Here is a 45593-nt window from a genome sequence, read left to right on the forward strand (position 1 = left end):
AGGGGCGCGAAGCGGCCCCACATTTTCAGCTTCGCCGCGATTATCGCCGGGGCCGCTTCGCGGCCCTTTCGCGACACAAGGCCGCTCCTACAGGGACAGCGCCGGCCTTGGGCACAGCGCAATACCTGGGGCGTTTACAACCCCTCCAGCTCGGCCATCAGGTCACTCAACCGGTCGACCTTGTCGTCATCCAGCGCACTGCCCTGCAGCCACTGCACATACACCCTGGCTACTCCATCGTGCTGCAATCGAACATCGCCCGCAGCGGCACATAGCACTGATCGCTCTCTGCAAGCGAAGAGCGTTCCTCTTCGCCAACTGCCAATGCTCGTTCACTCGACCACAACGAGCAAAGCCGATCAATCTCTCCAAAATCAGTCACACGGCGATTAGCGACCCCATATCCATGTCGCTGAAACAGCAGCTCTACACATTTAGAAACACTGATTCTACGCCACCCGCTGCTAAACAATGCCTCATCGCCTACCCCTATTGAACCACCCTCAAGAACAGCTTCAGAAAACTCGCATACTTGCTACAGCAATTTCGCATGACAAAAGCCGAAACCTCCTACATTAATAAAGGCAAAAGTAAACATAACCGACCAATACTAACTACATGTAAGACGCATCTGAAGAGCAGTCCTACAACAATAGCTTCCAACCAAACCACCCCAACCCACCAAATACACCCACCTACTCTGAAGCGCAATTGACATAGATCAATCGAACGCCTAAACCTCTTCATGCCGCACTCTTTCGGGTAACAACAAAAACAAGGAGACACTATGGAAAATCAATATGGCATTAGCCTTTTGGCATTAGCCTCCGAAAACAATTGCGATATGGAAGCTGAATTCTTCGGAGGATCTGGTAGCGCCGGTGGTTGTGGTGGCAGCGGCGATTGTGGAGGCGGTGGAGGCTGCAAGGGTGGCAGCGGCGGCTCCGGCGGCTGTGGTGGAAACAATGGCATAAACAACGACCCGGCAACCCTGTAACTATAAGCGGGCTTCTGCGACGACTACTGCAGGCGCCCGCAACCTTTCAGGTATTTTATGAAAACACTCAGAATCTACAACTACGAAATACTCAACTTTGACACTGAACCGATGGTCTTCTCATCCAAAGGCTTCACGAAGATCACCGAACCAAAAATAATAGAAGCCTTACAATTAATTGAAAAAAATCAATCCAAATATATCCACCCTCATGCACTGGGCCACATACTAAAAAAGGCAAAACTCCAACCTGCCAGCGCGATAAAATTCTTAAAAAGCCTGTCAATAATCGGAGAGCTCACTGATCCACCTAGCTTTCAGCGCACCATCATCTACCACGATCTAGAAATTCCAGGCGAGACAACCAAGTACCTTGAAAAAAAGTACAACAACAAATTAGAAATAAGGAATATCGCTGACTACACACATCCCAACAACGACGAGCCTACGCTCTTCGTATTCGCTTGCGCAAAACTGAGCCCGCACTTGCTAAAGTCCACCTATAAAAAACTACTAGCAACAAACCCCAACTATGGCGCCACTGTTGGCTTCATCAGCGGCGTTCATTTCCATTTAACGGAAATTCATATCCCCTCAATTGGAAACCCGTGCGCTTTTTGCACACTTGACCGTATCGCGCACTACGAAAGCCTGAGAACAAGTCAGCACCACTGGAGCAAAATTTGGTCTTTCTGCCGTAGCAACAACCTCGACCTACCAAAAATAGAAATAGACGAACTCCAAAAGTCTTTAATTTTAGGCACCATTATTTCATTCACAAACAAACTCACTCAAGCGCCAAAATCAAAAACCACTCAAGATCAAGTTCTATTATCCAGAACAATCAACCTGGAAACCGGAAATACTACAGAAGACGCCAGCGTCCACTGGCCACTGTGCCAATGCATAGGATTTGAACAATGAATATAAGCCATGACGAATACTTGAAGTTTATATGCCCTGATGTCATGGATGAGACTTTGGCATTCCACGCCAAAGGCAACTACATAATCCACGAAGCGACACAACACCTAAGCACCCTTCACCACATACCATCAAAGGACCTTACAAAGCTTACCGGGAACGAATTACGCCTCAACACCATTACAGCACCCAGCAAAACCAAAGAACTGACTCTTAGGCCTCTAGCAAATTCACATTCACTACGGAGAAATAATTCATGTGATCAATTTAAAGATCGCCCACTTCATTTCAAAACGGTCCAAGCACTGCTTTCACCCCTCTTGACCAAAAGCTCCACTGCCTACAACAGAGGTTATCCAAGCGGCGGAGCGCTTTATCCAATAGAAGTATTTTGCATCAACCTCAACAACAAGATCGAGCAATGGCCAACTGAAACTAACGCCCTACACTTACTTCCATCCTCAAGATCACTGGAAGCTCATACCCCATCAATTAACATCAGAAAATTGACTGAAGCAATTATCCCAAAAAACGTCGACATCGGCCGACCGTCACTAGCACTTATATATTTGATCTACTTACCCAAAGCACTGTTCAAGTATCGATACAGAGGCTATCGCTTGAGTCTAATGGAGGCAGGCTCGATGTATATGATTACTGACTTGCGCTGCAAAGAACTCCACCTAAATAGCAGACCATGGTCAGGGTACACCGACCATCAAGTAACCAAAAATTTGAATCTCAACCCGACTCTTTTCCTACCCACATGCATCCAACTAATAGGTTAGACCCATAAATATTTTTAACGAGATACACTACCCGGAATTTTCGGACTTTTTTCTACTTAGGCCTAGCGCAGTCACTCACCTACCCAGCAGCGTAGAATGTGGCACCCGTTGGCGCACCTACGGTTCAAGCAGCGGCTGGTCATCAGATATAACCGACAGCGCATTAGGCGAACATTTTGAACGTAAACATTTTTACTTAGACATCCCTGTCCATGACACAAACAAACTAGACATCGGACTGACAACCAAAGAGCACAAAGAATTCATCCAAGCGTTTTCTCAAACCTTAATACCTAATAAAAGCTCGTCTTTGCAGTCGCATCACTTTGACCGTACAACGGCATACAGAATCACTGATTTTACAAGCTGCAAGATCCCAACCGTATGCCTTTCCATTTCAGAGTGCCGAAATTTTACTGACAATAGCATCTACCCAATCAGAGACACATGTGGATGCAGCGCACAAATGACGATCAACAATGCAGTGCTCGGAGCACTCAAGGAAACACTGGAACGGCAGTTTCTACTTAGATACTGGCTTACAAAAACCTGCACAGCGGAAATAAAACTCAATGATGCCTACCCCATACTAGCTGGAAGCACCAGCTTGCCACTCCTCCAAGAGCTAAAAAAATCTGGCGAACTGTGCATCCTCAATCTAACCGACGAACGCTTTCCAGGAAGCTGCCTACTCTTATGTTATGGCAATCAAGACACCACCGCCAAAGTGAAATTTTGCGCTGGCATGGCTTACGCCGCCACCTCAAGGATTGCTTTAGAGAAAGCAATAGTCGAATTATGGCAGACATTTCGCTTTATGCAGGCAATCGATAATGACCATGAAATAGAAAACCCACTTCAAGACCCTTATCTCAAACACTTCCTAAATTGCAACAGCTACGATACTTTCCAAGATACATCCAGAGATTTGACATCAACCCAGCACAACCAGAAACGTACACCATCGAAAGAGCTAACCCTACAGAATCTATTAACAACCATAAGAGAACTAGAATTCAATGGATATCTCCACTTATCGTCCACCCCCTACAAACAGTCAAACCTTTACTTCTGCAAATATTTTTCACCCAATTTATTCCTCCACATGAATAACGCAAGCCACCTCAACATCAAAAATACTTACTCCGAACACTTCCTCAATAAAATCATAAGCCGTCAGCTCTCCAGAATGGTCCCGTTCCCATGAATCTCTATTTAAGCCACCTCCTACTCAGCGCAAAAAAAATCACACGCATTATCAGGATCTTGATCACTGAGCACTTGAGAGAACCCACATCACTTCTATGGTCAGCACTTGCACCCTGTCTACTCTTCATCATTACAACCCCAAAGCACACAACCTTAACCTACACTGCGTCAACTGCGTGGTTCTACTCATACATTTCAGCAAGTGTTGCCTTTTTTGGATTTAGTTTTTACTTGATCGGCAGGCGAGAAAGCGGCTTCACTCGCTCTTTCATATATCAACGCGGCGCAATAAAAATATTCCTGATTTCACACACACTCAGCTACTTAGTGCTGAGCACACTCTACGCCTTGCTTTTTTACCTATTGACCAAGCCGCTACGAGGGCACTACTTACTCCCTGAGCTTTTGTATCTGCTGGCATGCTTTTACACAAGTTATCTTATGTTCACCTGTATCGGCCTAGGGATCGCTGCACTGCCCATCAAGTTCAGCACTGCCAGCACGCTTTTTTCGCTCATGTCCTTTCTCATGCTGGTCTCTGGGTACACAGCTACCCTACAGGGCTACGACACGTCTCACCCGCTAACGCTGATCAACCCGCTCTATCTGAGTGTTCAGGTATTCCATGGCGAATTTTCACTTCCCAGCAGTTTCTTGACGGCTCTTTCAGCCTTTGCGGCCTGCACATACCTGACAGGACGACATTTTAGAACCCAACCCATATGGAGCCGCTACTAATGGATATACTAAAAATAACCGACCTTTGTTTCGGGTACAGCGGAACCACGCTGATGGACAATATCGGACTCAACATCAAACAAGGCGAAATGATCGGCATACTGGGCAAGAATGGCGCAGGAAAAACGACGCTATTCGACCTCATCTGCAACGTAAAGAAACCAATCCGGGGCGTCGTCACCAACTCATCCAAGCATCAGGCTTATTTAACCCAAATTCTTACCCCACCCCCTTTACTGCGCATGAATGAAGCGAGCAAACTTATCACCAGCCTAGCCCCCAATGACGCCCCCGATCACTTAGAAATACTTTCAAAACTGGCTCAATGGTCTCCTTCCCTGTCCAAACGATATGCAGAAATCGCTAATAAAAAAGCGTCCAACTGCAGTTATGGCGAGATTCGCAGCTACTTCACGCTGACCCTACTGCTTTTGAACAGTGACTTGATCATTCTTGACGAGCCCACAGCTGGGGTGGACCCTGAGTTCCGGCATTACATATGGCTAGGCATACACAACGCATGCCGGGAGGGCGCGTGCGTGTTGATTGCTTCACATTACACAGAGGAAATCACAAAAAATTGCCATCGCTTTTACATGCTCGCCAATAAACGACTGGAAGCGTTTGATAGTGGTGAACAGTTCATGGCTTGCCACGGCGCCGAATCGTTAGATGAGGCCTTTATCAACGCCGCGATCTAGGTACCGTGGCCACTAAAAAGGGGCGCCAAGCGCCCCTGCCGGTCAAAGGCCTTCCAACTCGGCCATCAGATCACTCAGCCGGTCGACCTTGTCGTCATCCAGCGCACTGCCCTGCAGGCCCTGCACGTACTCGGCCAGTTCCTCCACAGTGCTGCACTCGAACATCGCCCGCAACGGTACGTTCAACTGCAATTGCTTCTGCACCCGCGAGGCAATCTGCGTGGCCAGCAACGAATGCCCGCCCAGCTCGAAGAAGTTGTCGTGCACCCCCACCCGCTCGGCCTTGAGCACATCGGCCCAGATACCCGCCAAGACCTCTTCCAGCTCATTGCGCGGCGCCTGGTAGGCCTGGCTGTGCTGGCCGCCAATGTCGATGGCGGGCAGCGCCTTGCGGTCCAGCTTGCCGTTGGCGTTGTGCGGCAGGCTGTCGAACCAGCCCCAGTGCAGCGGTACCATGTACTCCGGCAACTCGGCACGCAGGCGTTGCTTCACCTGTTCCAGCAACGCGGCGTCGGCAGCGATGCCCTGATGGGCCACCAGGTAACCGACCAGATGCTTGCCATTGACGCCCTCCTGCACGCCCACCGCAGCATCGCGGATTTCCGCCCGTTCGTGCAGGCGGGCTTCGATCTCGCCCAGCTCGATGCGGTAGCCGCGTATCTTCACCTGATGGTCGATGCGCCCGACGTACTCCAGCACACCGTCCGGGCGCTGCCGCGCCAGGTCACCGGTGCGGTACAGGCGCTCGCCCGGTGCACCGTATGGGTGAGGGATAAACGCCAACGCAGTACGCAGCGGGTCGCCGACATAGCCACGGCCAACGCCCGTGCCAGCCACACACAGTTCGCCCACCGCACCCAGCGGCACCAGCGCCTGATCTTCACCAAACAGGTACAGGCGGTTGTTGTCGGTCGGCGTGCCGATGGGCAAGTAACTGCCTTGGGTCGACGCGGCATCGACGCGGAAGAACGCCACGTCATCGGAGCATTCTGCCGGGCCGTAGGCGTTGACCAGGCCGATCTGCGGGTAGCGCTGCAGCCACTGCGCGGCCAGCTCCGGGGGCATCGCCTCGCCTGTCGGCAGCATCCAACGCAGGCCGTCCAGCGCCTGGTGGTCGCTGGCCAACATGCCCTGGATCAGCGACGGTACGCTTTCCAGCACGGTGATGCCGGTGGCTTGCACATGCGCCAGCAGGCCCCGCGGATCATGGGCGATGGCATTCGGCACAATCTCTACTGTGGCCCCGAACAACGGCGCGGCCAGGAACTGCCACACCGAAATATCGAAGCTCTGCGAGGCAGTCTGGGCGATCACGTCCTGATCGCTCAATGCCAGGTACGGCACCTTGCTCAGCTGGTTGTTGAGCATGCCACGCTGCTCGACCATCACCCCTTTCGGCAGGCCGGTGGAGCCTGAGGTGTAGATCACATAGGCAAGGTTGTCCGGGCCACTGTGGATGCCTGGGTTGTGGCTGGCAACCTGGCTGGCCTGGATGTCTTCCCACACCAGCAGCTGTGGCCTTGGCGCAACGTTCAGCTCAGCCAGCAACTGCCGGCCTTGCTCGGCACAGGCCGCGCTGCATACCAGCACCGGGGTACGGCTGAGCTGGATGATGCTTTGCAGGCGCGCGGCAGGCAGGCCCGGGTCCAGCGGCAAGTAGCCGGCACCGGCCTTGAAGCTGCCGACTATCATGCCCAGCAGCGGCAACCCGCGCTCGGCCAGCAGTGCCACCGGCTGGTCCACCTTCACACCGGCCCAGATCAAGGCATGGCCCAGGCGGTTAGCCGCCAGGTTCAGCCCGGCGTAGTCGTAGGACGCCTCCAGGCAGCGGGCCACGGTACGTTCCGGGTGCGCAGCCACTTGCGCTTCGAACTGTGCGATGTAGCTCTGTTCCAGCGGATAAGCCCGCTCGGTGCGGTTGCAGTCTTCCAGCAGGAAGCGCTGCTCGTCTGCCCCCAGCATCGGCAGCTCGCTCACCTCGCCCTCGAAGCCTTGTACCAGCGCCAACAGCATGCGCTTGAACTCGGCCAGCAGGCGCTCGACGGTCGGGTAGTCGAAGTAGCGCTGGTCGAACGACAGGTGCAGGCCCAGGTCGTCGCCGGGGTAGCACACCGCCGTCAGCGGGAAGTTGGTATGGGTACGGCCCGAGTCGGAACTGGCATTCAGGTGCTGGGCGTGGTCGAGCACGGCGGTTTCAACCGGCGCGTTCTCGAATACGAACAGGCTGTCGAACAGCGGCTGGCCCTTGGGCAGCTCGCTGCAATCCTGGATCGCCACCAGCGGCAGGTATTCGTACTCGCGCAGTTCCATGTTGCTTTGCAGCAGGCCTTGCAGCCACTGGCGCACGCTGCGGCGCTCACCGGCTACCGGCAACTGCACGCGCAGGGCAACGCTGTTGATGAACAGCCCGACGGTGCGCTGCATCTGCGGCATGCTCACCGGGCGCCCGGCCACGGTTACGCCAAAGGCCACGTCGCGGTCACCGCTGTAACGCGCCAGCACCAGGGCCCAGGCCGCCTGGGCGAAGGTGTTGACGGTCAGCTGGTGAGCCTGGGCCAGTTCACGCAGGCGCACGCCATCGCTCACCTCCAGGCGGGTGTAGCAATCGCCGACCACCATGCCGCTACCCGCGTGGTCATGGCGCAGCGGGCGGTCACTTGGGATAGCCGTGGCGCGCTCGAAGCCGGCCAGGTTGGCCTGCCACCAGGCGCGTGCGTCGTCCAGGCCCTGGCGTTGCAGCCAGCCGATGTAGTCGCGGTAGCGCGGCGGCACCGGCAGTTGGGCCTGACGGCCTTCGCCAAGGGCCTGGTACACCTCGAAGAAGTCGTTCATCAGCAGCGAGCGGCACCAGGCATCGATCAGGATGTGGTGGTTGCTCATCATGAACCAATAGCGCTCGTCGGCCACGCGCACCAGGCGCAGGTGGAACGGTGCTTCGCTGAGCAGGGCAAAACCGGCCTCGCGCTCTTGCTTGTGCAGGGCCTGCAGGCGCTGCTCCTGGGCGTCGTCTGCAAGGCCGCGCCAGTCCTGGTAGTCCACCGCCAGGTTGCCCGGTTTGTGGATGATCTGCAGCATCGCCTCGCCGCTGTTCCAGCTGAACGAAGCGCGCAATGCTTCATGGCGCGCCACCACGGCCTGCCAGGCCTGGGCGAAACGCTCAGGGTCCAGGGCGCTGTTGATGCGGTAGCGGTCCTGCATGTAGTAAAGGCCGGTGCCCGGCTCCAGCAGGGTGTGCAGAAGCATGCCTTCCTGCATCGGCGTCAGCGGGTAGACGTCCTCGATCTGCGCAGCCGGTACCGGCAGGGCGTCGATCTGCGCCTGCGTCAGATGCGCCAACGGGAAGTCGGAGGGGGTGAAACTGCCGTTGCCATCGGCCAGGCAATGCGCGACCAGCGTCAGCAACTCCTGACGATAGGCCTCGGCCAGCCGGGCAATGGTTTGCTGGTCATAGCGCTCGGCGCTGTAGGTCCAGCGCAGTTGCAGGGCGCCGCCATACACCTGGCCATCGACGCTCAGCCAGTTGGGCAGCGGTGCGTCGAGGTCGTGGGCCAGGCCTGCTGGGGCCTCCAGTGGCTGGAACAGCGCGGTGCTGTCGAACTGCTGGTCGAACTGACCCAGGTAGTTGAAGGTGATACGCGCCTGCGGCAAGGCCGCCATCTGCTCGCGCCCGGCCGCATCGGCCAGGTAGCGCAGTACACCGTAGCCAAGCCCCTTGTGCGGCACCTGGCGCAGTTGCTCCTTGATGCGTTTGATCGAGCCGGCCCGCGCCGCGTCGTCCTCGCCTGGCAACGGGCGCAGGCTCAGTGGATAGGCGTTGGTGAACCAGCCGACACTGCGGGTCAGGTCCATGTCCTCGAACAACCCGTCACGACCGTGGCCTTCGAGCTGCACCAGCACTTCTTCCTCGCCACTCCAGCGGCACAAGGCACGCGCCAGCGCAGTGAGCAGCAGGTCATTGACCTGGGTGTGGTAGGCCGCCGGGGCCTGTTGCAGCAGTTGCCGGGTTTGCTCCACATCCAGGCCGATGGCCAGGGTATGGGCGTGGCGGTGCAAGTTGCCACCCTGCGGGTGATCGCACGGTAGTTCGCGGCGCACGCCACCCAGCTGGCCTTGCCACCAGCCCAGTTCGTCGCGCAGCGAATCGCTGCCGGCGTAACTGGCCAGGCGTGTGGCCCAATCGCCCATGGCGTGGGTCTTGGTCGGCAGTGGCTGGCCACGGTACAGCGCCTGCAAGTCTTCCAGCAACACCCGCCAGGACACGCCATCGACCACCAGGTGATGGATCGCCAGCAACAGGCGCTGGCTGCCCTGCCCGTCACGCACCAGCAAGCCACGCAGCAGCGGGCCTTGTTGCAGGTCGAGGCTGCGCTGAAGGTCGGTGTACAGCGCCTGGCAGTCTGCGAAATCGGCGACGGTGGCGCTCCACAGCAGCTGCTCGGCAGCAGGCTGCGCGTACTGAGCCTGCCAGCCGCCCTGGGCCTGGCTGAAACGCAGGCGCAGGCTGTCATGGTGCTGCACCAGCGCAGCCATCGCTTGTGCCAGTACGGCTTCGTCCAGCGGTTGGCGTGCCTCCAGCAGTACCGCCTGGTTCCAGTGCTGTGGCTGTGGCACTTCGCTGTCGAAGAACCAGTGCTGAATCGGCGTCAGGCCGGTCTGGCCCTGGCGCTGGCCCTGATCGATGCTGCTGGGGGCTTCGCTGTGCTGAACCACGGCCGCCAGGGTCTGGATGGTCTGGTGCTGGAACAGGTCGCGCGGGGTGAATTGCAAGCCGGCCTGACGGGCCCGGCTGACCACCTGAATCGAAAGGATCGAATCACCGCCCAGTTCGAAGAAATTGTCCTGCACGCCAACCTGGGCAACGTTGAGTACATCGCGCCAGATCTGCGCCAGTTGCGCTTCCACCTCGTTGCCTGGGGCCTGGTACTGCTGGCGCGCCTGCTCCAGGTCCGGCAGCGGCAGCGCACGGCGGTCGAGCTTGCCGTTGCCCATCAGTGGCAGGCTGTCGAGCAGCACCAGGTGCGCAGGCACCATGTAGTCCGGCAGGTGCTGGCGGGCATCGGCTTTCACGGCTTCGCGCAGCAGGTTCTGCGCCTCGCTACCGGCGCTGGCCTGCTTGCTCACCAGATAGCCCACCAGCTGTTTGCCACCCGGCAAGTCCAGGGCCAGTACCACGGCCTCGTCGACATCCAAGTGCGCCTGCAGCCGGCTCTCGATTTCGCCCAGCTCGATACGGAAGCCGCGAATTTTCACCTGCTGGTCGGCACGCCCAACGTACTCGACCAGGCCATCAATGCCCAGCCGCACCAGGTCGCCCGTGCGATACAAGCGGCCCCCTGCGGTGCTGAACGGGTCGGCGACAAAGCGCTCGGCACTAAGGCCAGGGCGGTCGTGATAGCCCTGAGCCAGCCCGGCACCACCGACATACAGCTCGCCAATACCACCTTGCGGCAACAAAGCCAGGTCCTCGTCGAGGATGTAGGCCGTGCGGCTTCCGATGACGCGGCCGATCGGCACGCTGCCAAGGTCCGCTGGCAACGCCTCTGGCGCCAGGCAGGCCAACGGCATGACCACGGTTTCGGTCGGGCCGTAGGCGTTGAAGAACTGCTGCGGGGCAAAGGCCTGGCGAATACGTTGCAGGTGCTCGCCGGTCAGTGCTTCGCCACCGGTAATCACCAGGCGCACCGGCAGTTGTTCGCCCTGCCCGCCCAGGTACTGCGCCAGCTGGCTGCCGTAGCTGGGGGTAAAGCCCAGGATGCTCACCTGTTGCTCACGCACCAGCTGGCAGATGTCTTCGGCACCCCACTGCCCCTGGGCACGCAGCACCACGCGGGCACCACACAGCAGCGGCACCCACAGGCGCTCGCTGGCGGCGTCGAAGTTGATCGAATAAAAATGCAGCTCGCAATCATCGCTGCGCATGCCGAATGCGGCGATCACCGCCTGGCAGTGCATGGCGAATTCGCCGTGGCTGACCACCACGCCCTTGGGCTTGCCGGTGGAGCCGGAGGTGTAGATCAGGTAAGCCTGGTGCTGCGGCAGGTTGAGGTTGTCCAGCGGCGCATCGCTGTAGGCCGACAGGCTGGCAGCATCGTCTTCCAGGCTCCAGCGGGCGACGCCTTGCGGCAACTCACCCAAGGTTTTCAACAGCTCACGCTGGCTGATCAGCAAACCAATGCGGCTGTCTTCGATCATGTAGCGCAGGCGGTCGAGCGGGTACTCGGGGTCGAGCGGCACGTAAGCGCCGCCGGCCTTGAGAATGGCCAGGAGGCCGACGACCATTTCCAGCGAACGCTCCAGCGCCAGCCCTACACGCACCTGCGGGCCGACGCCGCGCTCGCGCAGGGCGCGGGCCAGGCGGTTGGCCTGCTGATCGAGTTCGGCATAGGTCATGTGCTGGCCAGCGAAAGTCAAGGCACCGGCCTGTGGCGTGCGCGCCGCCTGGGCGGCGAACAGGCCATGCAGGGTCTGATCGAGCTCGAAATCGTGCTCGCCCTGCAACTGGCCGACCAGCACCTGCTGCTCGGCGCTGCTCAGCATCGGCAGCTCGCACAGGCGCTGTTGCGGGTTGTCGAGCAGGCCAACCAACAGTTGCTGCCAGTGCTCGGCCATACGCGCAATGCGCGGCTCGTCGAACAGGTCACGGCTGTAGGTCAGGCAGCAGCCCAGGCGGCCGTCGAGGTCGGTCACCTCCAGGTACAGGTCGAACTTGGTGGCACTGGCATCGTTGACCAGGTAGTCGACCTGCATGCCGGCCAGCGTGCGGCTTTGCTGGAAGGCCCAGCGCTGCACGTTGCACATCACCTGGAACAGCGGGTTGTAGGCGCTGCTGCGCGGCGGCTGCAGGGCCTCGACCAACTGGTCGAACGGCAGGTCCTGGTGCGACTGGCCTTCGATGGCGGCCTGGCGCATCTGCTCCAGCAGCTCGCTGGCGGTCATCTGCCCGTCCAGCTCGCAGCGCAGCACCTGAGTGTTGAGGAAGGCGCCGATCAGGCCTTCGCTTTCCGGGCGGATGCGGTTGGCCACCGGTGCGCCGATGCGCAGGTCACGCTGGCCGCTGTAGCGGTGCAGCAAGGCGGCCAGGGTGGCGGTCATGGTCATGAACAGGGTCAGGCCGCGCTGGCTGTTGAAGGCATGCACACGGGCGACCAACGCCGGGTCGAGCTCAAAGCGATACAACTCGCCACGGTGGCTCTGCACGGCCGGGCGCGGGCGGTCAGCGGGCAACGCCAGCACCGGGTGCTCGTCGCCCAGGCGATCCTTCCAGTAGGCCAGTTGGCGGGCGCCCTCGCCGCTCTCCAGCCAATGCCGTTGCCAGACGCTGTAGTCCAGGTATTGCACAGGCAACGGCGCCAGTGGCGACTCACGGTCATCGACGAAGGCCTCGTACAGCTCGCCCAGCTCGCGGGCGAAGATGTCCATGGCCCAGCCTTCGGTGACGATGTGGTGCAGGGTCAGCACGAAGTAATGCTCGCGTTCCTCGGCTTTTACCAGGCAGGCGCGCAGCAGCGGACCGCGCTCCAGGTCGAACGGCTGGTGCGCCTGATCGTCGGCCAGTTGTTGCAAGCGTTGCTGGCGGGCATCGGCTGACAAGGCGCTGAAGTCTTGCCAGTCGAGGTGCAGGCCACTGTCTTCGGCCACGCATTGGTACGGCACACCATCGATGCTGGGGAAGGTGGTGCGCAGGGTTTCGTGGCGCACGATCAACGCCTGCAGCGCCCGCTCGAAGGCGTCCACATGCAGCGTGCCGCGCAAGCGAGCCATGCCGCCTACGTTATAGGCCGGGCTGTCCGGCTCCATTTGCCAGAGGAACCACATGCGCTGCTGCGAGTACGACAGCGGTACCGCCTGGCGGCGGTCGACACGGGCGATGTCGCCTTGCAGGTTGCGTTCACCGGCGGCGCGAATGCGCGCGATCTCGGCACAGAAGGTGCCCAGCTCGCTGGCGTCGAACAGGGCCTTGAGCGGCAGTTCGACATCGCAGGCCTGGCGCGTGCGCGAAACGATCTGGGTGGCCAGCAACGAGTGGCCGCCGAGGGCGAAGAAGTCGTCCTGCAGGCCGATGCGCGGCACATTCAGCACCTCGCACCAAATGGCCGCGACCTGTTGCTGCAGCTCGGTTTGTGGCTCGACGTGTTCGCGCTGCTGCCAGACCGGGGCCGGCAGTGCCTTGCGCTCGACCTTGCCGCTGGGGCCCAACGGCATCTGCGCCAGCGCGATGAGTTGCGCCGGCACCATGTAGGCTGGCAGTTGCTCAGCCAGCACGACCAGCAAGTCGGCAGGCTGGGCGCTGCCACTGTAATAACCGACCAGTTGCGCGCCAATAGCGTCCTTGTGAATCAGCACCAGCGCCTGTTCGACTCCCGCTTGCGCCAGCAGGCAGGCCTGAACCTCTTCGGGCTCCACACGGAAGCCACGCACCTTTACCTGCTGGTCAAGGCGACCGAGGTATTCCAGCGCCTCTAGCTGCACCTGCCAGCGGGCGCGGTCGCCGCTGCGGTACAGCCGCTGACCATTGCCGTCGGCCTGGGGCACGAAGCGCTCGGCGGTAAGGCCCGGGCGCCCCAGGTAGCCGCGGGCCAGGCCCGCACCACCGAGGTACAACTCGCCCGGCACGCCAGGCGCTGTCAGTTCAAGCTCATCGTCCAGCACACGGCACAGCACGTTGCCCAGCGGGCGGCCAATCGGCGAGCGCTCGCCATCCGCCGCCTGGCAGTGCCAATGGGTGACGTTGATGGCGGTTTCGGTCGGGCCGTAGCGGTTGTGCAACTGCACCTGCGGCAGCACTTGCAGCACGCGGTCACGCAACGCAGCGGACAATGCTTCGCCACCGGAGAACAACCGCCGCAGGCTGCTGCAGGCACCCGCCTGCGGCTCTTGGACAAACACCTGCAACAGCGGCGGCACGAAGTGCAGCGTGGTCACGCCATGGGCCTTAACCAGCGCGGCAATGCGCTGCGGGTCGCGGTGTTCGCCGGGGCCGGCAAGTACCAGCTTGCAGCCGGTTACCAGCGGCCAGAAGCACTCCCACACCGACACGTCGAAGCTGATTGGCGCCTTCTGCATCAGCACGTCGCTGTCGTTCAGCGCGTAGGTAGCCTGCATCCACTGCAAGCGCTCGGCCAGCGCCGCGTGGGTATTACCCACGCCCTTGGGCTGGCCAGTGGAGCCGGAGGTGTAGATCACGTAGGCCAGGTTGTCGCCGTGCAGGTGCAGGCCGGGGGCCTGGCTGGGCCAGCTGTCCAGGTGCAACTGGTCGAGGGCAATGGCGCTGACACCGGCGACCTGCGGCAGCTTGCCCAGCAGGCTGCTGTGGCTCAGCAACAGGCCGGCGTTGCAGTCGGCCAGCATGTAGGCCAGGCGTTCGGCCGGGTAATCGACATCCAGCGGCACGTAGGCGCCGCCAGCCTTGAGAATGGCCAGCAGGCCGACCAGCAACTGCGGCGAGCGCTCGATGGCAATCGCCACGCAGGTGTCGGGGCCGACGCCTTTGTCACGCAGGTAGTGGGCCAGCCGGTTGGCTTGCTGGTGCAGCTCGGCGTAGTCCAGGCTGCCGCCTTCCCACACCAGGGCGGTGCGCTGCGGGGTCAGGCGTGCCTGTTCATTGAGTTGCTCGACCAGCAGGTGCTGCGGTGCGGCGGCAGCAGCCTGGCCCCAACCCAGCAGCTGTGCACGGGCTGGCTCATCGAGCAACTGCACCTCGCCCAACGCCCGTTGCGGTGCACTGCACACTTGCTCCAGCAGCGCCAGCAGGTGCTGGGCCAGGCGCTTGACGGTACTCGCTTCGAACAGCTCGGCGGCATAGTCGAAGGCCAGGCTCAAGCGGCCCTGGTGGTCTTCTTCACTGTGCAGCTGCAAGTCGAACTTGGCTTCGCGGCTATGCCACGGCAGCTCTTCGGCCAGCAGCCCCGGCAGGCGGCGCAGCGCTGACAGGTCGCGTTGCTGGTGGTTGAACATGACCTGGAACAGGCCCTGTTCACGCGCCTCGGGCAGGGCTTCGACCAGCTGTTCGAACGGCAGGTCCTGGTTAGCCTGGGCTTGCAAAGTGGCCTGGCGTACCTGGGCCAGCAACTGGGTGAACGACTGGCGACCCTCGAACTGTGTGCGCAGCACCTGGGTGTTGATGAAGAAGCCGACCATGCCTTGGGTTTCCAGGCGCGGGCGATTGGCGTTGGGCACCCCGACGCGAATATCGGCCTGGCCGCTGTAGCGCTGCAGCAGCGCCTGCCAACCGGCCAGCAGGACCATGAACAGGCTGGCTTGCTGCTCACGGGCCAAACCCTTGAGCGCGTCGCCGAGCTTGGCGGGCACCTTGAGGTTGAAGCGCGCAGCGCTGTGCTGGCTGGCGCGGGGGTGGTCGGTGCACAGGTCGAGCACCGGTAGTTCATCACCCAGTTGGGCCTTCCAGTATTGCAATTGCCGTTCGGCTTCACCGTCGGCCAGCCATTGGCGCTGCCAGGTGCCATAGTCGGCGTAACCCAGTGTCAGCGGCGCCAGGTTGGCCTCCAGGCCTTGGCAGCGAGCGGCGTACAGCTTGGCGAATTCGTCGAGCAGGATGTTCAGCGACCAGCCGTCGGCAACGATGTGGTGCAGGGTCACCCACAGCTGATGGTCTTCGTCGCCCAGGCGTACCAGGGTTACTCGCAGCAGTGGCCCCTGGGTCAGGTCGAACGGCTGACGGGCCTCGGCTTCTCGCTGCGCTACGACCTGTTCGGCCGAGTGCCCTTCAAGATCCAGGCGCTGCAGGCTGAACGGCTGCTGCGGCCTGATGCGCTGAAGCGCCTGACCGTTTTCCTCACTGAACACGGTACGCAGCGATTCGTGGCGCGCCACCAGTGCCTCGAAGGCCGCTTCCAGCGCCACTACGTCCAGCTCGCCACGCAGATGCAGGCCGGCCGGGATGTTGTAGGCCGCCGATTGTGGTTCCAGCTGCCACATCAGCCACAAGCGGTTTTGCGCCAGCGACTGGGGCAACGCCTGGGCACGCGCCAAGGTGGCGATGGCTGCGGGGTGGGCACCGCCTTCGACGATGATTGCGCCGACGGCTTTGCTGTAGTCGGCCAGTACCGGCGCCTCGAACAAAACCCGCAGGTTCAGGTTGATACCCAGCTCATCGGCCAGGCGCGCAGTGGCCTGGGTAGCGGCAATGGAGTTGCCACCCAGCAGCAGGAAGTGATCATCTGCTGCCACCGCCTCTACCTTGAGGATGTCACGCCACACCGCAGCGATGCGTGCTTGCAGTTCATCACCGGCAGCTTCACTGGCAATGGCTTCGCTCGCTTCAGGGAAACGGGCATAGCAGTCCAGGCTGCCATCGTCCATGCGCAGGCGGCAGGCCGAGCGCTGCAACTTGCCGCTGGAGGTCTTCGGCAGCGCACCGGGGTTCAGCAGCAGGACCACGGCCGGGGCCTGGCGGCAGGCGTCAGCGATGACCTGGCGCAGGGTCTTGATCAGGTCCTGGGGCTTGATTGCCTTTTGCACATTGCGGCTGATCTCCACCGCCACGCCGATGCCCTCCTCGCCCTGGTGCTCGACAGCGAACACGGCCACGCGGCCTTTGCGCAGCACTTCGACTTCGCGCTCGAGGGTTTTTTCCAGGTCCTGTGGGTACAGGTTCTGCCCACGCACGATCAGCATGTCTTTCAGGCGCCCAGTCACGAACACCTCGCCCTCACGCATGAAGCCCAGGTCGCCGGTACGCAGCCAGGTCTGGCCGTCCATTTCGACGAACGTACGGGCGCTGGCCTCAGGGTTGCGCCAGTAGCCCAGGGCAATGCTCGGGCCACCGGCCCAGACTTCGCCAACCTGGTTGTCGCCCAGCACCTGCAACTGCTGCGGCTCGACGATGCGTACGGAGTGCCCTGGCTGCGGGTAGCCGCAGCTCATCAGTACGCTGCCTGTGCCCGGCTCGGCGCGGTTGACAGCGAAGGCGTCGGCATCCAGCTCCAGTGCTGCAATGCCCTGGCCACGGCGGCTGCCACTGACGAACAGGGTGGCTTCGGCCAGGCCATAGCTGGCGAAGAAGCTCTGCGGGTCGAAGCCGCAGGCCTGGAACTTGTCGGCGAAGGTCGCCAGGCTGTCCTGGCGGATCGGCTCGGAGCCGGAATAGGCCACGCGCCAGCGGCTCAGGTCGAGCCCGCTGAGCGAGGCCTCGCTGACCCGCTCGCTGCACAGGCGGTAGGCGAAATCCGGGCCGCCGCTAATGGTGCCGCCATACTCGCTGATGGCTTGCAACCAACGCAGCGGACGGGCCAGGAAGTAACCTGGCGACATCAGCACGCAGGGCACACCACTGAAAATTGGCTGCAACAGGCCGCCAATCAGGCCCATGTCGTGGTACAGCGGCAACCAGCTGACGATCACATCGTCGGGGTTGAGGTCGATGCCGAAGCCACAACGGATCAGCTGCTCGTTGGCCACCAGGTTGCCATGGCTGACCTGCACGCCCTTGGGCAACGCGGTGGAGCCGGAGGTGTACTGCAGGAAGGCAATGTCATCCCCCTTCAGCGCGGGCGCCTGCCAGCTCGCGGCCAGCACCGGGTCCAGGCCGTCCACAGCCAGCAGCTCGGGCGCGTTGTCTGCTGCCAGTGCCTCCAGGCCTTGCAGGCTGTCATGCAAGGCCGCCACGGTCAGCAGCAGGCGCGGTTCGGCGTCGTCGATGATCGACAACAGGCGCTCCTGATGGTGCTGGCGTGCCGATTCCGGCGGGTAGGCCGGTACCGCGATGACGCCCGCATACAGGCAGCCAAAGAACGCCGCCACGTAGTCCGGGCCACTGGGGAACAGCAGCACTGCACGGTCGCCGAAACCGGCACGGGCCTGCAAGGCGGCGGCGATGGTGCGCGCACGCTGGTCGAGGTCCCGGTAGCTGAGCACGGCCTGCTCGCCGGGGGCGTCGGCCAGAAAGCGCAGGGCAATCTTGTCCGGGGTTTGCGCGGCGCGTTGCGCCAGGGCCTGGACCAGCGAGAGCGGGAGTTCGAAGGCGTCCGTCATGGGGTGTTCCTGCCAGTGTCTGTTGGGGCGTGCCGGCTGCTCCGCGAACGTGGGCGGGCAGCGAATGGCGACCGAGGATGTACACAGGGGAACGGATGGGCGGGGGCAGAAATTAGCGAGGATTGTGCGGTGGCAGAAGGGGCCGGGGTGAACGATTTCACACGGCGGCCTTAGAATTGAAAGATACAGATACTAATTACGTTTCGTATTTGACAATCATTATCATTCTGAATAGTTTGTCGCACGTCGTAGGAAGCTTCCTACTTTTGGGTGCTTCCTTTCCCCTCTGTGACAAGGTGATTTCCATGGCGGAACAACTATCCACAAGTAAGTGCGATTCACCATTACTGCAGGCCTTCGTCGACAACCGCAGCATCCTGGTCAAGATCGCCGCACGCATCACCGGCTGCCGCTCGCGTGCCGAAGATGTGGTGCAGGACGCCTTCTTTCGGCTCAGCGCCGCCCCGCAGATCACATCGTCTTTCAAGGCGCAGCTGAGCTACTTGTTCCAGATCGTGCGCAACCTGGCCATTGACCATTACCGCAAGCAGGCGATGGAGCTGAAGTACTCCGGCACCGAGGAGGAAGGCCTGAATGTGGTCATCCAGAACGCCTCGCCCGAAGCAACCCACATCAACCTTGCCGCGCTGGACGACATTGCCGAGGCGCTGAACGAACTGCCGCAGCGTACCCGCTATGCGTTCGAGATGTATCGCCTGCATGGCGTGCCGCAGAAAGACATTGCCAAGGAGCTGGGCGTGTCGCCGACACTGGTCAACTTCATGATCCGCGATGCGCTGGTGCACTGCCGCAAGACCGCCAATCGGCAGGCCTGATCAAACAGGGTTTTCTTCTTCGCGGGCATGCCCGCGAAGAGTCCATCTCGGTATCAAGCTAGCTTGCAACGATCGAAAAACCGCTCCCGCCCCAGAATCATCAGCGCCGCCCGCTTGTGCGGGAAGTCGAACGCCTTGTCGCAATGGAAGCACTGGTCGTGCATGTAGCCGATCATCTTGCCGTTGTCTGCGCGCGGCTCGGCTACCACCCGCTGGGTGCGCGGGTCATCCAGGAACAGGTAGTGCACCAGCGCCGATAGCCAGCTGGCCACCTTGTGCGGCCCTCGATGGCTCTCTTCCCCCACCAGCATATGGATACCACGGTCGTAGTCATCGACCGGGTAAAACGGTGCAATGCGGTCTTCCTTTGCCCAGTACGCCTCGAAGTAGGCAAACGGCTCATCATCGAAGCAGCCAATCAGCGTCAGGGTATGCGGGTCGGCTTCGAGCTTGCTCAGGTACTCATGATGTTGTGCAAGGGTGCCACCCTCCTGCCAGAACGCCTCCACACGCGGGTTGTTCTGCCAGCGGTTGAAGCGTTCCAGGTCGTGTTCGATCTCCAGCGTGCGCAGCGACACCCAGCTACCCAGGCGTGCATCGAAGCGCCGGTATACCTCGCCACGGGGCTTAGGTGCGCGGCGCGGGTGGCGCTTGCCATTGCTGATCTGCATCTGCTGCGGGTACACCGCCGCCACCGACTCACCCAGCCAAGGCTGTGGCAACTGCCAGAACAGCGCCCGCTCGCACAGGTACTGGCCGGGCTGCTCAGCCAGCAACAACAAGCCACTGGCCAGCGCCTGGGGCTGCACCTCGGGCAAATGCCAGACCAGGCGCTGGCAGGCCGTGTCGCGGGACAGCAACCAATAGCAGGCCGCCCACAAGGCTTGATACGGGCGCTCGGGGCACAGCCGATCAAGGTGGACGTGCAGGGTGGCACCCGCCTCGAGGTGCACTTGGATCAGCGGGCGGCCTTCAAGGGTGAGGCTCAGCCAGCGGTCACCCTCCTCGGCACTGAGACTGCGCCAACGTGGCGGTGACTGGGGCTGCGAAGCGGCATCGAACGGCATGGGCTTGACTCACGAAAATGAAGAAAAGGCTCACTGCTGAGAACGTTGCCGCGTTGCGTGAATTTAGTCGCTGGGGGCCGTGACCGTGATGCGGTAGGGCTCGAAGATCCGCGCCAGTTCACCGCTGTTACGCAGGTCACGCAGCAGGCCGGCGAACGATTGCTCGCCAATAGGCGCTCCCGGGCGCAGCAAGGCGTAGTGGTGATAAACCTGGTCAATGCGTTGCGAAGGCACCAACTGCGCCTTGCTCGCTGGGTTGCGCGCGAGGAAATCGCTGAGGTAGGAGCGCGTGACCAGGGCGATATCGGCGCGGCCCGCCTGCACCATCAGCAGGTTGCTGTCGTGGGAATAGGTCAGGGTCGCGTTGTACGTCTTGCGCAGGTAGTCCGGGTCGGGGTTGAAGCTGGCGAAGGCGTAGTGGTAGCCATTGAACAGTGCCAGGCGTTTGCCGCGCAGGTCATCGAAGTAATGCGGGTCGCTGCCATTGGCCTGGCGGGCGACGAACACTTCGGCGTCCTCCAGGCCCATGTCCACGGTTTGGTGGGCAATCTGCTCCCAGCCCCATTGCGGGTTTTCGAAAATCGCCATGTCGGTGCGGCCTTGCTGGAAGTCACCAAACCGCCGCTGGATGGACGTGGGCACCAGGACAAAGTGATAACCCTGCTGCAAGCGGTTGAGCGCGTCGACCAGCTGTGGCAGCAGGCCGGTGTCGGCCCCCTGTTCGGGGCGCACCGTGTAGGGCGGGAAATGCGCCGCGCCAATCTTCACCTCGACAGCATCGGCAGCCCATGCTGGTGCCGCCAACCCGAACACGGCCAGCTGGATCAGGGTGGACAAGGCCTTTAGGCCGGGCGCTGGAGTCAAGACGGACACTCATCACGGTTCATGCCTGGGTCCGCTTAAGCTAGGCGTTTTCCGGGTGCGGCACAACTGCTGGCGCCCGCTCTTTGTGCCAAAGCAGGCGGCAAAATGCCATAGGGTGCCGGATGCCTTGAGTTTGGCTACGCTCTAGCAGGATCTGCAAGGGAGCCTGGTATGGGCCATTGGTTGGTGATCGACCTGGAAGCCACCACCGATGAAGGTGGTTGGCCGGTCACAGAGATGGAAATCATTGAAATCGGTGCAAGCCTGGTCACCCGCGAAGGCCGCGAGGTCGACCATTTTCAGCGTTTCGTCAGGCCACGGCGGCGGCCGCAACTGACCCCTTTCTGCCGTGAGCTGACCCACATCAGCCAGGCAGACGTGGACAGTGCCGCGCCGTTTCGCGAGGTATGGGCAAACGTCGAGCGATGGCTCGGACACCACCGTGGGCAGCTTCAGGCCTGGGTCAGCTGGGGCGACTACGACCGCCAGCAGTTGCACCAGGAATGGCAACAGCATGGGCTCGACAGCCTGCTGCGCACATTGCCGCACATCAACCTCAAGCAACGCTTTGCCAAGGCCCGCCACTTGCAGCGCCCAACCGGCTTGAACGGCGCCCTGCAACTGGCCGGCATGCACTTTTGCGGGCAGCAGCACCGGGCCCTGGAAGATGCGCGCAACACGGCGCGGCTACTACCGTTGACCCTACCCGCCAACAGCCCCTGAAAGCAGATGACGAGGCCTGTGGGCTTGGGCATACTGGCCAGCCCTTTTTCATCCCCCTCTTCAGGAGTCGCCCATGTTCCAGGTCAACGAGTACTTCAACGGCACCGTCAAGTCGATCGCATTCGCGGGCGAAGAAGGCCCCGCCACTGTCGGCGTCATGGCACCGGGCGAATACGAGTTCGGCACTGCCAAGCGCGAGATCATGCACGTGGTATCGGGCGCGCTGACCGTGAAACTGCCGGGTAGCGACAACTGGGAAACCTTCAACGCGGGCGACAAGTTCAATGTTGCCGCCGACAGCAAGTTCCAGCTGAAGGTGAAAGTCGATACCGCCTACCTGTGCGAGTACCGCGACTAACTGTTCGCTATTGGCACGCTCGTTGTAGGAGCGGCCTTGTGTCGCGATAGGGCCGCACAGCGGCCCCGGCAATTTACGCTGCGAAGCTGAAAACCTGGGGCCGCTTCGCAGCCCTTTCGCGACACAAGGCCGCTCCTGCACGTCATATGCCTGCCAAGAAACTGGCCACTCGCTGCGCCGCCGCCTGCAAATGCTGCTCATGGCTGAACCCCGAGACCTTCAACGGCTTCAGGTCATGGTCCCCCGCCACTAGCCAGCTCACCTCGATCGCCGGCGACAACGCATACCCCGCCACCGCCTCGCGGTTACCCAGCGCATCCCGCTCGCCCTGCACGATCAAGGTCGGGGTCTTCAACGCAGCCAAATGCTCCACCCGTGGCTTTTCGGGTTTACCCACCGCGTAGAACGGATAGCCCAGGCACACCAGCGCGTCCGTGCCCAACTCGTCGGCCAACAGGCTCGCCATGCGCCCACCCATGGACTTGCCGCCCACGGCCAGCTTGCCCGCGACCAAAGGTCGCACCTGCCGGTACACCTCGCGCCAGCATTCCAGCAACACCTTCTGTGGGTTGGGCGGCCGCTTGCCGCCGGTAACCCTGCGCTCGGCCATGTACGGGAACTCGAAGCGCACTACCGCAACCCCAAGTGCCGCAAGCCTTTGCGCCATGTCGTCCATGAACCCGCTGTCCATCGGCGCGCCCGCGCCATGGGCCAGGATCAGGCAGCCCTTGTAGCCGTCTTTACCCTGAACGCGCGGAGGATCGCAGCGCAAGCCTGGGACATTTGCGACCTTCGCCCATTGATCCCCGTCAATACCGGCACTTTGCCCATTAATCATGCTTGCCTCGCTGTAAAGCCTGCCAAATAACCGTGGATGGGAACCCATACATGAACACAACCAGCAGTACCGCCTATAACTACAAGGTGGTCCGCCAATTCGCCATCATGACGGTGGTGTGGGGAATCGTCGGGATGGGGCTCGGCGTCTTCATCGCCGCCCAGCTCGCCTGGCCTTCCCTCAACTTCGACCTCCCCTGGACCAGCTTCGGCCGCCTGCGCCCCCTGCATACCAATGCGGTGATCTTCGCGTTCGGCGGCTGTGCGCTGTTTGCCACCTCCTATTATTCGGTGCAACGCACCTGCCAGACCACCCTGTTCGCACCGGGCTTGGCCGCGTTCACCTTCTGGGGCTGGCAACTGGTGATTGTGCTAGCGGCCATCAGCCTGCCGCTGGGCTACACCAGCTCCAAGGAATACGCCGAACTGGAATGGCCGATCGATATCCTGATCACCATCGTCTGGGTGGGCTACGCCATCGTGTTCTTCGGCACGCTGATGAAGCGCAACACCAAGCACATCTACGTAGGTAACTGGTTCTTCGGCGCCTTCATCCTCACCGTGGCGCTGCTGCACATCGTCAACAACCTGGAACTGCCCGTCAGCCTGACCAAGTCGTACTCGGTCTACGCCGGCGCCACCGACGCCATGGTGCAGTGGTGGTACGGCCACAATGCGGTGGGCTTCTTCCTGACCGCAGGCTTCCTGGGGATGATGTACTACTACGTGCCCAAACAGGCCGAACGCCCGGTGTATTCCTATCGCCTGTCGATCGTGCACTTCTGGGCACTGATCACCCTGTACATCTGGGCAGGCCCGCACCACCTGCACTACACCGCCCTGCCCGACTGGGCACAGTCGCTGGGCATGGTGATGTCGCTGATCCTGCTGGCACCGAGCTGGGGCGGCATGATCAACGGCATGATGACCCTGTCGGGCGCCTGGCACAAACTGCGCAGCGACCCGATCCTGCGCTTCCTGGTGGTTTCGCTGGCGTTCTACGGCATGTCCACCTTCGAAGGCCCGATGATGGCCATCAAGACGGTCAACGCCCTGTCCCATTACACCGACTGGACCATCGGCCACGTGCACGCTGGCGCCCTCGGCTGGGTCGCCATGATCTCGATCGGTGCGCTGTACCACACCATCCCGAAAGTGTTTGGCAAAGAGCGCATGTACAGCCTCGGCCTGATCAACGCGCACTTCTGGCTGGCCACCATCGGCACCGTGCTGTACATCGCCTCGATGTGGGTCAACGGCATCGCCCAGGGCCTGATGTGGCGCGCGGTCAACAGCGACGGCACGCTCACCTACTCGTTCGTGGAAACCCTGGTAGCCAGCCACCCAGGCTTCGTCGTGCGCTTCGTCGGCGGTGCGATCTTCCTCAGCGGCATGTTCCTGATGGCCTGGAACACCTGGCGCACCGTGCGTTCGCCAGCGCTTGACGTCGCCCCTGCGAACGCCCAGTTGGCTTGAGGAGAAACGCCTGATGAAACATGAAGTCATCGAGAAAAACGTCGGCCTGATGGCCCTGCTGATGGTGTTCGCCGTCAGTATCGGCGGCCTGACCCAGATCGTCCCGCTGTTCTTCCAGGACGTCACCAACAAGCCGGTGGAAGGCATGAAGCCCTACACCGCACTGCAGCTGGAAGGCCGCGACATCTACATCCGCGAAGGCTGCGTGGGCTGCCACTCGCAGATGATCCGCCCGTTCCGCGCCGAAACCGAGCGCTACGGCCACTACTCGGTGGCTGGCGAGAGCGTGTGGGACCACCCGTTCCTGTGGGGCTCCAAGCGCACCGGGCCGGACCTGGCCCGGGTCGGCGGCCGCTACTCGGACGATTGGCACCGTGCGCACCTGTACAACCCGCGCAACGTAGTGCCGGAGTCGAAGATGCCGTCGTACCCGTGGCTGGTCGCCCAGCAGGTCGACAACAGCCACACCGACGTCAAGATGCGCACCTTGCGCACCCTGGGCGTGCCGTACACCGACGCCGACATTGCCGGCGCCCGTGACGCAGTCAAGGGCAAGACCGAGATGGACGCGCTGGTCGCCTACCTGCAGGTGCTCGGCACCGCGATCAAGAACAAGAGGTGAGTGCGATGCATATGGACATCGGCATGATCCGCGGCCTGGGTACCCTGGTGGTGATGATCGCCTTCATCGGCCTCTCCCTGTGGGTGTTCAACCGCCGCCGCGACCGTGATTTCGCCGAAGCGCGCCTGCTGCCCTTCGTCGACGACCACCTGCCCCCTGCCGGACAGGAACCTGCTGCAAAAAGGAGTAACGGGCAATGACCACCTTCTGGAGTACGTACATCAGCGTACTGACCATCGGTAGCCTGATTGGCCTGACCTGGCTGCTGCTCGCCACCCGCAAGGGCGAGAGCAAAAACACCACCGACCAAACCATGGGCCACAGCTTCGACGGTATCGAGGAGTACGACAACCCGCTGCCCAAGTGGTGGTTCTGGTTGTTCGTCGGCACCTTGGTGTTCTCGGTCGGTTACCTGATCCTCTACCCCGGCCTGGGCAACTGGAAAGGCATCCTGCCTGGCTATGAAAATGGCTGGACCGGCGTCAACGAATGGCAAAAGGAAATGGACAAGGCTGATGCCAAGTTCGGCCCCATCTTCGCCAAGTACGCCGCCATGCCCGTGGAAGAAGTGGCCAAGGACCCGCAGGCGCTGAAAATGGGCAGCCGCCTGTTTGCCTCCAACTGCTCGGTGTGCCACGGCTCGGACGCCAAGGGTGCCTACGGCTTCCCCAACCTCACCGACAAGGACTGGCGCTGGGGCGGCGAGCCGGAAACCATCAAGGCTTCGATCATGAACGGCCGCCACGGCGTGATGCCGGCCTGGGCTGAAGTAATCGGCGAGCAGGGCGTGGCCGATGTGGCCGCGTTCGTGCTGACCAACCTGGATGGCCGCACCCTGCCAGAAGGGATCAAGGCCGACGCGGCCAAGGGCAAGGAAATCTTTGCCAGCAACTGCGTGGCCTGCCACGGGCCGGAAGGCAAGGGCACCCCAGCCATGGGCGCACCCGACCTGACCCACCCGCAGGCGTTCATCTACGGCTCGAGCTTTGCCCAGCTGCAGCAGACCGTTCGTTATGGTCGCCAAGGGCAGATGCCGGCGCAGGCCGAGATCCAGGGCAACGACAAGGTGCACCTGCTGGCGGCGTATGTGTATAGCCTGTCGCAGGATGATGCTGCTGAAACCGTGACTGCCAAGTAATACCCTGGGGCCGCTTTGCGGCCCCTTTCCGCTCCACCCCCTCCCTTGCACCCCCTCCGAACACAACTAAGCTTGTTGCCTCAGTGGGCTTCGCGCCGAAAGGACCGAAGCAGACGCGGCGCATAGCCTGTCGCCGTCCCGATAAAAAGCTTGACCGATCGATCAGAAAAAGGTGAAAAACGGTACACATTACAAATATTTATTTGTGTACAATCGTCCGGACCCGATCGCTGCGGGACATCAGTGAACGGGCTCGGACACGGGTCGGCGTACCAAAGTTGCGTTGCGGTAACCTTGCTGGTTATCAATACTGGCGCCGATTTTTCGACCAACAAGAACATCAAAACCGTGGAACCTTAGAATGAGCACAGCAATCAGTCCGACTGCTTATAACTATAAGGTCGTCCGCCAGTTCGCCATCATGACGGTGGTCTGGGGGATCCTTGGCATGGGCCTCGGCGTCTTCATCGCCTCGCAGCTGGTATGGCCGCAACTGAACCTGGACCTGCCCTGGACCAGCTTCGGCCGCCTGCGCCCGCTGCACACCAACCTGGTGATCTTCGCCTTCGGGGGCTGTGCGCTGTTCGGCACCAGCTACTACGTGGTGCAGCGCACCTGCCAGACCCGGCTGATCTCCGACAGCATGGCCGCCTTCACCTTCTGGGGTTGGCAGGCAGTGATCGTCGGCGCGCTGATCACCCTGCCGATGGGCTACACCACCACCAAGGAATACGCCGAGCTCGAATGGCCGCTGGCGATCCTGCTGGCCATCGTCTGGGTAACCTACGGGTTGGTGTTCTTCGGCACCATCGTCAAGCGCAAGACCAAGCACATCTACGTCGGCAACTGGTTCTACGGCGCCTTCATCGTGGTCACCGCGATGCTGCACATCGTCAACCACATCTCGCTGCCGGTGAGCCTGTTCAAGTCGTACTCGGCCTACGCCGGCGCCACCGACGCAATGATCCAGTGGTGGTACGGCCACAACGCCGTGGGCTTCTTCCTCACCACTGGCTTCCTGGGGATGATGTACTACTTCGTGCCCAAGCAGGCCGAGCGGCCGATCTACTCGTATCGCCTGTCGATCGTGCACTTCTGGGCACTGATCACCCTGTACATCTGGGCAGGCCCTCACCACCTGCACTACACCGCCCTGCCTGACTGGGCGCAGTCGCTGGGCATGGTGATGTCGATCATCCTGCTGGCGCCAAGCTGGGGTGGCATGATCAACGGCATGATGACCCTGTCCGGTGCCTGGCACAAACTGCGCACCGACCCGATCCTGCGCTTCCTGGTGGTTTCGCTGGCGTTCTACGGCATGTCCACCTTCGAAGGCCCGATGATGGCCATCAAGACCGTGAACTCGCTGTCGCACTACACCGACTGGACCATCGGCCACGTCCACGCCGGCGCCCTCGGCTGGGTGGCAATGATCTCGATCGGCGCCGTGTACCACATGATCCCGAAACTCTACGGCCGCGAGCAGATGCACAGCGTCGGCTTGATCAACGCGCACTTCTGGCTGGCCACCATCGGCACCGTGCTGTACATCGCCTCGATGTGGGTCAACGGCATTACCCAAGGCCTGATGTGGCGCGCCATCAACGATGACGGCACCCTCACCTACTCCTTCGTCGAAGCCCTGCAGGCCAGCCACCCTGGCTATATCGTCCGCGCCCTGGGCGGTGCGTTCTTCGCCAGCGGCATGCTGCTGATGGCCTACAACGTGTTCCGTACCGTACGTGCCGCCAACCCGGCACAGGCTGAGGAAGCCGCCAAGATCGTCGTTGTGGGAGCGCACTGATGAAGCATGAAGCCGTCGAGAAGAACATAGGCCTGCTGGCCTTCTTCATGGTCATCGCCGTGAGCGTCGGTGGCCTGACCCAGATCGTCCCGCTGTTTTTCCAGGACGTCACCAACAAGCCGGTCGAGGGCATGAAGCCACGCACTGCGTTGGAGCTGGAAGGCCGCGATATCTACATCCGCGAAGGCTGCGTGGGCTGCCACTCGCAGATGATCCGCCCGTTCCGCGCCGAAACCGAGCGCTACGGCCACTACTCGGTGGCTGGCGAGAGCGTGTGGGACCACCCGTTCCTGTGGGGCTCCAAGCGTACCGGGCCGGACCTGGCCCGTGTCGGTGGCCGCTACTCCGATGACTGGCACCGTGCGCACCTGTACAACCCGCGCAACGTGGTACCGGAATCGAAGATGCCGTCCTACCCGTGGCTGGTCGAGAACAAGCTCGACGGCAAGGACACCGCGAAAAAGATGGAAGTGCTGCGCACACTCGGCACCCCGTACACCGACGCCGACATTGCCGGCGCGCGTGACGCGGTCAAGGGCAAGACCGAAATGGACGCCATCGTCGCGTACCTGCAGGGTCTTGGCACCATCATCAAGAGCAAACGGTGACGCTGATGGATATCGGGATGATTCGCGGCCTGGGCACCGTCGTGGTGATGGTGGCCTTCGTGGGCCTGGCGCTGTGGGTATTCAACCCACGGCGTAAAAAGGACTTCGACGAAGCGACCCAACTGCCCTTCGCGGATGACCCCGAGGCCTGCCGCCACGTCGAGCAAGAGCACGCAAAAGCTTCTGGGAGCAAACAACAATGACAACCTTCTGGAGTCTGTACGTTACCGTCCTGACCCTGGGCACCATCTTCTCGTTGACCTGGCTGCTGCTGTCGACCCGCAAGGGCCAGCGCGAAGAGGTTACCGACGAAACCGTCGGGCATGCCTTCGATGGCATCGAGGAGTACGACAACCCGCTACCCAAATGGTGGTTCTGGCTGTTCGTCGGCACCATCGTCTTCGCCCTCGGCTATCTGGTGCTGTACCCAGGCCTGGGCAACTGGAAAGGCATTCTGCCGGGTTACTCGTACCTGGATAACGACAAGCAGACCGAGTTTTCCAATGGCCAGCCAGGCTGGACCGGCGTGCACGAGTGGGAAAAGGAAATGGCCAAGGCCGACGCCCGTTTCGGGCCGATCTTCGCCAAGTTCGCCGCCATGCCCATCGAGGACGTGGCCAAGGACCCGCAGGCCCTGAAAATGGGCGCGCGCTTGTTCGCCTCGAACTGCTCGGTGTGCCACGGTTCCGACGCCAAGGGTGCCTTCGGCTTCCCCAACCTGACCGATAACGACTGGCGCTGGGGTGGCGAGCCAGACACCATCAAAACCACCATCATGGGCGGCCGCCATGGCGTGATGCCAGCCTGGGCCGAGGTGATCGGCGACCAGGGTGTGGCTGACGTGGCGGCGTTCGTGGTCAGCAAGCTGGATGGGCGCACGCTGCCGGAAGGCGCCAAGGCCGATGCCGAGAACGGGCAAAAGATCTTCGCCGCCAACTGCGTGGCCTGCCACGGGCCGGAAGGCAAAGGTACGCCCGCCATGGGCGCGCCGAACCTGACCCACCCGCAAGCGTTCATCTACGGTTCGAGCTTTGCACAGCTGCAGCAGACCATTCGTTATGGTCGCCAAGGGCAGATGCCGGCCCAGGAGCAACTGCAGGGTAATGACAAGGTGCACTTGCTGGCGGCTTATGTTTACAGCCTGTCGCACCAGGCCGAACCGGCCAAGGCTGAGTAAGCAGGCTCGGCCTCTTCGCGGCTGAAGCCGCGAAGAGGCCGGTACAGCCACGCATTTCTTGCAGGCTGATGACCTGGATCAATTGACACCCGCCATAACACGATTCATACCACGAACCCAACGCGACTAAAGGTCGCAGTGCGGCCCCATACTGCCAACAGCGGCGTATCATGGACCGCAGAGCGCTAGCAGATTGCGCGAGACTGCGGCCGGCACGCACTGGCCGCGGCATTTCTCCACTGCCGTGGGACTTGATGATGAGCAAGCAAATTCCGGTACATGATGTAACCCCGCCTGCCAACAAAGGGAAGGATTCCGTCGACCTTTACGCCTCCCGCGAAAAAATCTACACCCGCGCCTTTACCGGTTTGTTCCGTCGCCTGCGCATGGTCGGCGGTGCTGCACTGTTTCTGCTGTACTTCGGCACCGTGTGGCTGAACTGGAGCGGCCACCAGGCCGTGTGGTGGAACCTGCCCGAACGCAAGTTCTACATCTTCGGCGCCACTATCTGGCCGCAGGACTTCATCCTGCTGTCAGGCATCCTGATCGTCGCCGCCTTCGGCCTGTTCTTCGTCACCGTGTACGCAGGCCGCGTCTGGTGCGGCTACACCTGCCCGCAAAGCGTGTGGACGTGGATTTTCATGTGGTGCGAAAAGGTCACCGAGGGCGACCGCAACCAGCGCATGAAGCTCGACAAAGCCCCCATGAGCGGCAACAAGTTCCTGCGCAAGTTCGCCAAGCACAGCCTTTGGCTGCTGATCGGTTTCGTCACCGGCATGACCTTCGTCGGCTACTTCTCGCCCATCCGTGAACTGGTGATCGAGTTCTTCACTGGCCAGGCCGATGGCTGGGCGTATTTCTGGGTCGGTTTCTTCACCCTTGCCACCTACGGCAATGCCGGCTGGCTACGCGAGCAGGTGTGCGTGTACATGTGCCCCTACGCACGCTTCCAGAGCGTGATGTTCGACAAGGACACGCTGATCGTGTCCTACGACCCGCGCCGTGGTGAAACCCGTGGGCCGCGTAAAAAAGACGCCGACTACAAGGCCCAAGGCCTGGGCGACTGCATCGATTGCACCATGTGCGTACAAGTCTGCCCCACCGGCATCGACATCCGTGATGGCCTGCAGATCGAGTGCATCGGCTGCGCCGCGTGCATCGACGCCTGCGACAGCATCATGGAGAAGATGAATTACCCCAAAGGGCTGATCAGCTATACCACCGAACACAACTTGTCCGGGCAGAAGACTCACATGTTGCGCCCGCGCCTGATTGGTTATGCCGTGGTGCTGCTGGTGATGATCATCGGCCTGGCCACCGCCTTCGCCACCCGTTCGCTGGTTGGTTTCGACGTCAGCAAAGACCGCGTACTGTACCGCGAAAACGCCCAGGGCCGGATCGAGAACGTGTACAGCCTGAAGGTGATGAACAAGGACCAGCGCGACCACGTCTACGTACTGGACGCTGCCGGCCTGCCGGACCTCAAGCTCGAAGGCCAGCGCGAAATCCGCGTGGCCGCTGGTGATATCGTCAGCCTGCCGGTGCAGCTGTCGATCGCCCCCGAGAAGCTGCCCTCGACCACCAACGAAATCACCTTCATCCTCAAGAGCGCCGACGACAGCGACGCCCAGGTTGAAGCCAAGAGCCGCTTCATCGGCCCACAGATCCGCTAAGAGAGATAACGCACAATGCCTGCCGCCACCGCCGCCAGCCCCTGGTACAAGCACCTCTGGCCCTGGATCATCATCGGCATCCTCACCACCTCGGTGTGCCTGAGCCTGACCATGGTCAGCATCGCCGTACGCAATCCGGACAACCTGGTGAACGACAACTACTACGAGGCCGGCAAGGGCATCAACCGTTCACTGGACCGCGAGCTGCTTGCGCAGCAACTGGGACTGAAGGCCAGCGTGCACCTGGACGAGCTGACTGGCGAAGTGGACCTGCGCCTGAGCGGCAACAGTGGCCCGCAAAGCCTGGAGTTGAACCTGATTTCGCCCACCCAGCCGGAGAAAGACCGCAAGGTGCTGCTGAGCCGGGTCGAAGCGGGGCGCTATGTAGGGCAACTGGAAGACAAGGTCGACGGGCGCCGCTTCGTCGAGCTGCTGGGGAGTGAAGGTGGCCAGGTGTGGCGCTTGTTCGAAGAGGAAAAAGTCGAACACGGGGTTACATTGCAACTGGGTGATGAAGCCATCCAAGGCGCCGAGCACCTGTAGGAGCGGCCTTGCCGAAGCGTCGGACCGGTCCGAAAGGGCTGCGCAGCAGCCCCGGCAATCTATGCGACGAAGCTGAAATCGTGGGGCCGCTTCGCGACCCTTTCGCGACACAAGGCCGCTCCTACAGGGGAGCGCGTCAACCGCGCCGATATGTGTAAGGCAATGATGCAATGACCCAGCCCACCCCCTGCTACCACTGCGCCCTGCCCGTCCCGGCCGGCAGCCGCTTTACCGCCGTGGTGCTCGGCGAGCCCCGGGCGTTCTGCTGCCCCGGCTGCCAGGCGGTGGCTGAGTCGATCGTCGCCGGCGGCCTGGAGCACTACTACCAGCACCGCAGTGACAACAGCGCCAACCCCGAGGCCCTGCCCAGGCAGTTGCAGGACGAACTGGCCCTGTACGACCGTAGCGACGTGCAGCAAACCTTCGTCCGTCACCAGGGCGAGCTGGCCGAAACCACCCTACTGATCGAGGGGATCAGCTGTGCTGCCTGTGGCTGGCTGATCGAAAAGCACCTGCGCAACCTGCCCGGCGTCGCCGAGGCGCGCCTGAACCTGTCCAACCACCGTCTGCTGCTGAGCTGGGACGACAAGCAACTGCCGCTCTCGCGCCTGCTCGCCGAGTTGCGCCAGATCGGTTACGCCGCCCACCCCTACCAGCCCGACAAGGCCGCCGAACAGTTGGCCCAAGAGAACCGCAGCGCCCTGCGCCGCCTGGGCGTGGCCGGGCTTTTGTGGTTCCAGGCGATGATGGCAACCATGGCCACCTGGCCGGAATTCAACATCGACCTGTCGCCCGAGCTGCACACCATCCTGCGCTGGGTGGCACTGTTCCTGACCATCCCCATCGTGTTCTACAGCTGCGCACCGTTCTTCAAGGGCGCAGCGCGCGACCTGCGCACCCGTCACCTGACCATGGACGTTTCGGTGTCACTGGCCATTGGCCTGGCGTTCGGTGCCGGCATCTGGACGGCCATCACCGGCAGCGGCGAGCTGTATTTCGACACGGTGGGCATGTTCGCCCTGTTCCTGCTCACTGGCCGCTACTTGGAGCGACGTGCCCGCGAACGCACGGCTGCGGCCACCGCGCAGCTGGTCAACCTGCTGCCAGCCTCGTGCCTGCGCCTGGACGCCATCGGCCGCAGCGAGCGCATCCTGCTCAGCGAGCTGCACTGCGGTGACACCGTGCAAGTGCTGCCTGGGGCGGTAATCCCCGCCGACGGGCGCATCGTCGAAGGCCGCTCGAGCGTCGACGAATCATTGCTGACTGGCGAATACCTGCCGCAACCGCGCCGGGTTGGCGAACGGGTCACCGGTGGCACGCTGAATGTCGAAAGCACCCTCAACGTGGAAGTCGAAGCCCTCGGCCACGATTCACGGTTGTCTGCCATCGTGCGCCTGCTGGAACGCGCCCAGACCGAAAAACCGCGCCTGGCGGAAATCGCCGACCGCGCCTCGCAGTGGTTCCTGTTGTTCTCGCTGCTGGCCGCCGTGGCCATCGGGCTGTGGTGGTGGCATCTGGACCCGACACGGGCATTCTGGATCGTGCTGGCGATGCTGGTGGCGACCTGCCCTTGTGCGCTGTCCCTGGCCACGCCAACCGCGCTTACCGCAGCCACCGGCACCTTGCACAAGCTCGGCCTGCTGGTAACCCGTGGCCATGTGCTGGAGGGCCTGAACCAGATCGACACAGTCATTTTCGACAAGACCGGCACGCTGACCGAAGGCCGCCTGACCCTGCGCAGCATCCGCCCGCTCGGCAGCCAGGCAGCCGACCGCTGCCTGGCCCTCGCCGCAGCGCTGGAAAACCGCTCCGAACACCCCATCGCCCGTGCCTTCGGCCGCACCACCACACCCGCCGAGGACGTGCAGACAATGCCCGGCCTGGGCCTGGAGGGGCTGGTGGACGGCCAGCGCTTGCGCATTGGCCAAGCCACCTTCGTCTGCGCCCTGAGCGGCGCGGAAATCCCCGCCGTGCCGGAGCCACGCGGCCAGTGGCTGCTGCTGGGCGACCGCCAGGGGCCGCTGGCCTGGTTCGGCCTGGACGACCGCCTGCGCGACGATGCCCCGGCCCTGCTCGCAGCCTGCAAGGCACGTGGCTGGCGAACCCTGCTGTTGTCGGGCGACAGCTCGCCGATGGTTGCCGAAGTGGCCGCGCAACTGGGCATCGACCAGGCCATTGGCGGGCTGCTTCCAGACGACAAGCTGGACCGGCTGAAGGCACTGCAGGCACAAGGGTGCAAGGTGCTGATGCTCGGTGACGGCGTCAACGATGTGCCGGTGCTGGCCGCCGCCGACATCAGCATCGCCATGGGCAGCGCCACCGACCTTGCCAAGACCAGCGCCGATGCCGTGCTGCTGTCCAACCGCCTGCAGGCGCTGGTGCAGGCCTTCGACCTGGCCCGCCGCACCCGCCGCAACATCCTCGAGAACCTGCTGTGGGCGACCCTGTATAATGGCCTGATGTTGCCGTTTGCCGCGCTCGGCTGGATCACCCCGGTATGGGCCGCCATCGGCATGTCGGTCAGTTCGCTGATCGTGGTGCTCAACGCCCTGCGCCTGACCCGCATGCCATTGGCGTCGGGCTCATTGCCCCACGAAGCCCCCTTGCCCGGGAGGAAGTCGCCATGCCCGCCCTCTATGTCATGATCCCCGCAGCCCTGCTGCTGGTCGGCGTGGCCGTGTACATCTTCTTCTGGGCGGTGGACAGCGGCCAGTACGACGACCTTGAAAGCCCCGCCCACAGCATCTTGTTCGACGACCAGGACCCTCGCCACCAAGCAGCGGTGAAACCTGACGACACCCCAGCCGACGCCGACAAGGAACCACCACCCCGTGCCTGACCTGCTTCCCCTGCTGGGCTCGGCGCTGGTCCTTGGCCTGCTGGGCGGCGGCCACTGCCTGGGTATGTGCGGCGGCCTGATGGGGGCGCTGACCCTGGCCATACCGCCCGAACAACGAGGCAAGCGCCTGCGCCTGCTGCTGGCCTACAACCTCGGGCGTGTGCTCAGTTATACCAGCGCCGGCCTGTTGCTGGGCCTGGCCGGATGGGCCGTGGCCAGCAGCCCGGCAGCTCTGGGGCTGCGGGTGGTGGCGGCGCTGTTGTTGATTGCCATGGGCCTGTACCTGGCCGGCTGGTGGAGCGGCCTGACCCGCATCGAAGCCCTGGGGCGCGGGCTGTGGCGGCATATCCAGCCGGTGGCGTCGCGCTTGCTGCCGGTTTCCAGCGTGCCCCGGGCGTTGCTGCTGGGCGCCCTGTGGGGCTGGCTGCCGTGCGGGTTGGTGTACAGCACACTGCTATGGGCGGCCAGCCAGGGTAATGCCAGCTATAGCGCGGCGTTGATGCTGGCGTTCGGGGTGGGCACCTGGCCGGTGTTGCTGGCAACGGGGCTGGCGGCGGAACGGGTAAACGCGTTGTTGAGGCGGCGCAGCGTGCGGGTGGCTGGCGGGCTGCTGGTGATGCTATTTGGCATCTGGACCCTGCCCGGGCCGCACCAACACTGGCTGATGGGGCATTGACGGGCACCGCTGCGCAGCCCCAATGCCCTTGATACAAATCAACACCGATTACTACTGACGGCCATAGACTCCGGTGCACTGCTGCTCTTTCCGGGGACCGCCCTCATGCTCGACGACCTTCGTTGGGATACCGACCTGATCCGCCGCTACGATCTGGCCGGGCCACGCTACACCTCCTACCCGACCGCCATGCAACTGCACAGCGAAGTGGGCTCGTTCGACCTGCTCCACGCCCTGCGCGAGAGCCGTCGGGCCGTGCGTCCGCTGTCGCTGTACGTGCACGTGCCGTTCTGCGCCAACATCTGCTACTACTGCGCCTGCAACAAGGTCATCACCAAGGACCGTGCCCGTGCCGCGCCGTACCTGCAGCGCCTGGAGCAGGAGATCCAGTTGATCGCTTGCCACCTGGGGCCCAAGCAGCGTGTTGAGCAGTTGCATTTCGGCGGCGGCACGCCGACCTTCCTCAGCCACGTGGAACTGCGCCAGCTGATGGCAACCTTGCGCCAACACTTCCACTTGCTGGACGACGACTCCGGCGACTATGGCATCGAGATCGACCCGCGGGAGGCCGATTGGTCGACCATGGGCCTGCTCCGCGAGCTGGGCTTCAACCGCGTCAGCCTGGGCGTGCAGGACCTCGACCCGGCCGTGCAGCGCGCAGTCAACCGCCTGCAGAGCCTGGAACAGACCCGTACACTGATCGAGGCTGCGCGCACCCTGCAGTTCCGTTCGGTCAACCTGGACCTGATCTACGGCCTGCCCAAGCAAACCCTGGAAGGTTTTGCGCGCACCGTCGAAGAAGTGATCCGCCTGCAGCCCGACCGCCTGTCGGTGTTCAACTACGCCCACCTGCCCGAGCGTTTCATGCCCCAGCGGCGCATCGACAACAACGATCTGCCCAGCCCGGCTGCCAAGCTGGAGATGCTGCACGCCACCATCGACCAGTTGACCGCCGCTGGCTATCGCTACATCGGCATGGATCACTTCGCCCTGCCGGATGACGAACTGGCCATCGCCCAGGAAGAAGGCACCCTGCAGCGCAACTTCCAGGGCTACACCACTCACGGGCACTGCGACCTGATCGGCCTGGGCGTGTCGGCGATCAGCCAGATCGGCGAGCTGTACTGCCAGAACAGCAGCGACCTCAACACCTATCAGGACAGCCTGTCCAACGCCCAGCTGGCCACCCAGCGTGGCTTGCTGTGCAACCACGACGACCGCATTCGCCGGGCGGTGATCCAACAACTGATCTGCCATTTCGAGCTGGATTTCGAACCGATCGAACAAGCCTTCACTATCGATTTTCGCGGCTACTTCAACGACCTCTGGCCTGAGCTGCTGACCTTGCAGCGCGATGGCCTGATCAGCCTGGACAGCCAGGGCATTCGCATCCTGCCGCCTGGCCGCCTGCTGGCGCGCTCGGTATGCATGGTGTTCGATGCCTATCTGGCGATGCAAAACCGCCAACGTTTCTCGCGGGTGATCTGAAAACCGAGGCGTTCGACCGCATGGACAACTGCCCTTGCCAGGCACACTATGGGCGTACAAGGACTCCCGGCAGGCGACCTGTCGGGGTTTCGCCAGCGCGCACCATCATCGCGCACACTGGCCTACACCCTGCGTCGTGGGTTACCCTTACGACTTATGTGTGCTTTCCCACAAGGATCGATTCAAATGTCCGAGCCAGTCAAACTGCGCCCACACAACCAGGCCCATTGCAAGGATTGCAGCCTGGCCCCCCTGTGCCTGCCTCTTTCCCTGAACCTGGAAGACATGGACGCACTGGATGAAATCGTCAAACGCGGCCGCCCACTGAAGAAAGGCGAGTTCCTGTTCCGCCAGGGTGACAATTTCGGCTCGGTCTACGCAGTACGTTCCGGCGCCCTGAAAACCTTCAGCCTCAGCGACAGCGGCGAAGAGCAGATCACCGGCTTCCACCTGCCCAGCGAACTGGTCGGCCTGTCGGGCATGGACACCGAGGCCTACCCGGTATCGGCCCAGGCCCAGGAAACAACCTCGGTGTGCGAAATCCCGTTCGAGCGGCTTGACGAGCTTTCGGTGCAACTGCCACAGCTACGTCGCCAGCTGATGCGGGTGATGAGCCGGGAAATCCGCGACGACCAGCAGATGATGCTGTTGCTGTCGAAAAAAACCGCCGACGAGCGTATCGCCACCTTCCTGGTCAACCTGTCGGCACGCTTCCGCGCCCGTGGCTATTCGGCCAATCAGTTCCGCCTGAGCATGTCGCGCAACGAAATCGGCAACTACCTGGGCCTGGCGGTAGAAACCGTGTCGCGGGTGTTCACCCGCTTCCAGCAAAACGGCCTGCTGCGCGCCGAAGGCAAGGAAGTGCATATCCTCGACCCGATCCAGCTGTGCGCGCTGGCCGGCGGTGCAATCGAGGCCTGATGTGGGCGTTTAGCGGGTATACTTGGGCATTCGTTTTCCCAGGATACCCGCAACAATGCACAGCGACGCCTTCGACCTCAAAGCCCTGATCCGCCCGGTAGTGGACTTCCCCAAACCGGGTGTGATCTTCCGCGACATCACCCCGCTGTTCCAATCGCCACGCGGGCTTCGCTATGTGGCCGACCAGTTCATCGAGCGCTATGTCGAGGCTGAGTTCAGCCACATTGGTGCCATGGACGCGCGTGGTTTCCTGATCGGTTCGATCATCGCCCACCAGTTGAACAAGCCCCTGATCCTGTTCCGCAAGCAGGGCAAGCTGCCGGCTGACGTGCTGAGCGAGGGTTACCAGACCGAATATGGCGAAGCCTTCCTGGAAGTGCATGCCGACAGCCTGTGCGAAGGCGATTCGGTGCTGATCTTCGATGACCTGATTGCGACTGGCGGCACACTGCTGGCAGCAGCCAACCTGGTGCGCCGTACTGGGGCGCAGGTGTTCGAGGCGGCGGCGATCATTGACTTGCCGGAGCTGGACGGGTCGCGTCGGCTGCAGGCGGCGGGTGTGCCGACCTTCTGCCTGACCGAGTTTTCGCTCAGCGAGTATTAAGCATTCAGGGGCAACGCTGAACCTGTGGGAGCGGGTTTACCCGCGAAGAACCCAACGCGGTATATGGCACCGGCTGCGCCGGTGTTCGCGGGTAAACCCGCTCCCACAGGGCCCCAGTAATTCTGAATCAGAGCGAAATAGGCCGGCGCCCTGCAATGGCATGGGCCAAGGTCCCGCCATCCACCAGCTCAAGCTCGCCGCCCAGCGGCACACCATGGGCAATCCGCGTTGCCGCCAACCCCTTCTCGCTCAACAACTGCGCAATGTAATGCGCCGTCGCCTCGCCCTCCACCGTCGGGTTGGTCGCCAGGATCACCTCGGTAAAGGTGCCCTGCTCCTCGATGCGGGCCATCAGTTGCGGAATGCCGATCGCCTCCGGCCCCAAGCCGTCCAGCGGCGACAGGTGGCCCTTGAGTACGAAGTAACGGCCACGGTAGCCCGTCTGTTCCACCGCATACACATCGGTCGGCCCCTCGACCACGCACAACTGGGTATCGTCACGGCGCGTGTCGGCGCATTGCGGGCACAGCTCCTGCTCGGTCAGGGTGCGGCACTGGCGGCAATGGCCTACCCCCTCCATGGCCTGGGTCAGCGCCTGGGCCAGGCGCAGGCCGCCGCTGCGGTCTCGCTCGAGCAACTGCAAGGCCATGCGCTGGGCGGTTTTCTGGCCGACACCTGGGAGGATGCGCAAACCATCGATCAGTTGGCGAATGAGGGGGCTGAAGCTCATGGGAAAGGCCTGACAATTCAATAAGAGGCGGTTTATACCCAGCGGGGGGCAGTGACGTCAAATCAGTAGACCGCGCCAGGGCTGAAACCGCTGCAAAAAAAACCGCCACTGGTGTCAGTGGCGGTTTTGGGTATCGCAATGCCCTTAGAACGGCATCTTGAAGCCTGGCGGCAGTTGCATGCCGGCGGTCATGCCGCCCATCTTCTCCTGGCTGCTTTGCTCGACCTTGCGCACGGCGTCGTTCAACGCAGCGGCAATCAGGTCTTCCAGCACTTCCTTGTCGTCTTCATCAGTCGACATCAGGCTCTGGTCGATGCTGACGCGCTTGACGTCGTGACGACCGGTCATCACCACGCTCACCAGACCGCCACCGGACTGGCCGGTGACTTCGGCGTTGGCCAGCTCTTCCTGCATCTTCTGCATCTTTTCCTGCATCTGCTGGGCCTGCTTCATCAGGCCGGCCATGCCACCTTTCATCATGGGGTATACCTCGATTGGGTCATGTGATGCGGCCTGGCATCGGGCCGGCCGCATGGTTATCCGTTACTGGCCCTGATCGACCAGGGCTTCTACAGGCTCAATAGTATCCTGCCGTACCTTGGCGCCGAACAACTTGATCATCTGCTGGATCAACGGATCCTGCTCGATCGAAGTGACCGCGTCCTGCTGGCGCTCGGCACGCTTGCGCGCTGCGGCCTGGGCCGGGGTTTCCTGCTCGGGCAGGATCAGCTCGATGCGCAGGTTAAGCGTACGCCCCAGGTGCTGGTTAAGCGCCTCGTTCAAGCGCCGCTGCTGGGTTGCATTGAACAGCGCGCCCTGGCCCGGGTCCAGGTGCAGCAGCCAATCGTCACCCTCGGCGGTAATCAGCGTACAGTTTGCCGCGATGTTGCCTGTCATACCGGACACAGGCAACTGTGGGAATAATTCCAGCCATTGCAGGGCCAGGCCCGTGGCCGGCTTGGCTGCTGGCAGCGGTTGAGCTACAGGCTTGGGCGCTTCTTCCTGAACGTGCTCGGCCAGTTCGTCCAGGTAGCTGAAACCGACTGGGTCGCTTTCGCCGCCGTAGTAGTCTTCATCCAGCGGCGGCTCATCGTCGCGATCCATGCCCACGGCAGCATAGGCAGACGGATCGAAAGGCGGCTCGTCAAGTACCGGGGCAGCCTTCGGGGGCGCCGCCGGGGCAACCGGTTCAGGCACAGGTGCAGGTGCAGCCGCTACCGGAGCAGGTGCGGCTGCCGGTTCTTCCCATGGCAGGTCGACCACCTCGGCAACAGGCTCGGGCACGGAAATGGCCTCGATCTCGGCCTTCAGCTCAACGTCTGGCTCGACCTCCGGCTCATGGTCGGCTGTCGCCGGTGCAGGCACTTCCACCTGCGTCGCGGCTACCGCAGGCTCAGGCGGCACGAACGCGACAGGCGGTGTGGGCTCGGCCGGCGCCAAGGCTGCCACCGGCGCTGCGGGATCAGCTGTGGCCTGGCTGATCCCCACTGGCTTTAGCACCGGTTTCGGTGCGTCGTCCGTATCGGCCGGGCGGAACGCCAGCATACGCAGCAGGACCATTTCGAACCCACCACGCGGGTCCGGCGCCAACGGCAGATCGCGGCGGCCGATCAGGCCCATCTGGTAATAGAATTGCACGTCTTCGGCCGGCAGCGCCGAAGCCAGCGCCAGTACACGCTCACGATCGCCCTGGCCGTTGTCCACCGCTTCCGGCAGCGCCTGGGCGATGGCCACACGGTGCAGCACATTGAGCATTTCGGCCAGCACGCCCGACCAGTCCGGCCCCTGCTCGGCCAGGTTGCGCACGGCCTCCAGCAACGCCCTGGCGTCACCTTCAAGCAGCGCCTGCAGCACACCATAGACCTGGCCATGGTCGAGGCTGCCCAACATGGCGCGTACATCGGCAGCCAGCACCTTGCCTTCGCCAAAGGCGATGGCCTGATCGGTCAAGCTCATGGCGTCACGCATTGAGCCATCAGCCGCACGGCCCAGCAGCCACAGGGCATCCGGCTCGAACGGTACGTTTTCGGCGGACAGCACGTGGCTCAGGTGCTCGACCACCCGCTCCGGGCTCATGTTCTTCAACGAGAACTGCAGGCAGCGCGACAGGATGGTGGCCGGCAGCTTCTGCGGGTCGGTGGTGGCAAGGATGAACTTGACGTAGGGCGGCGGCTCTTCCAGCGTTTTGAGCAAGGCGTTGAACGAGTGGGTCGAGAGCATGTGCACTTCGTCGATCAAGTAGACCTTGAAGCGCCCACGGCTGGGGGCGTACTGCACGTTATCGAGCAGTTCACGGGTGTCCTCGACCTTGGTGCGGCTGGCGGCGTCGATCTCGATCAGGTCGACAAAACGGCCTTCGTCGATCTCCCTGCACACCGAACAGGTGCCGCACGGGGTGGAGGTAATGCCGGTTTCGCAGTTCAGGCACTTGGCGATGATACGGGCGATGGTGGTCTTGCCCACGCCCCGGGTACCGGTAAACAGGTAGGCGTGGTGCAGGCGCTGGTTGTCCAAGGCATTGATCAAGGCCTTCAGCACATGGGCCTGGCCGACCATTTCGCGGAACGAGCGCGGACGCCATTTACGTGCAAGAACCTGATAACTCATCGAAAAACCATCGTAGCCTGATAGAGCGGAAGATCGCTAATGCTAGCGGAGCGGGGGCAAAATTGCACCCTGCGCGAGTCGTCTAAGCTTGGAAGCAGGCGCGTTGTTCAAGGAGGATACGCCTTTGCCAATATTGCTGGCCCTTCTGCTGCTCTGGTCTGCCCACTGCCTGGCTGAACAGCCGGTGCTGCGCTTCTCTGTCGCGGAGAGCTGGAGCATGCCGCTGGTGCGCATCGAAGCTGACCAGCCCGTGGAAGGCCTGGTGTACGACCTGATAGAGGCGCTGGCCAAGGAAGTGGGCGTACGCCCCCAATACCACGTGATGGCTCGCCTGCGCCTGCAGGAGGCCATGAACAGCGGTGATATCGATGTGCGCTGCTATGTCAGCACCCAGTGGTTCAATGATCGCCCAGGGGATTTTGTCTGGAGCATCCCGCTGATTCACCAGCGCGACCTGCTGGTGGGGCGCGTTGGCGATAGCTCCCCGATGCCCGCGGAGCAATTGCCTGCCCAGGCTATCGGCACGGTGCTGGGTTACACCTACTCGACCTTGCAACCTCTGCTGGATCAAGGCCGACTGCACCGCGAAGACAGCCGCAGCCAGTTGCTGGTGCTGCAGAAGCTGCAGGCTGGGCGCTATCGGCATGCGGTGAGCAACCAACTGTCGTTGCAGTGGTTCAACCAGGGTTTGCCAGCCGACCAACGATTGCAGGGATTGGCGGTGCTGGAAGAGCAGGACCTCGGGTGCATGGTGCGCAATGATCCCGCAGTGCCGACACAAGGGTTGTTGCGGGCGTTGGTAAGGATGAAGCAGTCGGGGGAGATCGAGCGGATTTTGCAGCGCTATGGCGGGATGGGGCCTTGGGATGCTCCGGCGCCCCACCCTTGATCTCGGTTGTGCTGACAGGTGTGAAGGCGCAGGCGATACTGGCCCGGGAAGATGTAGGAGCGAGCTTGCAAGGTGGCTCCGACCAAATTGATCACACTCACACCAAAGCCAGCAAACCCGCACTCAAGAACAACCCCACTCCAAACACAAAATGCGTAGCCAAGCTCTTCAAGCAGTTGCGCGCAGGCGTCGGCGTTCTGGACGCGAAGAAACCCGCCCCCATCACCGGCTGCATGAAGCACAGCGGCGCCACGACGGTGCCTACGCCAACAACTACCGCAGGGAGCAAAGTAGGCGCCAGCAACCAGCTCTCACCTACGATCACAACCAGCAGCATCGCGAACAGCACGCCGATCGCATAATGAATCACCCACCCCCACACCAGCTCATTGCGCACCGGCTCTGCTTTGGCAATCGCCTGGTGCGACACACGGCCGTCAAGCAGATGCCCCGCCCAACGCCCGACCATGGCGAAGTTCAATGTGGCGACACCCAGCCGCCTCAGCAGCAACCCCCACAGGTCCATCACGATGGTGGCACCGATGCCAATCGGCAAGGCAGCTAGAAACATCGCAGTAAACGTCATTGAACAAGCCCTCGAAGATTGACGGTCATCACCATGCCGCGCAGCATAGAAGTTGAAGTCAACTTCAAGTCAAGGGCCAAAAATGGACATTGCCGACGTCGCCAAACGCACAGGCGTACCTGCATCGACACTGCGTTACTACGAGAAGAAAGGTTTGCTCAAGTCCCTGGCCGGGCGCGGCCAGCGGCGGCAGTTTGCTGCCGACGTGGCAGACAGGCTGGCACTGATCGCCCTAGGGCAAGCGGCGGGATTTTCGCTGGATGAAGTAGGCGCCATGCTGGTGGACTTGCAGGTGGACCGGCAGATGCTGCTGGCCAAGGCAGACGAAATTGATGCGCGGATCAGGCGGCTGCAGGCCATGAGCAAAGGATTGCGGCATGCCGCGCAGTGCCCGGAGGAAGATCATCTTGCATGCCCGAAATTTCAGCGGCTGATGAAACTGTCGGCTACGGGAGCATTGGGAATGAAGCAGGGAAGAACGAAGGCGTTCGCGGCAAATTGAGGTTTTTCACCCCCAGAAATGGAGGCGGCCCCACCAGCCACACCCCGGCACTCGATGTTCCCGCTATGGCTGCTCCCTTCCGGGCCTGAATAAATGTCATGGGGGAGTGTTCAGCAATCGGTGCAAGCCTTATAGGGCGAGGGTTTCAGGTCAACGGGGTAGCAGATTCTGTATCCGTGTGAGCTCTCAGCATGCACGCTCAAAGCTCGGGGTGTGACCAGAAATGTTCCACTCAATTGGTCCACTTTACTGGTCCACTCTGGTGCTCCCACATGGCCTACATCATCCGCCGCCAGTCCGTCTACTACCTCAACCTTCGACTACCAAAGCACCTGTTCCCCAACCGTCACACCCTTCGCGTTTCCCTGCGAGTGCGTGAGCGTCAGATAGCTCTATTCCTAGCAACCTCACTTGTCCAGAAGGTGTATAGCCACTTGAGTGAGCACTGAATCGCCCCTGGTTTCGTAGACACCTCCAAGCCTCATAATGAGGCCCAAATAGGAGGTGTCATGAGTCGTCAGCGTTACCCCGAAGAATTCAAAATCGAAGCGGTCAAGCAAGTGACCGAGAAAGGCAAGACTGTCGCCGATGTTGCCCAGCGCCTGGGCATGTCTGTTCACAGCCTCTACGCCTGGATCAAGCTCTACAGCAAACCCCAAGAGCAGCGTCAGCAAGACGATGAGCAGCAAGCCGAACTGCGCAAGCTTCGCGCAGAACTCAAGCGCGTGACTGAAGAGCGAGACATCTTAAAAAAGGCCGCCGCGTACTTTGCCAAGGAGTGCAACTGAAGTACGCCTTCATCAAGAAGCACTCGACGGATCACCCGGTGCGGCGCCTATGCCAAACCCTAAAGGTGCATCCCAGCGGCTACTACGCCTGGCTGACCGAGCCTCAATCTGCCCGAGCAAAAGAAGATCATCGTCTGCTTGGCTTGATCAAACATGCTTGGCTCGAAAGCGGAGGTGTGTACGGCTACCGCAAAATTCATGATGACCTGCGTGAGCTGGGAGAGACATGCGGGCGCAATCGAGTCGGACGCTTGATGCAGGCAGAGGGGTTGCGTTCGCAAACGGGCTATCGGCGGCGTCCAGGGTTTTACGGTGGAAAGCCAACAGTGGCCTCTCCCAACCATCTCGCGCGGCAGTTCAAAGTCAGTGAGCCGAATAAGGTCTGGGTAACCGATATCACTTACATCCGCACCTATGAAGGATGGCTGTACCTAGCGGTAGTCCTGGATCTGTTTTCCCGCCAAGTGATTGGCTGGTCAATGAAGCCCCGCATGTGCAGCGACCTGGCGCTTGACGCGATGTTGATGGCCGTGTGGCGCCGCAAACCACGGCAGCAAGTGATGATCCATTCAGACCAAGGCAGTCAATTCAGTAGCTCAGACTGGCAAAGCTTCTTGAAGGCCAACAATATAATCAGCAGCATGAGTCGGCGGGGAAATTGCCACGACAATGCCGTAGCCGAAAGCTTTTTCCAGCTTTTGAAGCGGGAGCGAATCCGACGAAAAATCTACGCAACACGTGACGAAGCCCGAAGTGATATTTTCGATTACATTGAAATGTTTTATAACCCAAGGCGCAGACACAGCAGTGCTATGCAGCTGTCGCCAGTAGAGTATGAGAAACGCTATTTTCTGAGCTTGGAGAGTGTCTAGGAAACCAGGGGCGATTCA

General features: G+C 61.7%; 35 protein-coding genes and 1 pseudogene. 28 read left to right on the top strand and 8 right to left on the bottom strand.

Features of this window, described 5'->3' with window-relative positions:
• Positions 1-787 precede the first annotated feature (787 nt).
• The 5 genes from DM807_RS23795 (at position 788) to DM807_RS23810 (ending at position 5357) form a co-directional block, all read left to right on the top strand.
• Positions 788-997 (top strand): hypothetical protein, encoded by a 210-nt coding sequence (locus DM807_RS23795; protein WP_179027993.1) that lies wholly within the window; start codon positions 788-790, stop codon positions 995-997.
• A 57-nt stretch (positions 998-1054) separates the two neighbouring features.
• Positions 1055-1921, top strand: a complete 867-nt coding sequence (locus DM807_RS23800) for an McbB family protein (protein WP_179027994.1) — start codon at positions 1055-1057, stop codon at positions 1919-1921.
• Positions 1922-3019: 1098 nt separating this feature from the next.
• The gene (locus DM807_RS23805) at positions 3020-3916 is read left to right on the top strand and encodes a YcaO-like family protein (RefSeq protein ID WP_179027995.1); all 897 of its coding nucleotides are present in this window, start codon (positions 3020-3022) and stop codon (positions 3914-3916) included.
• Positions 3913-4656, top strand: a complete 744-nt coding sequence (locus DM807_RS27975) for a hypothetical protein (protein ID WP_342356498.1) — start codon at positions 3913-3915, stop codon at positions 4654-4656. The genes DM807_RS23805 and DM807_RS27975 overlap by 4 nt, the downstream gene beginning before the upstream one ends.
• Positions 4656-5357, top strand: coding sequence for an ATP-binding cassette domain-containing protein (locus DM807_RS23810; protein ID WP_012273395.1), 702 nt, complete (start codon positions 4656-4658; stop codon positions 5355-5357). Before DM807_RS27975 ends, DM807_RS23810 begins: the two co-directional genes overlap by 1 nt.
• 42 nt (positions 5358-5399) lie before the next feature.
• Here DM807_RS23810 and DM807_RS23815 read toward each other — a convergent pair whose 3' ends face one another.
• Complete coding sequence (locus DM807_RS23815; protein WP_179027996.1) at positions 5400-18347, bottom strand: non-ribosomal peptide synthetase; 12948 nt, start codon at positions 18345-18347, stop codon at positions 5400-5402.
• Positions 18348-18652: 305 nt separating this feature from the next.
• On the opposite strand from DM807_RS23815, the gene DM807_RS23820 reads away from it, so the two are divergent.
• A complete protein-coding gene (locus DM807_RS23820) occupies positions 18653-19183 on the top strand; it encodes an RNA polymerase factor sigma-70 (RefSeq protein WP_012273397.1) in 531 nt (176 codons plus the stop codon).
• Between the two features lie 53 nt (positions 19184-19236).
• Here the strand turns inward: DM807_RS23820 and DM807_RS23825 are convergent, their stop codons facing one another.
• Both DM807_RS23825 and DM807_RS23830 read right to left on the bottom strand, forming a co-directional pair.
• Positions 19237-20250: a GNAT family N-acetyltransferase gene (locus DM807_RS23825; protein ID WP_060494012.1), complete on the bottom strand. Its 1014-nt coding sequence runs from the start codon at positions 20248-20250 to the stop codon at positions 19237-19239.
• A gap of 63 nt (positions 20251-20313) precedes the next feature.
• The gene (locus tag DM807_RS23830) at positions 20314-21114 is read right to left on the bottom strand and encodes a substrate-binding periplasmic protein (RefSeq protein ID WP_012273399.1); all 801 of its coding nucleotides are present in this window, start codon (positions 21112-21114) and stop codon (positions 20314-20316) included.
• A 171-nt stretch (positions 21115-21285) separates the two neighbouring features.
• Between DM807_RS23830 and DM807_RS23835 the strand changes: the two genes are divergently transcribed.
• Positions 21286-21837 carry a 3'-5' exonuclease gene (locus DM807_RS23835; RefSeq protein ID WP_012273400.1) on the top strand — a complete coding sequence of 184 codons (552 nt, stop codon included), beginning with the start codon at positions 21286-21288 and terminating at the stop codon, positions 21835-21837.
• 73 nt (positions 21838-21910) lie between these two features.
• Positions 21911-22195: a pyrimidine/purine nucleoside phosphorylase gene (ppnP, locus tag DM807_RS23840; RefSeq protein WP_012273401.1), complete on the top strand. Its 285-nt coding sequence runs from the start codon at positions 21911-21913 to the stop codon at positions 22193-22195.
• A gap of 142 nt (positions 22196-22337) precedes the next feature.
• On the opposite strand, the gene DM807_RS23845 is transcribed toward ppnP, so the two are convergent.
• Positions 22338-23033 (bottom strand): alpha/beta family hydrolase, encoded by a 696-nt coding sequence (locus tag DM807_RS23845; protein ID WP_244965082.1) that lies wholly within the window; start codon positions 23031-23033, stop codon positions 22338-22340.
• A gap of 50 nt (positions 23034-23083) precedes the next feature.
• On the opposite strand from DM807_RS23845, the gene ccoN (DM807_RS23850) reads away from it, so the two are divergent.
• The 16 genes from ccoN (DM807_RS23850) to DM807_RS23925 all read left to right on the top strand — a co-directional run bounded on the left by ccoN (DM807_RS23850) (position 23084) and on the right by DM807_RS23925 (position 38601).
• On the top strand, positions 23084-24508 hold the full coding sequence (gene ccoN, locus DM807_RS23850; RefSeq protein WP_012273403.1) for a cytochrome-c oxidase, cbb3-type subunit I: 1425 nt from the start codon (positions 23084-23086) through the stop codon (positions 24506-24508).
• A gap of 13 nt (positions 24509-24521) precedes the next feature.
• The gene (gene ccoO, locus DM807_RS23855; protein ID WP_012273404.1) at positions 24522-25130 is read left to right on the top strand and encodes a cytochrome-c oxidase, cbb3-type subunit II; all 609 of its coding nucleotides are present in this window, start codon (positions 24522-24524) and stop codon (positions 25128-25130) included.
• 5 nt (positions 25131-25135) lie between these two features.
• Positions 25136-25330 carry a cbb3-type cytochrome oxidase subunit 3 gene (locus DM807_RS23860; RefSeq protein ID WP_012273405.1) on the top strand — a complete coding sequence of 65 codons (195 nt, stop codon included), beginning with the start codon at positions 25136-25138 and terminating at the stop codon, positions 25328-25330.
• Positions 25327-26268 carry a cytochrome-c oxidase, cbb3-type subunit III gene (gene ccoP, locus DM807_RS23865; RefSeq protein WP_060494014.1) on the top strand — a complete coding sequence of 314 codons (942 nt, stop codon included), beginning with the start codon at positions 25327-25329 and terminating at the stop codon, positions 26266-26268. The genes DM807_RS23860 and ccoP (DM807_RS23865) overlap by 4 nt, the downstream gene beginning before the upstream one ends.
• A gap of 361 nt (positions 26269-26629) precedes the next feature.
• Positions 26630-28072 carry a cytochrome-c oxidase, cbb3-type subunit I gene (gene ccoN, locus DM807_RS23870; protein WP_012273407.1) on the top strand — a complete coding sequence of 481 codons (1443 nt, stop codon included), beginning with the start codon at positions 26630-26632 and terminating at the stop codon, positions 28070-28072.
• On the top strand, positions 28072-28680 hold the full coding sequence (gene ccoO, locus DM807_RS23875; protein ID WP_003254286.1) for a cytochrome-c oxidase, cbb3-type subunit II: 609 nt from the start codon (positions 28072-28074) through the stop codon (positions 28678-28680). The genes ccoN (DM807_RS23870) and ccoO (DM807_RS23875) overlap by 1 nt, the downstream gene beginning before the upstream one ends.
• A 5-nt stretch (positions 28681-28685) precedes the next feature.
• Positions 28686-28883 carry a CcoQ/FixQ family Cbb3-type cytochrome c oxidase assembly chaperone gene (locus DM807_RS23880; protein WP_012273408.1) on the top strand — a complete coding sequence of 66 codons (198 nt, stop codon included), beginning with the start codon at positions 28686-28688 and terminating at the stop codon, positions 28881-28883.
• Positions 28880-29857, top strand: coding sequence for a cytochrome-c oxidase, cbb3-type subunit III (ccoP, locus tag DM807_RS23885; RefSeq protein ID WP_012273409.1), 978 nt, complete (start codon positions 28880-28882; stop codon positions 29855-29857). The genes DM807_RS23880 and ccoP (DM807_RS23885) overlap by 4 nt, the downstream gene beginning before the upstream one ends.
• A 257-nt stretch (positions 29858-30114) precedes the next feature.
• Positions 30115-31530, top strand: a complete 1416-nt coding sequence (gene ccoG, locus DM807_RS23890) for a cytochrome c oxidase accessory protein CcoG (RefSeq protein ID WP_069942279.1) — start codon at positions 30115-30117, stop codon at positions 31528-31530.
• Positions 31531-31545: 15 nt separating this feature from the next.
• Positions 31546-32073, top strand: coding sequence for a FixH family protein (locus DM807_RS23895; protein ID WP_012273411.1), 528 nt, complete (start codon positions 31546-31548; stop codon positions 32071-32073).
• A gap of 170 nt (positions 32074-32243) precedes the next feature.
• A complete protein-coding gene (locus DM807_RS23900; protein WP_012273412.1) occupies positions 32244-34718 on the top strand; it encodes a heavy metal translocating P-type ATPase in 2475 nt (824 codons plus the stop codon).
• A complete protein-coding gene (ccoS, locus tag DM807_RS23905; protein ID WP_012273413.1) occupies positions 34697-34912 on the top strand; it encodes a cbb3-type cytochrome oxidase assembly protein CcoS in 216 nt (71 codons plus the stop codon). The genes DM807_RS23900 and ccoS overlap by 22 nt, the downstream gene beginning before the upstream one ends.
• Positions 34905-35588, top strand: a complete 684-nt coding sequence (locus DM807_RS23910; protein WP_012273414.1) for a sulfite exporter TauE/SafE family protein — start codon at positions 34905-34907, stop codon at positions 35586-35588. The genes ccoS and DM807_RS23910 overlap by 8 nt, the downstream gene beginning before the upstream one ends.
• 105 nt (positions 35589-35693) lie before the next feature.
• Entirely contained in the window at positions 35694-37076 is a 1383-nt protein-coding gene (hemN, locus tag DM807_RS23915; RefSeq protein WP_179027997.1) for an oxygen-independent coproporphyrinogen III oxidase, read from the top strand.
• 186 nt (positions 37077-37262) lie between these two features.
• Positions 37263-37997 (top strand): Crp/Fnr family transcriptional regulator FnrA, encoded by a 735-nt coding sequence (gene fnrA / locus DM807_RS23920; protein WP_012273416.1) that lies wholly within the window; start codon positions 37263-37265, stop codon positions 37995-37997.
• Positions 37998-38052: 55 nt separating this feature from the next.
• Positions 38053-38601, top strand: coding sequence for an adenine phosphoribosyltransferase (locus DM807_RS23925; RefSeq protein WP_009683910.1), 549 nt, complete (start codon positions 38053-38055; stop codon positions 38599-38601).
• A 127-nt stretch (positions 38602-38728) separates the two neighbouring features.
• Here the strand turns inward: DM807_RS23925 and recR are convergent, their stop codons facing one another.
• From recR to dnaX, 3 genes are all read right to left on the bottom strand, one after another.
• Positions 38729-39331, bottom strand: coding sequence for a recombination mediator RecR (recR, locus tag DM807_RS23930; protein WP_012273417.1), 603 nt, complete (start codon positions 39329-39331; stop codon positions 38729-38731).
• Between the two features lie 144 nt (positions 39332-39475).
• The gene (locus DM807_RS23935) at positions 39476-39811 is read right to left on the bottom strand and encodes a YbaB/EbfC family nucleoid-associated protein (RefSeq protein ID WP_003254305.1); all 336 of its coding nucleotides are present in this window, start codon (positions 39809-39811) and stop codon (positions 39476-39478) included.
• A 63-nt stretch (positions 39812-39874) separates the two neighbouring features.
• The gene (gene dnaX / locus DM807_RS23940; RefSeq protein WP_179027998.1) at positions 39875-41938 is read right to left on the bottom strand and encodes a DNA polymerase III subunit gamma/tau; all 2064 of its coding nucleotides are present in this window, start codon (positions 41936-41938) and stop codon (positions 39875-39877) included.
• 124 nt (positions 41939-42062) lie between these two features.
• Here dnaX and DM807_RS23945 point away from each other — a divergent pair, with 124 nt between their 5' ends.
• On the top strand, positions 42063-42827 hold the full coding sequence (locus tag DM807_RS23945) for a substrate-binding periplasmic protein (RefSeq protein WP_012273419.1): 765 nt from the start codon (positions 42063-42065) through the stop codon (positions 42825-42827).
• Positions 42828-42924: 97 nt separating this feature from the next.
• On the opposite strand, the gene DM807_RS23950 is transcribed toward DM807_RS23945, so the two are convergent.
• Complete coding sequence (locus tag DM807_RS23950; protein ID WP_060515745.1) at positions 42925-43413, bottom strand: DUF2938 domain-containing protein; 489 nt, start codon at positions 43411-43413, stop codon at positions 42925-42927.
• Between the two features lie 82 nt (positions 43414-43495).
• Here DM807_RS23950 and DM807_RS23955 point away from each other — a divergent pair, with 82 nt between their 5' ends.
• The 3 genes and pseudogenes from DM807_RS23955 (at position 43496) to DM807_RS23960 (ending at position 45575) form a co-directional block, all read left to right on the top strand.
• Positions 43496-43915 carry a helix-turn-helix domain-containing protein gene (locus DM807_RS23955; protein ID WP_060493781.1) on the top strand — a complete coding sequence of 140 codons (420 nt, stop codon included), beginning with the start codon at positions 43496-43498 and terminating at the stop codon, positions 43913-43915.
• A 272-nt stretch (positions 43916-44187) separates the two neighbouring features.
• Positions 44188-44361 (top strand): annotated as a pseudogene (locus DM807_RS27820) (DUF6538 domain-containing protein); the annotation flags it as partial.
• Positions 44362-44424: 63 nt separating this feature from the next.
• Positions 44425-45575 (top strand): IS3-like element ISPpu22 family transposase gene (locus tag DM807_RS23960; RefSeq protein WP_085985440.1). Its coding sequence is split into 2 segments (ribosomal slippage): positions 44425-44659 and positions 44659-45575, totalling 1152 coding nucleotides; the frame shifts between segments, so codons are not numbered across the junction.
• Positions 45576-45593 lie beyond the last annotated feature (18 nt).

The sequence above is a fragment of the Pseudomonas hunanensis genome, from assembly GCF_013393325.1.
Taxonomy (GTDB): domain Bacteria; phylum Pseudomonadota; class Gammaproteobacteria; order Pseudomonadales; family Pseudomonadaceae; genus Aquipseudomonas; species Aquipseudomonas putida_P.

Bases quoted from the DNA above. Each gene is read 5' to 3' on its own strand.
- hemN (WP_179027997.1), top strand. From the start codon at position 35,694: ATGCTCGACGACCTTCGTTGGGATACCGACCTGATCCGCCGCTACGAT.
- fnrA (WP_012273416.1), top strand. From the start codon at position 37,263: ATGTCCGAGCCAGTCAAACTGCGCCCACACAACCAGGCCCATTGCAAG.
- DM807_RS23935 (WP_003254305.1), bottom strand. From the start codon at position 39,811: ATGATGAAAGGTGGCATGGCCGGCCTGATGAAGCAGGCCCAGCAGATG.
- DM807_RS23925 (WP_009683910.1), top strand. From the start codon at position 38,053: ATGCACAGCGACGCCTTCGACCTCAAAGCCCTGATCCGCCCGGTAGTG.
- ccoO (WP_003254286.1), top strand. From the start codon at position 28,072: ATGAAGCATGAAGCCGTCGAGAAGAACATAGGCCTGCTGGCCTTCTTC.
- DM807_RS23955 (WP_060493781.1), top strand. From the start codon at position 43,496: ATGGACATTGCCGACGTCGCCAAACGCACAGGCGTACCTGCATCGACA.
- ccoP (WP_012273409.1), top strand. From the start codon at position 28,880: ATGACAACCTTCTGGAGTCTGTACGTTACCGTCCTGACCCTGGGCACC.
- DM807_RS23950 (WP_060515745.1), bottom strand. From the start codon at position 43,413: ATGACGTTTACTGCGATGTTTCTAGCTGCCTTGCCGATTGGCATCGGT.
- DM807_RS23845 (WP_244965082.1), bottom strand. From the start codon at position 23,033: ATGATTAATGGGCAAAGTGCCGGTATTGACGGGGATCAATGGGCGAAG.
- DM807_RS23800 (WP_179027994.1), top strand. From the start codon at position 1,055: ATGAAAACACTCAGAATCTACAACTACGAAATACTCAACTTTGACACT.
- DM807_RS23815 (WP_179027996.1), bottom strand. From the start codon at position 18,347: ATGACGGACGCCTTCGAACTCCCGCTCTCGCTGGTCCAGGCCCTGGCG.
- ccoS (WP_012273413.1), top strand. From the start codon at position 34,697: ATGCCCGCCCTCTATGTCATGATCCCCGCAGCCCTGCTGCTGGTCGGC.
- DM807_RS23825 (WP_060494012.1), bottom strand. From the start codon at position 20,250: ATGCCGTTCGATGCCGCTTCGCAGCCCCAGTCACCGCCACGTTGGCGC.
- DM807_RS27975 (WP_342356498.1), top strand. From the start codon at position 3,913: ATGAATCTCTATTTAAGCCACCTCCTACTCAGCGCAAAAAAAATCACA.
- dnaX (WP_179027998.1), bottom strand. From the start codon at position 41,938: ATGAGTTATCAGGTTCTTGCACGTAAATGGCGTCCGCGCTCGTTCCGC.
- ccoO (WP_012273404.1), top strand. From the start codon at position 24,522: ATGAAACATGAAGTCATCGAGAAAAACGTCGGCCTGATGGCCCTGCTG.
- DM807_RS23900 (WP_012273412.1), top strand. From the start codon at position 32,244: ATGACCCAGCCCACCCCCTGCTACCACTGCGCCCTGCCCGTCCCGGCC.
- ccoG (WP_069942279.1), top strand. From the start codon at position 30,115: ATGAGCAAGCAAATTCCGGTACATGATGTAACCCCGCCTGCCAACAAA.
- DM807_RS23810 (WP_012273395.1), top strand. From the start codon at position 4,656: ATGGATATACTAAAAATAACCGACCTTTGTTTCGGGTACAGCGGAACC.
- DM807_RS23895 (WP_012273411.1), top strand. From the start codon at position 31,546: ATGCCTGCCGCCACCGCCGCCAGCCCCTGGTACAAGCACCTCTGGCCC.
- DM807_RS23795 (WP_179027993.1), top strand. From the start codon at position 788: ATGGAAAATCAATATGGCATTAGCCTTTTGGCATTAGCCTCCGAAAAC.
- DM807_RS23835 (WP_012273400.1), top strand. From the start codon at position 21,286: ATGGGCCATTGGTTGGTGATCGACCTGGAAGCCACCACCGATGAAGGT.
- ccoN (WP_012273407.1), top strand. From the start codon at position 26,630: ATGAGCACAGCAATCAGTCCGACTGCTTATAACTATAAGGTCGTCCGC.
- DM807_RS23860 (WP_012273405.1), top strand. From the start codon at position 25,136: ATGCATATGGACATCGGCATGATCCGCGGCCTGGGTACCCTGGTGGTG.
- ccoN (WP_012273403.1), top strand. From the start codon at position 23,084: ATGAACACAACCAGCAGTACCGCCTATAACTACAAGGTGGTCCGCCAA.
- DM807_RS23880 (WP_012273408.1), top strand. From the start codon at position 28,686: ATGGATATCGGGATGATTCGCGGCCTGGGCACCGTCGTGGTGATGGTG.
- ccoP (WP_060494014.1), top strand. From the start codon at position 25,327: ATGACCACCTTCTGGAGTACGTACATCAGCGTACTGACCATCGGTAGC.
- recR (WP_012273417.1), bottom strand. From the start codon at position 39,331: ATGAGCTTCAGCCCCCTCATTCGCCAACTGATCGATGGTTTGCGCATC.
- ppnP (WP_012273401.1), top strand. From the start codon at position 21,911: ATGTTCCAGGTCAACGAGTACTTCAACGGCACCGTCAAGTCGATCGCA.
- DM807_RS23820 (WP_012273397.1), top strand. From the start codon at position 18,653: ATGGCGGAACAACTATCCACAAGTAAGTGCGATTCACCATTACTGCAG.